50 protein-coding genes (1 of these 50 only partly in view) are annotated in these 56,483 nt (G+C 63.4%); 13 read left to right on the top strand and 37 right to left on the bottom strand.

The window, feature by feature from the left end:
* The first annotated feature begins 100 nt into the window (after window positions 1-100).
* Window positions 101-688, top strand: coding sequence for an FMN-dependent NADH-azoreductase (locus tag ACB030_RS03875; protein WP_371158158.1), 588 nt, complete (start codon window positions 101-103; stop codon window positions 686-688).
* A gap of 90 nt (window positions 689-778) precedes the next feature.
* Here ACB030_RS03875 and ACB030_RS03870 read toward each other — a convergent pair whose 3' ends face one another.
* The 4 genes from ACB030_RS03870 to ACB030_RS03855 form a co-directional block, all read right to left on the bottom strand.
* Window positions 779-955 (bottom strand): hypothetical protein, encoded by a 177-nt coding sequence (locus ACB030_RS03870; protein WP_371158156.1) that lies wholly within the window; start codon window positions 953-955, stop codon window positions 779-781.
* Between the two features lie 160 nt (window positions 956-1,115).
* Window positions 1,116-1,304, bottom strand: a complete 189-nt coding sequence (locus ACB030_RS03865; protein ID WP_371158154.1) for a DUF4250 domain-containing protein — start codon at window positions 1,302-1,304, stop codon at window positions 1,116-1,118.
* The gene (locus ACB030_RS03860) at window positions 1,301-1,771 is read right to left on the bottom strand and encodes a MarR family winged helix-turn-helix transcriptional regulator (RefSeq protein ID WP_005331665.1); all 471 of its coding nucleotides are present in this window, start codon (window positions 1,769-1,771) and stop codon (window positions 1,301-1,303) included. Before ACB030_RS03860 ends, ACB030_RS03865 begins: the two co-directional genes overlap by 4 nt.
* Window positions 1,772-1,921: 150 nt before the next feature.
* Window positions 1,922-3,154, bottom strand: coding sequence for a UPF0149 family protein (locus ACB030_RS03855; RefSeq protein WP_371158152.1), 1,233 nt, complete (start codon window positions 3,152-3,154; stop codon window positions 1,922-1,924).
* A 271-nt stretch (window positions 3,155-3,425) separates the two neighbouring features.
* On the opposite strand from ACB030_RS03855, the gene ACB030_RS03850 reads away from it, so the two are divergent.
* Together ACB030_RS03850 and ACB030_RS03845 are read left to right on the top strand one after the other, a co-directional pair.
* Window positions 3,426-4,301 carry a S1 RNA-binding domain-containing protein gene (locus tag ACB030_RS03850; RefSeq protein ID WP_005331682.1) on the top strand — a complete coding sequence of 292 codons (876 nt, stop codon included), beginning with the start codon at window positions 3,426-3,428 and terminating at the stop codon, window positions 4,299-4,301.
* A 1-nt stretch (window position 4,302) separates the two neighbouring features.
* Complete coding sequence (locus ACB030_RS03845) at window positions 4,303-4,614, top strand: DUF1289 domain-containing protein (protein ID WP_371158150.1); 312 nt, start codon at window positions 4,303-4,305, stop codon at window positions 4,612-4,614.
* 46 nt (window positions 4,615-4,660) lie between these two features.
* Here ACB030_RS03845 and ACB030_RS03840 read toward each other — a convergent pair whose 3' ends face one another.
* The 6 genes from ACB030_RS03840 to minC all read right to left on the bottom strand — a co-directional run bounded on the left by ACB030_RS03840 (window position 4,661) and on the right by minC (window position 8,360).
* Window positions 4,661-4,984: an HI1450 family dsDNA-mimic protein gene (locus ACB030_RS03840; protein ID WP_005331685.1), complete on the bottom strand. Its 324-nt coding sequence runs from the start codon at window positions 4,982-4,984 to the stop codon at window positions 4,661-4,663.
* Between the two features lie 287 nt (window positions 4,985-5,271).
* Window positions 5,272-6,048 (bottom strand): monofunctional biosynthetic peptidoglycan transglycosylase, encoded by a 777-nt coding sequence (mtgA, locus tag ACB030_RS03835; protein WP_205641822.1) that lies wholly within the window; start codon window positions 6,046-6,048, stop codon window positions 5,272-5,274.
* The gene (locus ACB030_RS03830; RefSeq protein ID WP_371158147.1) at window positions 6,033-6,359 is read right to left on the bottom strand and encodes an HI1450 family dsDNA-mimic protein; all 327 of its coding nucleotides are present in this window, start codon (window positions 6,357-6,359) and stop codon (window positions 6,033-6,035) included. The genes mtgA and ACB030_RS03830 overlap by 16 nt, the downstream gene beginning before the upstream one ends.
* 178 nt (window positions 6,360-6,537) lie before the next feature.
* On the bottom strand, window positions 6,538-6,807 hold the full coding sequence (minE, locus tag ACB030_RS03825) for a cell division topological specificity factor MinE (protein WP_010674646.1): 270 nt from the start codon (window positions 6,805-6,807) through the stop codon (window positions 6,538-6,540).
* A gap of 2 nt (window positions 6,808-6,809) precedes the next feature.
* Complete coding sequence (minD, locus tag ACB030_RS03820; protein ID WP_005331693.1) at window positions 6,810-7,622, bottom strand: septum site-determining protein MinD; 813 nt, start codon at window positions 7,620-7,622, stop codon at window positions 6,810-6,812.
* A gap of 18 nt (window positions 7,623-7,640) precedes the next feature.
* Complete coding sequence (gene minC / locus ACB030_RS03815; RefSeq protein WP_371158144.1) at window positions 7,641-8,360, bottom strand: septum site-determining protein MinC; 720 nt, start codon at window positions 8,358-8,360, stop codon at window positions 7,641-7,643.
* A gap of 106 nt (window positions 8,361-8,466) precedes the next feature.
* Here minC and ACB030_RS03810 point away from each other — a divergent pair, with 106 nt between their 5' ends.
* Both ACB030_RS03810 and ACB030_RS03805 read left to right on the top strand, forming a co-directional pair.
* Window positions 8,467-8,745: a YcgL domain-containing protein gene (locus ACB030_RS03810; protein ID WP_025326888.1), complete on the top strand. Its 279-nt coding sequence runs from the start codon at window positions 8,467-8,469 to the stop codon at window positions 8,743-8,745.
* Window positions 8,745-9,704, top strand: a complete 960-nt coding sequence (locus ACB030_RS03805; RefSeq protein ID WP_371158141.1) for a lytic transglycosylase domain-containing protein — start codon at window positions 8,745-8,747, stop codon at window positions 9,702-9,704. The genes ACB030_RS03810 and ACB030_RS03805 overlap by 1 nt, the downstream gene beginning before the upstream one ends.
* Window positions 9,705-9,934: 230 nt before the next feature.
* On the opposite strand, the gene ACB030_RS03800 is transcribed toward ACB030_RS03805, so the two are convergent.
* The 3 genes from ACB030_RS03800 to ACB030_RS03790 form a co-directional block, all read right to left on the bottom strand.
* Entirely contained in the window at window positions 9,935-11,305 is a 1,371-nt protein-coding gene (locus ACB030_RS03800; protein ID WP_205641818.1) for an L-serine ammonia-lyase, read from the bottom strand.
* Between the two features lie 286 nt (window positions 11,306-11,591).
* Entirely contained in the window at window positions 11,592-12,974 is a 1,383-nt protein-coding gene (locus ACB030_RS03795) for an L-serine ammonia-lyase (protein WP_371158139.1), read from the bottom strand.
* A gap of 166 nt (window positions 12,975-13,140) precedes the next feature.
* Window positions 13,141-13,425 (bottom strand): pyrimidine/purine nucleoside phosphorylase, encoded by a 285-nt coding sequence (locus ACB030_RS03790; RefSeq protein WP_205641816.1) that lies wholly within the window; start codon window positions 13,423-13,425, stop codon window positions 13,141-13,143.
* Between the two features lie 268 nt (window positions 13,426-13,693).
* Here ACB030_RS03790 and ACB030_RS03785 point away from each other — a divergent pair, with 268 nt between their 5' ends.
* Complete coding sequence (locus ACB030_RS03785; protein WP_371158136.1) at window positions 13,694-14,938, top strand: dicarboxylate/amino acid:cation symporter; 1,245 nt, start codon at window positions 13,694-13,696, stop codon at window positions 14,936-14,938.
* A 79-nt stretch (window positions 14,939-15,017) separates the two neighbouring features.
* On the opposite strand, the gene ACB030_RS03780 is transcribed toward ACB030_RS03785, so the two are convergent.
* A complete protein-coding gene (locus tag ACB030_RS03780) occupies window positions 15,018-15,416 on the bottom strand; it encodes a MerR family DNA-binding transcriptional regulator (protein WP_005325128.1) in 399 nt (132 codons plus the stop codon).
* A 131-nt stretch (window positions 15,417-15,547) separates the two neighbouring features.
* On the opposite strand from ACB030_RS03780, the gene ACB030_RS03775 reads away from it, so the two are divergent.
* The gene (locus ACB030_RS03775) at window positions 15,548-16,711 is read left to right on the top strand and encodes an acetyl-CoA C-acyltransferase (protein WP_371158134.1); all 1,164 of its coding nucleotides are present in this window, start codon (window positions 15,548-15,550) and stop codon (window positions 16,709-16,711) included.
* Between the two features lie 103 nt (window positions 16,712-16,814).
* On the opposite strand, the gene ACB030_RS03770 is transcribed toward ACB030_RS03775, so the two are convergent.
* From ACB030_RS03770 to ACB030_RS03720, 11 genes are all read right to left on the bottom strand, one after another.
* A complete protein-coding gene (locus ACB030_RS03770) occupies window positions 16,815-18,038 on the bottom strand; it encodes an EAL and HDOD domain-containing protein (protein WP_371158132.1) in 1,224 nt (407 codons plus the stop codon).
* Between the two features lie 114 nt (window positions 18,039-18,152).
* A complete protein-coding gene (locus ACB030_RS03765) occupies window positions 18,153-19,409 on the bottom strand; it encodes an OmpP1/FadL family transporter (RefSeq protein ID WP_371158130.1) in 1,257 nt (418 codons plus the stop codon).
* A 251-nt stretch (window positions 19,410-19,660) separates the two neighbouring features.
* Complete coding sequence (locus ACB030_RS03760) at window positions 19,661-20,947, bottom strand: outer membrane protein transport protein (protein ID WP_371158128.1); 1,287 nt, start codon at window positions 20,945-20,947, stop codon at window positions 19,661-19,663.
* A 408-nt stretch (window positions 20,948-21,355) separates the two neighbouring features.
* On the bottom strand, window positions 21,356-22,096 hold the full coding sequence (locus tag ACB030_RS03755; RefSeq protein WP_371158126.1) for a DUF3379 domain-containing protein: 741 nt from the start codon (window positions 22,094-22,096) through the stop codon (window positions 21,356-21,358).
* On the bottom strand, window positions 22,089-22,679 hold the full coding sequence (locus ACB030_RS03750; RefSeq protein ID WP_139438325.1) for a sigma-70 family RNA polymerase sigma factor: 591 nt from the start codon (window positions 22,677-22,679) through the stop codon (window positions 22,089-22,091). Before ACB030_RS03750 ends, ACB030_RS03755 begins: the two co-directional genes overlap by 8 nt.
* Before the next feature lie 39 nt (window positions 22,680-22,718).
* The gene (locus ACB030_RS03745; RefSeq protein ID WP_371158271.1) at window positions 22,719-24,254 is read right to left on the bottom strand and encodes a hypothetical protein; all 1,536 of its coding nucleotides are present in this window, start codon (window positions 24,252-24,254) and stop codon (window positions 22,719-22,721) included.
* A gap of 29 nt (window positions 24,255-24,283) precedes the next feature.
* On the bottom strand, window positions 24,284-25,759 hold the full coding sequence (locus ACB030_RS03740; protein WP_371158124.1) for a VWA domain-containing protein: 1,476 nt from the start codon (window positions 25,757-25,759) through the stop codon (window positions 24,284-24,286).
* Between the two features lie 21 nt (window positions 25,760-25,780).
* Complete coding sequence (locus ACB030_RS03735) at window positions 25,781-26,758, bottom strand: VWA domain-containing protein (protein WP_371158122.1); 978 nt, start codon at window positions 26,756-26,758, stop codon at window positions 25,781-25,783.
* Window positions 26,755-27,318 (bottom strand): DUF4381 family protein, encoded by a 564-nt coding sequence (locus ACB030_RS03730; RefSeq protein ID WP_371158120.1) that lies wholly within the window; start codon window positions 27,316-27,318, stop codon window positions 26,755-26,757. The genes ACB030_RS03735 and ACB030_RS03730 overlap by 4 nt, the downstream gene beginning before the upstream one ends.
* Window positions 27,303-28,193, bottom strand: a complete 891-nt coding sequence (locus ACB030_RS03725) for a DUF58 domain-containing protein (RefSeq protein WP_371158119.1) — start codon at window positions 28,191-28,193, stop codon at window positions 27,303-27,305. The genes ACB030_RS03730 and ACB030_RS03725 overlap by 16 nt, the downstream gene beginning before the upstream one ends.
* A gap of 153 nt (window positions 28,194-28,346) precedes the next feature.
* Window positions 28,347-29,297 (bottom strand): AAA family ATPase, encoded by a 951-nt coding sequence (locus ACB030_RS03720; RefSeq protein ID WP_371158117.1) that lies wholly within the window; start codon window positions 29,295-29,297, stop codon window positions 28,347-28,349.
* 194 nt (window positions 29,298-29,491) lie between these two features.
* Between ACB030_RS03720 and fadI the strand changes: the two genes are divergently transcribed.
* The 5 genes from fadI to ACB030_RS03695 all read left to right on the top strand — a co-directional run bounded on the left by fadI (window position 29,492) and on the right by ACB030_RS03695 (window position 35,024).
* Window positions 29,492-30,802, top strand: a complete 1,311-nt coding sequence (gene fadI, locus ACB030_RS03715; RefSeq protein WP_005325159.1) for an acetyl-CoA C-acyltransferase FadI — start codon at window positions 29,492-29,494, stop codon at window positions 30,800-30,802.
* Complete coding sequence (gene fadJ, locus ACB030_RS03710; RefSeq protein WP_371158114.1) at window positions 30,802-32,949, top strand: fatty acid oxidation complex subunit alpha FadJ; 2,148 nt, start codon at window positions 30,802-30,804, stop codon at window positions 32,947-32,949. The genes fadI and fadJ overlap by 1 nt, the downstream gene beginning before the upstream one ends.
* Before the next feature lie 291 nt (window positions 32,950-33,240).
* Window positions 33,241-33,381, top strand: a complete 141-nt coding sequence (locus tag ACB030_RS03705) for a TIGR02808 family protein (RefSeq protein WP_005325161.1) — start codon at window positions 33,241-33,243, stop codon at window positions 33,379-33,381.
* A gap of 188 nt (window positions 33,382-33,569) precedes the next feature.
* Entirely contained in the window at window positions 33,570-34,127 is a 558-nt protein-coding gene (locus ACB030_RS03700; RefSeq protein ID WP_043129908.1) for a YaeQ family protein, read from the top strand.
* A 12-nt stretch (window positions 34,128-34,139) separates the two neighbouring features.
* Complete coding sequence (locus ACB030_RS03695) at window positions 34,140-35,024, top strand: AEC family transporter (protein WP_139434631.1); 885 nt, start codon at window positions 34,140-34,142, stop codon at window positions 35,022-35,024.
* A 250-nt stretch (window positions 35,025-35,274) separates the two neighbouring features.
* Here ACB030_RS03695 and ACB030_RS03690 read toward each other — a convergent pair whose 3' ends face one another.
* The 5 genes from ACB030_RS03690 to ACB030_RS03670 form a co-directional block, all read right to left on the bottom strand.
* Window positions 35,275-36,600 (bottom strand): hypothetical protein, encoded by a 1,326-nt coding sequence (locus ACB030_RS03690; protein WP_371158111.1) that lies wholly within the window; start codon window positions 36,598-36,600, stop codon window positions 35,275-35,277.
* A 348-nt stretch (window positions 36,601-36,948) separates the two neighbouring features.
* A complete protein-coding gene (locus ACB030_RS03685) occupies window positions 36,949-38,178 on the bottom strand; it encodes an MFS transporter (RefSeq protein WP_371158109.1) in 1,230 nt (409 codons plus the stop codon).
* Window positions 38,179-38,242: 64 nt separating this feature from the next.
* Window positions 38,243-39,010: an ABC transporter ATP-binding protein gene (locus ACB030_RS03680; protein ID WP_371158107.1), complete on the bottom strand. Its 768-nt coding sequence runs from the start codon at window positions 39,008-39,010 to the stop codon at window positions 38,243-38,245.
* Window positions 39,003-40,055 carry a FecCD family ABC transporter permease gene (locus tag ACB030_RS03675; RefSeq protein WP_371158105.1) on the bottom strand — a complete coding sequence of 351 codons (1,053 nt, stop codon included), beginning with the start codon at window positions 40,053-40,055 and terminating at the stop codon, window positions 39,003-39,005. The genes ACB030_RS03680 and ACB030_RS03675 overlap by 8 nt, the downstream gene beginning before the upstream one ends.
* 102 nt (window positions 40,056-40,157) lie before the next feature.
* Window positions 40,158-41,279 (bottom strand): ABC transporter substrate-binding protein, encoded by a 1,122-nt coding sequence (locus ACB030_RS03670; RefSeq protein WP_371158103.1) that lies wholly within the window; start codon window positions 41,277-41,279, stop codon window positions 40,158-40,160.
* A 546-nt stretch (window positions 41,280-41,825) separates the two neighbouring features.
* On the opposite strand from ACB030_RS03670, the gene ACB030_RS03665 reads away from it, so the two are divergent.
* The gene (locus tag ACB030_RS03665) at window positions 41,826-45,044 is read left to right on the top strand and encodes an ExeM/NucH family extracellular endonuclease (protein ID WP_371158101.1); all 3,219 of its coding nucleotides are present in this window, start codon (window positions 41,826-41,828) and stop codon (window positions 45,042-45,044) included.
* Window positions 45,045-45,140: 96 nt separating this feature from the next.
* Here the strand turns inward: ACB030_RS03665 and ACB030_RS03660 are convergent, their stop codons facing one another.
* The 7 genes from ACB030_RS03660 to ACB030_RS03630 form a co-directional block, all read right to left on the bottom strand.
* Window positions 45,141-46,721, bottom strand: a complete 1,581-nt coding sequence (locus tag ACB030_RS03660) for a methyl-accepting chemotaxis protein (protein ID WP_371158099.1) — start codon at window positions 46,719-46,721, stop codon at window positions 45,141-45,143.
* A gap of 206 nt (window positions 46,722-46,927) precedes the next feature.
* Window positions 46,928-47,926 carry a lipid A deacylase LpxR family protein gene (locus ACB030_RS03655; RefSeq protein WP_371158097.1) on the bottom strand — a complete coding sequence of 333 codons (999 nt, stop codon included), beginning with the start codon at window positions 47,924-47,926 and terminating at the stop codon, window positions 46,928-46,930.
* Complete coding sequence (locus ACB030_RS03650; protein ID WP_371158095.1) at window positions 47,926-51,018, bottom strand: efflux RND transporter permease subunit; 3,093 nt, start codon at window positions 51,016-51,018, stop codon at window positions 47,926-47,928. The genes ACB030_RS03655 and ACB030_RS03650 overlap by 1 nt, the downstream gene beginning before the upstream one ends.
* The gene (locus ACB030_RS03645; protein ID WP_371158093.1) at window positions 51,015-52,124 is read right to left on the bottom strand and encodes an efflux RND transporter periplasmic adaptor subunit; all 1,110 of its coding nucleotides are present in this window, start codon (window positions 52,122-52,124) and stop codon (window positions 51,015-51,017) included. The genes ACB030_RS03650 and ACB030_RS03645 overlap by 4 nt, the downstream gene beginning before the upstream one ends.
* Window positions 52,125-52,446: 322 nt before the next feature.
* A complete protein-coding gene (locus tag ACB030_RS03640) occupies window positions 52,447-53,019 on the bottom strand; it encodes a nitroreductase family protein (RefSeq protein ID WP_371158091.1) in 573 nt (190 codons plus the stop codon).
* 117 nt (window positions 53,020-53,136) lie between these two features.
* Window positions 53,137-56,007 (bottom strand): AAA family ATPase, encoded by a 2,871-nt coding sequence (locus ACB030_RS03635; protein WP_371158089.1) that lies wholly within the window; start codon window positions 56,005-56,007, stop codon window positions 53,137-53,139.
* A 268-nt stretch (window positions 56,008-56,275) separates the two neighbouring features.
* On the bottom strand, window positions 56,276-56,483 hold the 3' portion of the coding sequence (locus tag ACB030_RS03630; RefSeq protein ID WP_371158269.1) for a glycine zipper 2TM domain-containing protein. It continues 320 nt past the right edge of the window; the window shows 208 of its 528 coding nt (coding positions 321-528); its start codon lies beyond the right edge, outside the window; the stop codon is at window positions 56,276-56,278.

The following is a 56,483-nucleotide window of genomic DNA, read 5'->3' as shown; positions in this document are numbered from 1 at the left end:
CTTGAGCATCTATTTTCGCTATCCGCCTTGAACCTCAGTCTTTATAGTGACCTCCATCGACAGCACAGCTGTTCAACCGACAACCAAATGGAGTTTCACCATGGCCAATATCCTCGTTCTCAAGTCCAGCATCCTGGGCCAGTATTCCCAATCCAACGCCCTGATTGACGGTTACCTGGCAGAGCGCCAGGGTGACAGCGTCACCGTGCGCGACCTGGCGACCCTGAACCTGCCGGTGCTCGACGGCGAGCTGGCCATGGGCCTGCGCGGCGGTGAAAACCTCAACGAGCGTCAGCTGGCTGTGCTGGCCCAGTCCGACGAGCTGGTGGCCGAGCTCAAGGCGAGCGATCTGGTGATCATCGCGGCCCCCATGTACAACTTCAACATCCCGACCCAGCTGAAGAACTGGATCGATCTGGTGGCCCGTGCCGGCGTCACCTTCCGCTACACCGAGACCGGCCCGGTCGGTCTGGTGGACAGCACCCGCGCCCTGGTGGTCAGCCCCCGCGGCGGTCTGCACCTGGGTAACCCCACCGATCTGGTGACCCCCTACATGCGCACCGTGCTGGGCTTCATCGGCATCAAGGAAGTGGACTTCATCTATGCCGAGGGCATGGGCATGGGTCCCGAGGCGCAGGCCAAGGGCATAGAGCAGGCCAAGGAGCAGCTGGAAACCCTGGCATACTGATGCCGTGACACCTGCCTGCTCAGGCAGCGCCAGAAACAACAACGCAGCCATCAGGCTGCGTTGTTGTTTTCAGATGGCGGACGCCACTGTTCAATCCCAGATGAAGCGACGGCAGCCGCTGCCCACCAGCAGACAGACCACCACCAGGGATCCCAGCAGCAGGCTGCTGAGCCACTGCTCCGTGCTCTGGGGCAGATGGGGGGAGAAGAGGCCGATCGTGAAGAGGGCGCTGATGATGATCAGGCTGGTCTGTCGGGTCAGGATCATGGTGTCGTCCTTGGCTGATGGTGAGCGAATTAAGGCTAACCGCCGTCTGTGACAGCCTGATGTATCCATACCTCAGGCCCGGGTCCAGCGGGGTTGCCTCTCACCTTAGCAGTTTTTGCCGCCACGGCCAGCGCCACGAGACAGCTTGTGATCCGGATCCCTATCTGAACTGCTTTTGATCAGGCTGGTAGTGGAAATCGCCGCCGGCCAGCCGCGCGATCAGGGCCTCTTTGTCGAGATCCTGCGCCCGGCAGAGATCGTCCAGATCGGCGTAGTGATCACGCAGCTGCATGTTGACCAGGCTCAGCAGCATGTTGACGTCCATGGTGGCAAAACGGGTCAGGTTCATGATTGTTGCTCGCTGTCCAGCAGGTGGAGTTGTTCGATGGCGTCGCTCACGCTTTGCAGGTGCAGCCGTATGCTCTGGCGCGCCTCGGCGGGCAGATAGTCGGTGAGGGTGTGCTGCCAGCTGCCCGCTTCGGTCTTGAGCTGCTGGAACAGGGTGAGCCCCGCCGGGGTGAAGGAGACCAGACTGATGCGTTTGTCCTGGGCGCTGCTCTCGGTGAACAGAATGCCCTTCTCCACCAGACGGTGGATCTCGCGGGAGATCCGCACCTTGTCCATCCCGCTCGCCTCCACCAGCTCTTTCTGGCTGATGGGGTAGTGGGGGCCAAGCACCATCATCAGGCGCCATTGGGGCACCGTGAGCTGGTACCGCTGCTGGTAAAACTGTTCAAAGGTATCGCGCACCATTTCAGCGGCATGGACCAGCTGATAGGGGGGATAGTGCGCGAGCAGCTCTATGATCTTCGACATATGACATCCTGCTGTGGCGGCTGCATCGGGTGCAGTTTCTCTTGATACTTTGACCTTGATGATACGTAACACAAGGGCATTTGTCTGAACGGGCACCAGAAAAATGTGCGTTTGCGCACGTGTTGCGTCATGGATCCGGCAGCCAGGGTCTCAACTGGCCTTGCTGTTTACACTTTTACGTAGCCAGATCAACGCATTATGAGCAAGCCAGGCCTCGCGGCTCTGGAGTGCATAGAGCGCGGCCTCGTCGCGACTTCCCCCCTGCCAGTGACGGGGCTCCTGCTTGGGCAGCCTGCGCTGGCCCAGCAGGGTGGCGGGCACATGGGGGTTGGCGTCAAGGGCGGCGGCCAGATGAGGCAGCGCCGCCTGCTCGCCTTGGGTGGCAAACACCATCAGCGCCTTGTTGTAGCGCAGCCAGCAGGAGGCTTCATTGAAGCGCACCAGCAGCCCCTGCAGGGCGGCCCAATCCCCTTGCCAGGCATAGAGGCTGGAGAGGGGATGGCGACAGCCGGGCTCGTCGGCCTGACAGAGGTCGAGCAGGGCCAGGTATGCGTGGCGCGCCTGCTCCTGCTGCCCCAGTCGTAGCAGGCAATCGGCCCGGCCCGCCTGGGCCGCGATCAGCGGGCGGGCCTCAGGGGCGCTCCAGCCGCGGCCTGCGTGTTGTTGCCAGAAGGCCTCGTCGAACAGGGGGCTGGCATCGGCAATGATGCGCTCAAACCAGGGAAGGCGGGCGAGGGGATCGCGGCACTGCGCCGCCTGCTCGAACCACTGCTGCCACTGGCGGGTCTGCTCGTTGTCGAGCAGCGGTTCTTCTTCATGCTGTGCCTCATCCTGATCCAGGGTCAGCAGGAGGTTGAGGGCCGTCTTCATCTGCTGGCGCTGCCGCTTGCAAAAATCGAGGAAGGGCAGCTCGCTGGCCGCGGCCTGGTGCAGCATCCGGGCCATGGGTCTGTCACGGAACAGGCAGAGCTCGGCCACCAGGCTGAAGCGGTGGCGGGTGGCGGGATCGTTCAGATCCGTCGGCGTGGGCCAGCGGGCTACCCCTTGACTGAAGCCGTAGCTCCACTGGCCGAGGGGGTGGCTCTGCTCGAAGACCTGCTCCGGGGTCTCGCTAGAGAGGCGGCACTGGCTTGGCAGGGCCAACTGGGCGTCGTCGGCCTGGGCCTCCAGCTCGGCGATCAGATGGTGCAGCGCCTCGGCACTCTTCTCGTCCAGCGCTGCGTCATGGGGCAGCAGGCCGGCCAGCGGATCTTGCCAGTCAGGGGCGATCGGCCCCGTCAGACGGGCGCAGAGAAAGCCGTGCAGGGCCGGGTAACTCATGTCCTGCTGGCTGTGGCTCTGGATCCATTGATTGAGATGACGGGTACGAGTGGCTGGGTTCATCGACGCTTCCTCTGGATTTGACGGCCGCGAAGTCTACCTAAAAGTGGGGTTATTTGCAGCCAAGGGGCGATCGAGTGCTGCTAATATCGCCAGGCCAGGGTCCCACCGAGGTGAAAATCCTGCGCGAGGGCGGGCAAGGGACTAGGTCCTGCCACGGCTCTGAGGTAACATGCGGGCCTGCATGAAAAACGCTAGCCCTTCTCCTCCCTGCGCCGACGACAGGGGCGATGCGCATCTATTACGGGCCATGAACTGCAGGCCCATCCGGCTATTGAAAGAAGAGATCACCATGTTACAGATTGGCAAGATGAACACCCTCACCGTCGTTGAGCTCGAAGACAGAGGCGCCTGGCTGGCCGCGGGGGAATATGGCGAGCTGCTGTTGCCCAAGCGTCAACTGCCGGAAGGCGTCGCCGAAGATGGCGAGGTGTCCGTCTTTCTCTATCTGGACGCAGATTGCGAGCCGGTGATCACCACCGACAAGCCCTTTGCCATGGTGGGTGACATTGTCGGCCTCAAGGTGGTCAACGCCAACAAGATCGGCGCCTTCCTCGACTGGGGCATGAAAAAGGATCTGTTCGTGCCAAGCCGCGAGCAGAACAAGCCGATGCAGGTGGGCCATGTCTACCTGGTGCACCTGATGCTGGACAACGAGGGGCGCATGGTGGGCACCAGCCGCCTGGAGCGCTTCCTGCGCGTCGATCCCCCCTTCAAGGCCGGTGACGAGGTGACGGCGCTGCCGGGGGAACATACCCCCCTCGGCATCAAGGCCGTGGTCAATGGCCAGTACTCCGGCATGCTGTTCAAGAACGAGGTGTTCGGCCGCCTGATGACGGGCCGACCGCTGACCGCCTGGGTCAAGCAGGTCCGTGAGGATGGCAAGCTGGATCTGACATTGCAAAAACCGGGTCAGGATCGGATGGATGATGCCGGCGGTCGTATTCTCACCCGATTGCAGAAGCAGGGTGGCAGCCTGGCGGTGGGGGACAAGAGTGAACCCGAGCTCATCTACAAGATGTTCAACATGAGCAAGGGCACCTTCAAGAAGGCCATCGGCGGGCTCTACAAGCAGGGCAAGATCGTCATCGAAGACAACTGCATCACGCTGGTCGCCGCAGAGACCAGCCCGGCCCAGGACGGCGAATAAGGTGCCGAGTCCCTGCATCGGTGACTGCCGGGCCAAGGACGGGCTCTGTCTCGGTTGCGGCCGCACCCTGACCGAGATAGGCCAGTGGTCCGCCATGGACAGCGAGGCCCAGCTGGCGCGCATGGCCGAGCTGGATGGCACGCGCCGCACCCACCTGTGCCCGGGATGCGGCGAGCCGGCGTTTTGCGCCGTCTCCGCCGGTGAACCCATAGAGCGCTGCTGGTGCAGCCAGCTGCCCGCCTTGCCCATGAGCGAGGGGAGCGCCTGCTGGTGCCGCCGCTGTCTGGCCAAGGCCATCGCGGCTCGCCCCTGAAGAGGTGAACCGCAAAAAACGAAAAAGGCGCCAGGTGCGCCTTTTCTTATGCCTGTTGCTGGCGGTGCCAGCGAACATGGACCTCGTGTTCGCTCTGATCCCGAGGCAGCAGGAAGGTGGCGTAGATCACCTCGAACTCCTCCTGATGATCCAGCAAGCCGACCCACACCTCGGCCCAACGCTCCATGTCGACCGGCACACCGAGCTCGGTCGACCAGTCGGCGTTGGGCAGGGTCGCCTCGACGGCGCCACGCTGCTCGAATTCGAGGGTGATGTCGACGATTTGTTCGGGGGCCAGCATGTCGGCGGCCTGCTCCAGAAACTGATCATAGGCCCACTCGACCAGCTGATCCGGGCTACGTTGTTCCATGAAATCACTCCAGATACGTCCAGGTTCGCCACTTTAACAATTATTGGGGATGGCGGCCAGCGCGTGAGGCCGGCAATCCCGTGCTGTCAAATGGCCGAAACAGGGGATAAGGTTAACAGAGCCGCCGCCATCGGGCGGCATGATGAGGCATGTGGGCAGCATGAAGCGACGACAGTACAGGCGGCAGATCAAGCGGCGACGGGAGACCTGGTGGTGGCACTATTTGCCGTTGCACCGGGAGGTCATCGGTGGCCATCTGGGGCCGGCCTCCGATCCCGTCGACGAACCTAGCCGGCCTCGTGTACCCGGTTCAGGGTGACCTGACCGAGCTGACTCATCTGGCGGCGGATCCAGGCCGAGCGCTGCTGCACATAGGGCGAGGGGGGCTTGACCCGGTAGCGCCAGGGATTGGGCAGGGCTGCGGCCAGCAAGGAGGCCTCGTAGCGTGTCAGGCGCGCCGCCGGTTTGCCGAAGTAGTGCCTGGCGGCGGCCTCGGCGCCATAGATGCCGGGCCCGAACTCCACTATGTTCAGGTACACCTCGAGGATGCGGGACTTGTCCCAGCCCAGCTCCATCAGCAGGGTGAACCAGGCCTCTATCCCCTTGCGCAGGAAGCTGCGATCGCTCCACATGAAGAGGTTCTTCGCCGTCTGCTGGCTCAGGGTGCTGGCGCCGCGCACCCGCCGGCTTTGCTGGTTGTGCTTGAGGGCCGAGCTGATGGCGTCCATGTCGAAGCCGTTGTGATCGGCGAAGCGCTGATCCTCGGCGGCGATCACCGCCAGTTGCAACTCCCGCGAAATGCGCTCGAGCGGCACCCAGTCGTGCTTGACCTCGGCCACCTTGGCGGGCGGAAACAGCGCCCGCTCGAGACGCCAGGTCCACATGGGGGGATCGATGAAGCGCAGCAGCGCCACCGAGACGATGGTGCTGGCCAGCGCCGCCAGCAGCAGCTTGCCGAGCCAGCCCAGCAGGCGGCGCCAGCGCGTCGCTCTCACGGGCTCGGGCTCTGAGTCCCACTCATAGTGAGCGGGATCATCGGGATCCGGAATTATTGGGGCAGCCATTCGATGTGGCAGAACTTCTCGTCGACACGGTGGGAGAGCAGCATGCGGGCGAACAGGTGCTCATACTCTTGCTCGGCATTACCAAGGCCAACCCAGATCTCGGCGTACTCGGCATCGCTCACGGCAAACCCCACGTCCGCTTCCCAGTCATCGGCGGGGTCGGTCTCCGCCAGCAGGCCGCGGTCGTTGAACGCCTGGTTGAACAGGGCTATCTCCTGCTCGGGCAGGTTGTCCGAGGCCAGCTCCATGAAGAGTTCGAGGGCGGTATCGAGCAGTTCCTCGACGCTGTGCATTTCGTCATTCAAAGGCATAAGAGCTGTGTTCCAGATGAAGGGGAGAGGTCCCGTCGGCAGGGCCGAGGGGGCGGGCGGTATTCTAGCTGGCCCCGCACGCCTTGGCGAGATGCCTCTGCGCCAGCCAATAAAAAACCGGATCCTGACAAAGGATCCGGTCTTCACTGGGGAAAAGGGTCACGCATGGGGCGTCAGCTCATCCCTTCTTCTGGTCGTCGGCGAAGGTGATGTTGAGCTCCAGCACCGACAGCTCGTCACTCTTCTGATCGAGCTGGACGGTGATCTTGTCCGGATCGATCTGCACATATTTACGGATCACGTCGAGGATATCCTGCTTGAGCTGGGGCAGGTAATCCGGCCCCCCTCTGGATGAACGCTCGTGGGCAACGATGATCTGCAACCGCTCTTTGGCCAGTTGTGCGGTGTTCTGTTTCTTGTTGGAACGAAAATAATCCAATAATGACATGTTTAACTCCCGAACAGTCGGCTAAAGAAGCCCTTCTTCTCTTCTTCCAGAAAACGAAAATCCTTGGTATCGCCCAGCAGGCGCGCGACGGCGTCCTCATAGGCCTGACCGGCATCGGACTCCTTGTCCAGAATGACCGGCTCCCCCGAGTTGGAGGCGCGCAGCACCGCCTGGGACTCCGGGATCACCCCGAGCAGTTTGATGGCCAGGATCTCCTGCACATCCTGCACGCTCAGCATGTCGCCACGGCTGACGCGGGTCGGGCAGTAGCGGGTCAGCAGCAGGTGCTCCTTGATGGGGTCTTCCCCGCGCTCGGCGCGACGGGACTTGGAGGCCAGGATGCCGAGGATGCGATCCGAGTCGCGCACGGAAGAGACTTCCGGGTTGGTGGTGACGATGGCCTCGTCGGCGAAGTAGAGCGCCATCAGGGCGCCAGACTCGATGCCGGCGGGGGAGTCGCAGACGATGTAGTCAAACTTCATCTCCGCCAGCTGATCCAGGATCTTCTCGACCCCTTCACGGGTCAGGGCGTCCTTGTCCCGGGTCTGGGAGGCGGGCAGGATGAAGAGGTTTTCCGAGCGCTTGTCCTTGATGAGGGCCTGGTTGAGGTTGGCCTCACCGTTGATCACGTTGACGAAGTCATACACCACGCGCCGCTCGCAGCCCATGATGAGATCCAGGTTTCGCAGGCCAATGTCAAAATCGATGACCACTGTCTTGTGGCCACGCTGGGCCAAGCCGGTGCTCAGGGCCGCGCTGGTTGTGGTCTTGCCAACGCCACCTTTGCCCGATGTAACGACTATGATTCGCGCCATTCTCGCTTCCTTGTAACTCTATTTGATGCGGTCTATTCGGAGTTGTTCGTTGTCCAGCCGGATATGGACTGGCTCTTGTATCAGGCCTGCCGGCAGTGCGTCGCTGAGCTGGAAGGTGCCCGCGATGGAGAGCAGCTCGGCCTGCAATTGCTGGCAGTAAATGCGGGCAAGGGGATTGCCCTTGGCCCCCGCGATGGCACGGCCACGCAGGGCGCCATAAATATGGATGCTGTCATCGGCGATGACTTCGGCGCCAGGACTCACCGAGCCCAGCACCACTAGCGAGGTGCCGGCAGCATAGATCTGCTGGCCGGAGCGCACCGGCCCGACGTGGACCTTGCTCGGCTCCAGGGGGGCCTGAACTGGGGCGACCGGGGCCACCTCCACGGGGTCAGGCGCTGGCGCCACAGGCTCGGGGTCAGCCTTGCGGCTCTTGCCCGACACCATGACCGCCAGCCCGGCCGCCTTGGCCGCCGTCTTCATCGCCTCATCCCGCGCCCCCGTGATGCCGACCAGCACGAAATCTTCCGACTCGACCAGCTCCCTGAGCTGCTCGAAATCCGGGATCTCGCTGAGGCGTTCCACATTGAGGACGAGGGGGGCACAATTAAAAAACTGGGGCGCCTGCGCGACCTTGGCCTCCAGCAGTTGTCGGATCCGGTCCGGATTGCCATCGCTGAGATGCAACACAGAAATAGTGAAGGTGGTCCCTTTCAATTCGTTATCGCGTTCAACCATGAATCTTCCCCGAACCGAGACGGTAATACGTTATTGTTATTCAATTCCTGATGTTATAGTTTGCCACCACCAGAGGCAATGAACCCGTCGGATTATATCAATTTCCATGTTGTGTGCAGTCTATAAAAGTCGCAAAAAAGCCGAGACCTATCTCTTTATTGAAAGAAGAGAGGACTTTTCCCGCGTGCCAGAGGCACTGATGAGTACCTTCGGGCGCCCCGAGCTGGTCTTGATGACCAAGCTGGACCCGGCCAAGCCCCTGGGGATTGCTTCCACCGAGCGGGTGATGGCGGCCTTGCAGAGCCAGGGCTTCTACCTGCAGGTGCCCCCTCCGCCAGAAAATTTGCTGGAGCAGCACAAGGCACAATTAAAGGGCGCCCGCTGATGCAGGGTCGGCTGGCACTGTTATTGTTGAGCGCACTATTAAGTGCGCCCCTGCAGGCTGGCGTCGATTTTGACCATTATGTGACGAGTCTCAAACAGCAGGCTTTGGCGGCCGGCATCCAGCCTGCGACGGTAACGGCCGCCTTTGCAGATATTCGCCTCATAGAGGCGGCCATCAAGCACGACAAAAATCAGCCGGAATTCAAACTGACTCTGGATTCCTATATTCCCCGCGCCGTGCCCCAATGGAAAGTCAAGCAAGCCCGGGCCTTATATCGCCAGCATCTGCCGCTGCTCACGAAAATAGGTGATGAATATGGGGTGCAGCCCCGTTTTATTGTCGCCTTGTGGGGCATAGAAACCAATTTCGGCAAACTCACCGGTAATTTCCCGCTGATCTCCTCCCTGGCGACCCTGGCCTGGGAAGGGCGCCGAGAGGCCTTCTTCAAGGAGCAGCTGTTCGATGCCCTGCGCATCATAGAGCAGGGGCACGTGAGCCCCGCCGCCTTCAAGGGCTCCTGGGCGGGGGCCATGGGGCAGGTGCAGTTCATGCCCTCGTCCTTCCTTAAATACGCGGTCGATCAGGACGGGGACGGCAGGAAGGATCTGTGGGGGAATTTGGCGGATGTGTTTGGTTCGGCAGCCAATTATCTGCACCAGAACGGCTGGCGCGAGGATCAGACCTGGGGCCGGCGGGTGAGGGTGCCTGACTCCCTCAATCCCACCCTGTTCGGGCTGGAGCAGCGCAAGCCGCTGTCGGCCTGGCAAGCCCTCGGGGTGCGGCAACTGGACGGCTCGCCGCTGCCCAGCGCCGACATGCAGGCCTCCCTCATTCGGCCCGATGACGTCCATGGCCGCAGTTATCTTGCCTATGACAATTATCGGGTGCTGCGCCACTGGAACCGCTCCCCCTATTTCGTGGTGGCGGTCGGCACCCTGGCGGATCGGATAGTGGATTAAAAGCGGAGTAAGTGCGGGATAAGAGTGGAATAAGATGGTGGGGGAGATCGCCTAACAAGATAGCAAAATTATCCCTCCCCACTTTGACCACGACGAATGAGCTGAGCCCATCCGAGTGAATTGCCCGCTTCCTCTTTATTCTTCATGTCAGTGCGTCTGCCCTTGATAAAATTCACAGACAAAAAAAGGCGGGAATTTCTCCCGCCTTGTTTGCATCTGCTGTTTGCCGCTTATTCGCAGGCAACCTGCATCACCTTGATGGCCAGGCCACCGCGGGAGGTCTCACGGTACTTGGAGTCCATGTCCTTGCCGGTGATGTACATGGTCTCGATCACCTTGTCCAGGGAGACACGGGGCTTGGAGGTGCGACGCAGTGCCATGCGCGAGGAGTTGACCGCCTTCATGGCGGCGATGGCGTTGCGCTCGATGCAGGGCACCTGTACCTGGCCGGCGACCGGATCGCAGGTCAGACCCAGGTTGTGCTCCATGCCGATCTCGGCCGCTTCACACACCTGCTCCGGGCTGCCACCCATGAGTTCAGTCAGGCCGGCGGCGGCCATGGAGCAGGAGACACCTACCTCACCCTGGCAACCCACTTCGGCACCTGAGATGGAGGCGTTCATCTTGTAGAGCATGCCGACGGCGGCGGCGGCCAGGTAGAAGCGGGTGTATTCGTCGCGGCCGACCGGCTGGATGAACTTGTCGTAGTAGGCCAGCACGGCCGGGATGATGCCCGCGGCGCCGTTGGTCGGGGCGGTGACGACGCGGCCACCGGCGGCGTTCTCTTCACTCACCGCGAGAGCGAACATGTTGACCCAGTCGACGATGCTCATGGGGTCGTTGGAGAGATGCTCGTTGGTGGTCAGCTGACGGTAGAGGGGCGCGGCACGGCGCGGCACCCGCAGCGGACCGGCCAGCACACCCTCGGTGCGGCAGCCGCGCTCTATCCCTTCACGCATGGTGGTCCAGATCTTGCCGAGCTTCTTGTAGATCTCTTCCGGGGTGTTGAAGCACTTCTCGTTCTCCAGCATCAGGGCGGAGATGGAGAGACCGGTCTGGCCGCAGTGGGCGAGCAGCTCGGCGGCGCTCTTGAAGGGGTAGTTGACGGTCATGTCGCCGCTGTCGGCCTTGCCGAAGTTCTCTTCGTCGACGATGAAGCCGCCGCCGATGGAGTAATAGGTCTTGCTGTAGATGGCCTCGTCTTCGATGAAGGCGGTCAGCTTCATGCCGTTCTCGTGCAGGGGCAGGGCCTCGTCATGGAACACCATGGCGCCTTTCGGGAAGCTGACGGTGTGGCAGTGCAGGCCGATGGGCAGGCGACCGGTCTGCTCGACCCGGGAGATGAATTCAGGAATACCGTCGATGTCGACATTTTCCGGCAGGTTGCCGGCCAGCCCCATGATGATGGCGGTGTCGGTGTGGTGGCCTTTGCCGGTCCAGGAGAGGGAGCCATAGACGTCAACCTGGATCCGGGTGATGTCACGGATCTTACCGCTAGCACGCAGATCATCCACGAACTGTTTGGCAGCTTTCATCGGGCCGACAGTGTGGGAAGAGGAGGGGCCAACACCGATTTTGAAGATATCAAAAACGCTGATCATGTAACAATTACCTCAGGGTAGAAGGGGGCGCCATGCCCGCTCGCAGAAAGGGTGATCCATGGGACGGGTCTGTCGTCACAAAGGCCAGGGAACCAGATAACCGCAGTGTAACGGCTTCCTGCCTAAAAAAAGTTGAAATAGATCTATTTTTGTTGAATTCACGGCGCGAGTATAAAATTTATTTTGATGGTTATCCATTTTGTTAAGCCTCAGGCAAACGTTTTGCGAAAAAATACCCGGCCAGGCCGGGTATCTGAGGGTCATCTGAGAGCGCTTTTACCCAGGCTTAACATTCGGTGATGTTGACGGCGAGGCCGCCGCGGGCGGTCTCCTTGTACTTGGTCTTCATGTCGTTGCCGGTTTCCCACATGGTCTTGATCACCTTGTCCAGCGACACCTTGTGCTCGCCGGTGCCACGCAGGGCGAGGCGGGCGGCGTTGATCGCCTTGACCGCCCCCATGGCGTTGCGCTCGATGCAGGGCACCTGCACCAGGCCGCCGATGGGATCGCAGGTCAGCCCTAAGTTGTGCTCCATGCCGATCTCGGCGGCGTTCTCGACCACCGCCGGGCTGCCGCCTTGCAGCTCGGCCAGGGCGCCGGCGGCCATGGAGCAGGCGACCCCCACTTCTCCCTGGCAACCCACCTCGGCCCCCGACAGGGAGGCGTTCTTCTTATATAAGATGCCGATGGCGGCGGCGGTGAGGAAGTATTGCATCAGCAACTCGTCATCCACCTTGCGCACGAAGCGATCGTAATAGTGCAGCACCGCGGGGATGATGCCGGCGGCGCCGTTGGTGGGGGCCGTCACCACCCGGCCACCGGCGGCATTCTCCTCGTTGACGGCTAGGGCAAACAGGTCCACCCACTCCATCACCATCAGGGGATCCTTGTTGAAGTTGGTCTCGCCACAGAGCTGGCGATAGAGGGCCGGGGCGCGGCGCTTCACCTTGAGCCCCCCCGGCAACACCCCCTCGCTCCTGCAGCCGCGCTCGACGCAGCCCTGCATCGCCTGCCAGATCTTGCGCAGGCCCGCCTTTATCTCGGCCTCGCTGCGAAACACCTTCTCATTGGCCAGCATCAATCCCGAGATGGAGAGGCCGCTCTCCTTGCAGTGGGCCAGCAGCTGGGCACCGCTCTCGAACGGGTAGGGGACGGGGTGGGCGGCATCGAAGCGGGCGGCCTCTTCCCTGGCATTGGCGAAGTGGCTCTCCTCTATGATGAAGCCGCCGCCGATGGAGTAGTAGGTCTGCTCGAACAGCAGGCTGTCACCCTCATAGGCACGCAACGTCATGCCGTTGGAGTGGGCGGGCAGGGTCTTGCGCCGATTGAAGAGGATGGCGCCGACGCGGGGGAATTGGCTCGGTTGTTCCCCTCCCAGCCGCAGGGTCTGGCTGTGCTCCACCTCGCTGAGGAAGGCGGGGATGGCCTCGATGTCCACGGATTCGGGTTCAAAGCCGGCCAGCCCCAGGATGATGGCCTTGCCGGTGCCATGCCCCTTGCCGGTCTGACCGAGAGAGCCGTAGCACTCGACCACGACGCGCTCGGTGCGGGAGAGGAGTGCACCCTGCTTGAGGGTGTGCACGAAGGCGCAGGCTGCCCGCATCGGCCCCACAGTGTGGGAGGAGGAGGGACCAATCCCGATGGAAAACAGGTCGAAGACACTGATCATGACGTACTCCGATTATGGATTTCGTCTAAACATTGTAAATTTTTTGTAGTCGATGAAAAGGGGGGAAGCGACAGCCTGTGATGGCGGTGTGGAAATGGAGCAAGACAGGGGGTTCAGGGGCGCCAGGAGGACAGGTTCAGCCTCTCATGGCGCCCCTGCGGCGCTATCAGTCGAGGAACTCGCACAGGTAGGCGGTGGCTGTCTTCACTTCCAGCTTGAAGGAGGAGTGACCGGCCACGTCAAAGGACTCGCCCTGATGGTAGCTGTGCCACTCGTCTTCATCGGCCAGCTGGATGCGAAGGACACCCTTGATCACCGTCATCCGCTCCGGGGCTGCGGTGTTGAACTGGTAATCACCCGCTTCCATCACACCGACCGTGGCTTTCTCGCCTTTTTGCTCGAAACCGATGGATTTAACATTTCCGTCAAAATATTCGTTAACTTTCAGCATCTTTTCTTCCCTGTATGCACGTTTGCAGAGTCAACGTAGCACACTGTTTTGGATGTTGTCATGGTAAAAGGAGCAAAAATAGGCGTGTCTCTTTTGAGACTTCACTTTCTCATAAAGTTATCAATGCATTTCGTTAACGGATTCTGATGTAAAACGGGGCGCAAATATGAGATAAAGCGCGCCGCCAGAGCAATGGAGAGGATTTGACGCTCTGGGTGGTCATTTACACTGTAAAAGTGTGAGTCATTGCTAAATAAAGGAACATTCTGTGTTGACAAAAGGATTAATTAAAAATATCGGCTTCCAGGTTGTGGTTGCCATGATCCTGGGGGCGCTGGTGGGTGCCCTCATGGGTGAGCAGGCGACCGTCTTCGCGCCGCTCGGTACGCTGTTCATCCAGCTGATCAAGATGCTGGTGATCCCGCTGGTGGCGGTCGCCATCCTGTCCGGTGCCGCCAACCTGGGCGCCAGCCCGGCCGCAGGCAAGATAGGGGTGACCACGCTCGCCTTCTTCCTCGGTACCTCCGCCCTGGCGGTGCTGCTGGCGCTGGTGATGGGTCAAGTCTTCAAGCCCGGTGTCGGGGTCGATTTTGGCTCCACGGCCGCCATGTTCTCCGGTGATTACGCCGACAAGGGCGCCCTGCCGGATGCCGTGGCCACCCTGCTTGGGATGATCCCGACCAATGTGTTCAGCGCCCTGAACGAGGCGAACATACTGCAGATCCTGGTGTTCTGCATGTTCCTCGGCATCGCGCTGGCCAAGCAGCCCCGCGAGCGTGCCAAGCCGCTGGTGGACGGGCTCAACACCCTGGTGGACGCCTTCGTCTGGATGATCAACAAGGTGATGCTGATTGCTCCCATCGGGGTATTTGGCCTGATGGCCGACGCCATCGGCACCTATGGCTTCGACGTGCTGACCCTGGTGCTCAAGCTGTTCGTGGTCTATGTCGCCGCCATCCTCATCTTCGGCTTCGTGGTCTACCCGCTGCTGGTCGCCTTCTTCTCCAACACGCCGGTACGCAAGTACTTCTCGGCGATGAAGAAGCCGCAGATCGTGGCCTTCTCCACCGCCTCCTCCATGGCGACCCTGCCGGTCAACATGGAGACCTGCGAGCGCGATCTGAAGGTGACCAACGCCACCGCTTCCTTCGTGCTGCCGCTGGGCGCCACCATCAACATGAGCGGCAACGCCATCTATTACGGTCTGGTGGCCATCTTCTTCGCCCAGGTCTACAACATCGACCTCAGCATGGGCGCCTGGGCGGCCATCATTGTCACCTCTACTCTGGGTGCCATCGGCCAGGCCGGCGTGCCGGGCCCGAGCTTCCTGGTGGTGGCCGTGCTGCTGGCGGCCGGCATTCCCATCGAGGGCTTGCCGCTCTTGTTCGCGCTGGATCGTTTGTTCGACATGATCCGTACCGCCCTCAACATCACCGGCGATGCGGCTTGCGCCATCATAGTCGACCGCTACAGCCCGGATTACGATCCGAACCGCTGGAGCAAGGAAGCCTGAGACCAGGCTCACTGCCATGAATGACAAGAGGGAGGCGCAAGCCTCCCTCTTTTTATTTTCCTCGGACCGGAATGCCGACTCAGGGAGTCAGCTGACCCAGCGCCTGCCGGCAGCGCTGCTCGGCGGCCTCCAGCTCCAGCAAGACCATCTGGATGTCTTCCAGCTGCTGCTGCAGCGTCTCCCGCTTGTCGGCCACCAGCCCCAGCATGGTCTGCAGCTGGGAGCGGCTGCTCTTGTCCGCGTCATAGAGATCGAACAGCTCACGGATGTCCGCGAGGCTGAAGCCCAGCCGTTTGCCACGCAGGGTCAGCTTGAGGCGCACCCTGTCCTGGCGGCTGTAGATCCGGGTCTGTCCCTGGCGCGTCGGATTCAGCAGGCCCTGATCCTCGTAGAAGCGGATACTGCGGGTGGTCACATCGAATTCACGGGCCAGCTCGCTGATGCTGAAGGTCCGGGCGTCATCCTTGGATTTGGTCATAGGGCTGTCTGGCTGTCATCTGGTTGTCAATGCAGGCTGGCACCTTACCCAAACGTCAACTTGCCCGCAAGTCTTGTTCTGGTGGCGGTGGCGGCATATGTTATCTCAATGTAACAAGGAGAGTGCAATTGATGGATATAGTGATTGTGGCGGCCAAACGTACCCCCATGGGGGCCTTTCAGGGGGCCTTGAGCGCACTGAGTGCACCCGAACTCGGCGCCTGCGCCATCCGCGCCGCCCTGGCGGCGGCCGGAATAGACCCAGCTCGGGTCGATGAGGTCTATCTGGGCAATGTGCTGAGCGCCGGGGTAGGGCAGGCACCGGCGCGCCAGGCGGCGCGGAGGGCCGGGCTGCCTGACAGCGTGCCCTGCACCACCCTCAACAAGGTGTGTGGCTCCGGCATGAAGGCGGTAATGCTGGCGGCAGACGGGTTGCGGCTGGGGGAGGTGGATGTGGTGGTAGCCGGCGGCATGGAGAGCATGAGCCGGGCCCCCTATCTGCTGGACAAGGCGCGCAGTGGTTTTCGCATGGGCCACCAAAGCGTGCTGGATCACATGTTCCTCGACGGTTTGCAGGATGCCTACGAGGGGCAGCTGATGGGCCACTATGCCCAGCTGAGCGCGGACAGAGCCGGGCTGACCCGGGCCGACATGGATGCCTTCGCCATCGCCTCTCTCGAGCGAGCCCTGGCGGCCCAGCGAAGCGGCGCCTTCGGGGCAGAGCTTGCGCCCGTGATGGCCGGGGACACCCTGCTGCTGGCCGACGACGAGCAACCGGAGAAGGCCAGGCCAGACAAGATACCGACCCTGAAACCGGCCTTCAGCAAGACGGGCACCATCACGGCGGCCAATGCCAGCTCCATCTCGGACGGGGCGGCGGCACTGGTGCTGATGCGGGCCGAGACGGCTCATCAACTGGGCTTGCCGGTGCTGGCCAGGGTGGTGGGATACCAGAGCCATGCCGCCCTGCCGGCGGAGTTTACCAGCGCCCCCGTGGGCGCCATCGACAAGCTGCTGGCCCGGGTGGGCTGGTCGGTGGAGGAGGTGGACCTGTTCGAGGTGAACGAGGCCTTCGCCATGGTGAGCATGCTGGCCATGGCGGGGTGCCAGATCCCCCATCACAAGCTGAACGTGAACGGGGGCGCCTGCGCCTTGGGTCATCCTCTGGGAGCCAGCGGTGCCCGCATCCTGGTCACCCTGATCCATGCCCTGCACGCGCGCGGGCTCAAGCGAGGGGTGGCGAGCCTGTGCATCGGCGGCGGGGAGGCGACCGCCATGGCCATCGAACTGGGCTGAGGCCTGGCACCCGACGGTGCTTGCCGATAAATGCACAACGTCCCTCTTGCAGGGACGTTGTCATATCTGGGTATTGATCGGTGAAAGCGGGGAGGATCTGGCTTCAGTCCGTCCCTTCCATCGCCTGGAGCTGCTGATTGACCCAGGTGGTGGCGGCCAGATAGAGGTGGCTGACCTTCTCTTCATTGAGCCCCAGGCGGGCTGTGCTGGCGGCGATCCGCTGCCAGTTGGCCTTCTCGTACTCTTCACAGAACGCCAGATAGAACCCCAGGTTGCCCTTGCGCTCCAGCAGGGCGGCGCGGATCTCGGCGGTCAGGGGTATGGTGCCGAGCAGCCGATCCAGCGGTTGCCCCATCAGCACGTCCAGCAGGGAGAAGAGCCCGGTGATGAAGGCTTGCTGTGCCTGCTGGGTGGGGGCATGGGTCTGTGCCAGCAGCTCGCAGAAGCGGGCCCGGATGAGGGACATCTGGTAGAGCTCGGCACTCTTGTCGTGACCGGCGCTGGTGGCGGCGATCAGGGCCACGAAGCGTTTGAGCTGGGCGTGCCCCAGGGAGCTGGCGGCCTGGCGAAACGAGGCGATGGGCTGGGGAAAACGCTTGAGGTGGTTGACGTAGCGCAGCAGCTTGAGGGAGAGGGAGAGATCCTGGTTGAGCAGCTGCTCTATCTTGTCCAGATCCGGCTCGGCTTGATTGACCACCTTCAGCAACTGCATCACCACCAGCTGGGTCGGGGGCATGGTGGTCTGCTGCACCATCTGGGGCCGGCTGAAGAAGAAACCCTGGAACAATTCGACTCCGAGCGCTTTCATCTGTTCAAACTCGTCCTTGTCCTCCACCTTTTCGGCGAGGTAGGTGAGCGGCAGGTGGTTATGGGTCAGCATGAACTGCTCTATGCTGGCGAGCGGCGTGGCCCGCAGATCGAACTTGATGATGTGGATATAGGGCAGGAACCTGTCCCAGGCCGGGACCAGGGTGAAATCATCCAGCGCCAGCCGATAGCCCAGCCCGTGCAGCTGGATCACCTTGTCCAGCAGCGCATCGTCGGGCTCGGCATCTTCCAGTATCTCGATCACCACCTTGTCCTGGGGCAGGCACTCGGCCAGGCCGTCCAGCAGCAGGGAGTGAGGAAAGTTGATGAAGCAGGGGTGGCCGCCAAGCAGCTGATCGATGTTCTGTTGCAGAAATTGCTCTGTCACCAGTCGGGAGGTGGCCAGTTGGGCGGAGATGGGGGGAAACACATTATCCAGGCTGTCGCGAAACAGCAGCTCATAGGCGTGGGTCTTCAATTCCCGATCCAGGATGGGCTGCCTTGCTACATAGGAATACATGCATTTCTCCAGCATGGGTGAAGGCTTGATTCTATGGTGAAGCGGATCACTATGCCAGTGCCGACCGGGTCGAAAGGGTCAGCAACTGGCATAGTGTTGCCAGGGGTGGCGGGATCAGAAGAGGTAGTTGAGCTGCAGACCGGCCAGCCAGGCATCTCCTTCCGAGGTGCCCTGGAAGGTGGAGGTGGTTTGCGCCATCCCGGGTTTGAGCTGCATGGTTTCGCTCACCTCGACCTTCTTGCCATCGATCAGGGTCAGCCCCAGATCCAGCGACAGGTTGCTGTCTATCTGGTAACCCACCCCGGCGCTGTACCAGACCCGATCCGAGTCCGGGATGGAGATGGTACGGCGATCGGCGGGGACAGGGCTGCGATCATAGGCCAGACCGGAGCGAAGCTGCCACTTCGGATCCAGGCGATAGGTCAGGCCGAGGGCGTAGCGCCAGCTGTCTTCCCAGTGCTCGTCCTTGATGTGCATGGTGCCATGGTGATCGAGCTCGGACTCGAGCTGGACGAACTTGCTCCAGTTGGTCCAGTTGATGCTGGAATGGATCGCCAGGGCCGGGGTCAGCTGATGGAACAGGGCCAGCTCCGCGGTGGCGGGCAGGGGCAGATCCAGGGTGCCGGTGTCGGTGAAGGTGCGGCCCAGCAGATCGGTGCCGACGGCATCCCCGGAGAGGGTCAGGTTGACGTCATGGCGATAGGAGAGGCCGAGGCGGGTGGCTGGCGACAGCTCCAGCAGGGTGCCGAGATGCCAGCCAAGGGCCCAGCCATCCCCCTTGAGGTGCTTGGCAATCTTGTTGTTGGAGGGGAAGGTGCCGCCCACTTCCCCTTCGCCCTGAATGGCGGAGAGCCCAGCGCCGACCGACCAGTGCTGGTTGATGCGATAAGCCAGGGAGGCGCCGAGATCCACCGTCTTGATGTCCGAGACATTGCCGAAGTGGCCGGCGTTGTAGTCGTTCGGCATCTGGACGCCGAGGCCATAGTAGGAGGTCGCCGCCAGCCCCAGCCACCATTGATCATTCAGGGGCAGGATGAGATAGGCGTTGGGCACCCAGGCACCGTCCGCGATGTCGTTGGCGCTCGCATCCAGGGTCACCGGGCCCTGGGTGGTGGGGACCCGGGTCACCCCCTCGATGTTGACGTCAGGCTGGATATGGATGACGCCGCCGGAGAAGGCGGTGCGCTCGAAACGGGTCATGGCGGCCGCATTGCGGGCGAGCACGCTGGCGTTGTCGGCGATGGCTGCCTCCCCGGCGAAGGCGCGGCCCATGCCGGTGGCCGATTGTTCCGCCAGCTGGAAACCGGCCGCCAGGAGCTGACCCGGCAGCAAGATCAGGGCGATAAGGGAGGGTTTGATGGTCGACTGCATTGCTTTTCCTCGGGATGAACTGAGGGTTCATTCTGTGATTCGGTTGGGGGCGGGATTTTATATGGTATGACCAGCAAGGCAACGGGGGTGGGGGCAGAGCGGGCAAAACGGGATTAAATGCTGGAGGAATCGACTCTAACAGCTTGATAAAAAACAAAAAGAGTACAGGTGTTTGCTACAGCTGTGCGCCGAGATGGGGATGTCGCATAAAAAAAGAGCGCCCGAAGGCGCTCTGCTTGATAACGGTGAAATCAGAATTTCATGTTGAACTGGGCGGAGGCCAGCAAAGCAGTACCGCTAGAGGTACCCTTCCAGCGTACCGGATCGGTATGGCTGGTCAGACCTTCGTTCACGTCCACTTTCTTGCCATCCAGGTAGGCCATACCGAAGTCGACGCTCATGTCCTGATCGATGTGGTAGGTGGCGCCGGCGCTGTACCAGACACGGTCGGAGTCAGGAATGCTCAGGCTGCGGTATTCCGGCTCGATCGCGGTCTTGTCGTAGGCGAAGCCGATGCGGGCTTCCCAGGACGGGTTGACGTACCAGGTACCACCGATGGCGTAGCGGGTGGAGTCCTTGAACTTCTCGTCTTTTTGCAGACAGATGCCACCGGCACAGGAGTTGCTGGTGGCCTTGAGCTCCTGGAAGGCGCTCCAGTCGGTCCAGTTGACGGAGTAGTGCATCGCGAACTGCTGGTTCAGACGGTGGTAACCGGCGAACTCGGCCTGGGCAGGTAGATCCAGCTTCAGGTTGCCATCGACGGTCTGGTAACCGGAGGTCAGCCCCTTGAAGTCGCCGTCAAAGCTCAGATCTACCTGGGAGCGGTAGGTCAGGGCCAGGCGGTTGTTCTCGTTGATCTCGTACAGGGTTCCGACGTTCCAGCCAAAGCCCCAGGTGTCACCCTTGAGGTGGGCGATGGCGGTGTCGCTGTTGTGAACGATACCGGTTCTGGCAGTCAGGCCCGGTGCCAGGGCTCCGGCATAGCGGTTCAGCTCGGCCTGGGCATAGACGGCATTGATGCCCGCACCCACGCTGAAGTTGGAGTTGATGCGATAGGCGATGTTGGGGTTGATGTTTAAGGTCAACAGCTCGGTATCACCGGCACCGGCACCGGCCGGGAAGGTTTTGGAGTACTCGGTGGCGAGGCCGTAGTTGGAGAAGAGGCCAATCCCCCATGCCCACTGATCGTTCAGGGGCTGGATGAAGTAGGTGGCCGGCACGAAGGCATCGGGGGCGATGTCGCTCTCGCTGGCCGATGCCAGCTTGGCCGGACCGGCATAGATGTCACCCGCGACATCCACATCGGGCTTGATATAGGTACCGGAAACAGACAGTGCCATCTTGTCGAAGGTGGTCATGGCGGCCGGGTTGCGGGACAGCACGGCCGCGTTGTCGGCAATGGCTGCTTCACCGGCATAGGCGCGGCCCAGACCAGAGGCCGAGTGTTCGTTCAGCTGGAACGCGGCGGCGAAGGTCTGAGTACTGGCCAGGGTAACGGCCGCGGCGATCAGGCTTTTCTTGAAAAAGGCAGTTGTCATAGTGTTCTCTCTTTGTAAGCAGATTTTCTGTCGAGATCAGGGCTCTTTGGCCGCTATAGACGACAAGATCTGTTGTTATGTCAGCTTCTTCCCATTCACTTCTGGCGTGATTCTATGGATCTGGTAGGAGGTAAGAAATCAGACCAGTGACAGCAGAATACATAAAAGTTTCCATTGTGTTAATCATTTGTTTTAACTTGCCGTTTAAATAGTCTGTTTTATCCATTATTGGATAAATAACACACAATAAGTTCCTTTTGAATCTTTCAAAAAAAAGTGTAAAAATGTGACTTCAGGTGGGTATCAAGCAGGAAGTTGTCGGGATTCTGAGATGAACAGGCAGACAACGACGGTGTCTGCCTGTGGTATGGAGGGGACGGGTGCCCGGTCAGCCCCAGTCAAGATCTGTTAAATGGACCAGTGCAGGCGTGACTCAAGCTGCTTCGCAACCGGGGCCAGTGACTCCTGCATGTCTCCAATCAACACCATGTTTGCCCCCTTGAGCGGGAGTATCTCCCCCTTGAGGGTACCGTCTGCAAAATCGGGCTGGATCCTGAGTGGCACATGCTTGGGCACCAGGAACAGGGTGACCGGGCCCATCTTGCCCTCAAGCACCATGTGCAGGGCCGGCCCCTGATAAAAGGCACAGTGATTGACATAGGTGACCTTCATGCCCGGCATGCCCATCAGGGTGGCGCCATATTTCTCCATCTTGGCGTTGATGGTCTGCAGGCTCACCTTCTCATCCACCCCCTGGATGAAGGGCTCCTCCCCATAGACGTGGGCCATGGCCACCTGGGCCAGCGACAGCGGCTCCGATGCCGGTGGCCAGCTTAACCAGCGGGTACTCATGCCGAGCAGGAAGGCGACCGAGGCCGCCATGGCGAGGGGGCGCCAGCCTCTGCCTTTGGCCGCAGAGGGCAGTGGCACCACCTCGTCGTCCGCTTCCATCGCCTGGCGGAGCAGGATCCGCCCGGCGAGACCGGCGGGCACCTCGACCTCCATCGCCCGTTGCAGGCTGCGATCGAGCTGCTTCATCTCGTCCAGGTGCTTGCGATTGGCGGCAGACGCCTCTGCTGCGGCGAGGAAGGCAGGATCCCTGTCCGTGGGATGGGTGATGGCCCGGCGGCGAAATTCAAGCTCATCCATTGGTGTGACCTCTCTGTTGCTGCGCAGCCTCCATGGCCTCTTTGATCTGGTTGCGAGCCCGGAACAGCCGCGTCATGACGGTGTTCTTGTTCAGGCCTAGCTGGGCGGCGATCTCCTCGCCGCTGAATCCCCCCAGCACCTGCAGCAGCAGGGGCTCCTGATACTCGTCGGGCAGGCGGGCGATGTGGCGCCTGAGCCACTCGTGCTCCATCTCCTGCTCGCTGTGCAGCGCATCCTGATCGCTTTGGGGATGCTCGTCGAGATCGACGAGATCGAACTGCTTGCGCTCGAAGCGCCGGGCATTTTCCCGCCGCAATATGGTGATGAGCCAGGCCTTGGCTGCCTTGTCATCGACCAGGGAGTCGAGCGCCTTCCAGGCTCGCAGGAAGGTCTCCTGCACCAGATCCTCGGCGACTTGGGGATCCCGGCACAGCCAGTAGGCGTAGCGGTAGATGTCCCCGTGCAGGGCGTGCACCAGGGCCTCGTATTTCGTTTGTTTGTCTGCCATATCCCCATAGACCGGGGTGGCCGAGGGATCCTTTCCCGTTCCTGCCTTTTTTTTTCTAAAAAAACCTAACGTCATGAATGCGATTCCTTTTTCATGAGTGGTTTGCCGCAGGCGTCAGGGACGTGCCCACGCCAGTTTTCTGAGGACATAGGCTATCGCAAAAGTCTCCCTGGCGCACAGCGCCCGGGCCAGCCCCTGCCAGTCTACCCCCTGGCTTGCGGCGCCAGGGGCGGCGAAACAGGCCCTGTCCAGATCATCGAGTCGCGCGCCCATGGCGGGATCGCCATGCCAAGGCAGGCTGGCCAGGTGCTGGCAAGGCTGCCCCCGGCGCAGCGCTGCCCAGGCCAGCAAGGCCCATCTGACCAAGTCAGGCTCCCGCGCCGCCAGGGCCCGTTGCAGCCGATAGAAGGCGAGCCAGCGCGGCCCGCCTTGGCACAGGGCGCGCAGCAGCAGCGCCCACAGCACCCAGAGGAGGCTCTCTGTGCCGGGCGCCCTGGCGGGATCTGAAGGGGCGGCGTCGCCCTCGATGTGCAGTGTCTGCGCCGGCAGGCGGGCCTGCTCGATGCGCCCGGTACTGGTGTTGAACCAGGCGAGGGTCACGGCGGGCAGGGTATAGCTGCCTGGGGCTTGTGCGGTCAGGGCCTGGCGCCACTGGCGTTCGAAGCGCAGCGCCCCCTTGGCCACGAAACGCTCCTGCTGCTGCTCGCCGTCCGGTTTCATCGAAAGACCCTGTGGCAATGCCGGGGCCGGGATCTGTGGCAGGCGGTTGCCATCTCCTCCCTCCATCACCAGGGTGAGGGTGCGGATCACCGGCTCCCCGACGCTGGCTCCCCTGGACGGACTGAACTGCTGGCGCAGGACCAGGCTGCTCGCCACCGGCTCCACCGGTGCCTTGTCCACCTTGACGAAGAGGGTGGCCGCCCTGGCGGAGAGCAGATCCCCTGCGTCGTTTTGCGCGGCGGTGTCCGGGTCCTGGGGCAATCGCCCCTGGAAGCGGGGGGACTCCAGGGGATGCAGCCCGGGCTCCCTGGCCTGGAGCAGCCACTTGCGGATCAGGCGCCCTGGCATGCCGGGGCTGGCGGGGGACTCCCAACGATCGTCGCCGAGGCGGCGTATGGTGAAGCCTTGACCGAGGGGCTCGCTGAGGTTGGGGGCCTCCATGTTGGCGGGCAGCCAGAGGCTCAGCTCATAGATGAAGGGTTGCCCCGGGTAGAGGGGGCCCTGATGCAGCACCCTGGCCTGCAGCTCAATGGGGGAGACACGCGTCTCGGGTTGCGGCGTCAGGGTGCCCGTCCGGGGGGGCGTCGGAATGGGCAGCGCGGGCGTCTGTTCGGCGCCGAGGGTCAAGGGAGGCACCTGGCGGGGACTGGTCTCCAGCAGGTGAAGCGGGATCTGCCAGCGGATCAGGCTGCTCACCTCGGTATTGACGCGGCTGATGCTGACCCGGCCCACCGCAAACTGGCGCAGCAGGGGGAGCAGGCTGAGCTCGTCACCCTTGAGCTGCCCGTCGGCTTCGATGACGAGCAGCCAGTCGCGATCGCTCTCCCCCGCCAGCAGCTCGGCGCGAGGGGGGGCGGCCTGCACTGGAGCGATCTGTACCTGGGCGGCCAGCAGCATGGCGAGCAACCAGCAGCCGCTAGGCACCTTCATCAACCGGATGAGTGAACGCAGCCAGGGGATCACCAGGGCTCCTCCACCTTGAGAAGGGGGCGGCGCTCGGCCTCCTTGCGCAGCCGCTGCTCCAGCAAGAGCACGGGGGGCGCCGGGGGGCGGGGGTTGTCCGGGGCGGCAGAGGGCTCGGGGGGCTCGCCGCTCTCGGGGGCCTGGGCAGAAGGGGTCGCCTGTGGGGAGTTGGCCCGCAGCAACGCCAGGTTATGGAGGGCATCCTGGTGCCCGGGCTCCCGCTTGAGGGCGGCCAGGTAGGCCAGCTCGGCCCCCTTGAGATCCCCGAGCCAGACCAGCGCATTGCCCCTGTTGTAGTGGGCGGTGGCCGTGTCGGCGCGGCCATAGGCGGCGACGGCCCTGGCATAGTCAGCGGCCCTGTACCAGGCATTGCCCTGCCAGACGGGGTCCTGGAAGGCGCGGGCCGCCTCCTGATAGCGCCCCTGGGAGAAGGCGTGCCAGCCCGGCGCCTCCTGGGCGGGCCACCAGGGGGCGGACGCCGCCTGCAGGGGGGCCGGGGGGAAGATCACCACCATGAGCAGCAGCAACCACTGGGCCCCTATGCGGGCCAGCAGCGCCAGGGGCAGCAGAGGAAGCAGCAACCAGGGGCCGAGATCGAGGGACTGGGTCCCGGTCTGGGTCTGGCTCATGGGCAGGGGGGCAAAGGAGGGGAGCCCGGCCTGCAGCCATTGCAGCCTTCCCCCTGTGCTGGCCGCGAGATCCCCCATGGCGGCGCCGTCCGGTGCCGGCAGAGTCTGCCCCAGGGCGCTGCCGAGTCGCCATCCCTCGGCGGGGGGCGGGGGCAGCGCAGCGCTCTCGCCGGCATTGGCCAGCAGGATGTCGAGTCGGGGGGGCGGTGACTGCGGGCAGAAGAGGGTATCCAGACAGGGCCAGAGATCGGCGATGCGCGCCATCTGGCTCTCCGATAAGCCGTCGGTGATGAGCAGCAGGCGCGCCTGCTGGCCCGGGGGGATCTGCGCCAGGGCAAGTGCCACGGCCCGCTCCGGTGCGCTGCCCTGAAGCGGCATGATGGCCGGGCGCAAGTCCGGCAGCAGCAGCGAGATGGCCTGATGATCCCGGGTAGGGGGCATGGCGAGGTAGGCATCCCCGGCAAACAGGATGAGTCCGAGGGGATGGGGCGCCTGCCGGGCCGCCGCCTCGGCCAGCATGTCCTGAAGCAGCAGGCGCACCCGGGTCGCCCGATCCGGGGGTAGATCCTTGGCCTGCATGGAGCTTGAGAGATCCAGCAACCAGAGATCCAGAGCCGGGCTGCTGACGGTCTGGCTCTGCTGGCGCAGGGCTGGACCCGCGAGTGCCAGGATCACCGGCAGGGTGGCCAGCCAGAGCCAGGGGATGGCCCGGCCCCGGGTCGGCAACAGATAGGCCTGCATGGCGGGGGCCAGCAAGGGGCGCTGCCGACGACGGCGCCACCCCTGCCACAGCCAGGGCAGCAGGGCCAGCAGCCAGAGCGGGCGCAGCAGCATCAGCTCCATGATGACGCCCCTTCAAGCCACTTATTCATGGGGCGGCTCCGGCGGTTCTCTGTCCGTTCGCCGCCCCGGCCAGCGCAGTCGGGCCGGCCACACCAGCAGCAGCCAGGCCAGCGCCAGGGGCCAGGGGTAGAGCTCATGGTGAGGACGATAGAGGGTCTGCGGGCGGGCGGCCGGCTCCAAAGTGTCTATGGCCTGATTGATGGCCGAGAGATCGGCCTGGCTGCGGGCGCGAAAATAGCGGCCATGGCCCAGCTCGGCCAGTTGCTGCAACAAGGGTTCATCCAGCTCGGCGCTGGGATCTGCCCCTCCCAGGGGGGAGGCAAAGGTGTCGGGATCGGCCCCCACCCCCAGGGTATAGAGGCGGATGCCTGCGGCGGCGGCCCGCCTGGCTTCGGTCAGGGGCTCTGCGTTGCCCGCGGTGTTGCGTCCGTCCGTCACCAGCAGCAGGGCGGTGGGACGGGCGGGGTCGGCGTGCTGGCGGGCCAGCAGTATGGCCTCGCCGAGCGCCGTGGTGCGCCCCACCAGATCGAAATCGAGCTCGCGGGTCAGTGCCAGCAGGGCCCGGGTCTCCTGGGTCAGGGGGGAGAGCAGGTAGGCGTGATCCGCAAAGACGATGAGGGCGATGCGATCGCCGGGTCGCTCTCCGATGAGCTGCGTTATCTGCTGGCGCACCGCAGAGAGGCGATCGCGCTGCTCCCCCTCATCCAGCATGTCCTGGGTGTGCATGCTGTCGGAGAGATCCACCGCCAGGATGAGATCCCGGCTGGCCTGGTAGTGGATGAGGGGGGGCTCCTGCCACTGGGGGCGGCACAGGGCCAGCACCAGGGCACACCAGCACAGGGCCATGCGCCACAGGGGTTGCCCGGCCTGGGGCAGCAGCAGGGGGAAGCCGGCATGGATCAGCCTGGCGCGGCCGGTGCGAGAGAGCGGGGGCAGGCCGAAGCGCACCAGCAGCGGCAATGCCAGGGCGAGGGCAAACCAGGGCCAGGCGAGGATCATCTGGCCCCTCCTCTGCGGGGGCGGCGCCACAACACAGGGCGCGCCATCCAGCGTGGTGCACTGACGCAGCGGCGCCCCCAGTTGAGGTAGGCAAGGCGCAGCCGTGCCCGCTGCGCTGTGTCCGGCGTGGCTGAGCCATAGAGCCAGCCCGGCCACTGGCGGGCGAACTCGCCAAAATGGCAGCCTCCCTGGCGGTCGAGCCAGGCGAGCCACTCCTCCCCTTGCAGGGAACGCGCCTCTGGCCAGCGGGCGATGGCCGCCTCTCTCAGGGCGGCGTGCAGGCCAGGCACCAGATCGGCGGCCTGCCAGTCTATCTGGCGTGCCCAGCGGCGCTGACGCCACAGGGTGTTTATGGTGGCCCCGATCAGCAAGGCGGCGAGCACGGCGATCAGCAGCCAGCCCCAGGCCAGCAGACGGGGATCGCTAGCGCTCTCCAGAGGAGGACCCGGATGGATGTCGCGAAGCTGCCCCTGGATCTCCTGAAGCCGCGTCAGCGAGGAGATCTCCCCAGGCGGGTGCTGGAGGGGGGCGCTTTGGGCTGCGCTCAGAACAGACGGCATCCAGCCTCCTGCCACTGGCGTTGCAGGGGCAAACCGTTGTCGAGGCGGTAGAGGCGCTGTACCAGGGGCAACAGCTGCTGCTGGCAGGCATCGGCCTGCTGCCTTGCCGCTTCCTGGTAGCGCCAGCGAAAGAGGGTCTGACCGGCATCGAGCCAGCCGCTGCGCTTGCCCGATTGCACCGCCAGTTGCCCCTGCTCGGGCAGGGCCGCCTCCAGGGGATCCCGGATCTGCCAATAGTGGATGTCGTGGCGCTGGCCGAGGCGTTGCAACTGCTGGCTGAGCCCCTGATCAAGGGGCTGATGGTGGCTGATCACTGTCAGTCTGGCGCCATGGGGCAGGCTGAGGCGCGCCAGGGTCTGGGCCAGGGAGTGAGGCAGGGGAGCGCGATCCAGCCCCGCCTCATAGTGGTGACAGAGTGCCTCCAGCAGGGGGATCAGGGAGTCACGCTGAGACTCGCTGCGGGTCTCCACCCCGTGGCAGACCAGGGTGTTTGCCTGCTTCTCCCCCTGCCACAGCAAGGCGGCGGCAAGCTCGCAGCCGAGGCGGGCCTTGAGCTGGGAGCCAGAGCCGAAATACATGGCGGGGGAGAGGTCCAGCAGCAGCCAGTGAGCCTGCTCCTGCTCCTCGGCATACAGCCGGGTGTGAGGGCGGCCGAGGCGGGCGGTGACCCGCCAGTCGATGTGGCGCACCTCGTCCCCGGCCTGATAGAGGCGCAGCTCACGAAAATTCAGGCCCGGCTGTCGCCCGAGCCGCCCTTGACGGGCCAGGTGAATGCGCGCCCGCTGACCCTGCCTCGCCCAGAGCCGGATGGCCAGCAACTGGGCCAGGGACAGGGCGATGTCGGGATGGGCGCGGGGATCAGCGGATCTGGTCATGGGGGCCGATCATCAGGGGCATGGCACAGGGCTGGCGCGCAGTCAGGGACATGGAATGAGATCCAGCAAGCGGGCGATCAGGGTGTCGTTGTCGAGGTTGTCCGCCAGGGCCTGATAGCTGGGGATTAAGCGGTGGCGATGAACGGCGCGCTGTCAGGGGCATGGGATAAGATCCAGCAAGCGGGCGATCAGGGTATCGTTGTCGAGATTGTCCGCCAGGGCCTGATAGCTGGGGATGAGGCGGTGGCGCAAGATGGCCGGGGCCAGCTGCTGGATGTCTTCCGGCAGCACGAAGTCGCGCCCTGCAAGCCAAGCCCGGGCGCGGGCGGCGCGGGCCAGGCCTATGCTGGCCCTTGGGCTGGCGCCTACCGCAATGAGGGGTTCGAGCTCGGGGCAGAGGCCGCTGCCGGGGCGGGTGGCACAGATCAGCTGCACCAGATAGTGCTCGAGCCGGCTCTGCATCTGCACGGCCTGCACCGCGCTGCGGGCCGAGAGCAAGGCGGCCTGGCTCAGGGTCACGGGGGGCGGCGGCAGCGCCTCGCCCCCGGCGTTGAGCTGCAAGATGGCGAGCTCCATGGCGGGGCTGGGGTAATCCACCATGAGTTTGAGCAGGAAGCGATCGAGCTGGGCCTCCGGCAGGGGATAGGTGCCCTCCTGCTCTATGGGGTTCTGGGTCGCCGCCACCATAAAGAGCGGCGGCAGGCGCCAGCTCTTCTTGCCCACGGTGATCTGGTGCTCGGCCATGGCCTCCAGCAGGGCGGACTGCACCTTGGCCGGGGCCCGGTTGATCTCGTCCGCCAGCACCAGGTGGTTGAACAGGGGGCCGGGCTGGAACACGAAGCTGGCATCTTGCGGGTGAAACACCTCGCTGCCGGTGAGATCGGCGGGAAGCAGGTCGGGGGTGAACTGGATGCGGGCGAAGCGCCCCTCGACGGCGCCGGCCAGCGCCTTGACTGCCCGGGTCTTGGCAAGGCCGGGGGCGCCCTCGATCAACACATGTCCTTCACATAGCAAGGCGATCAGCAGCCCCTCGATGAGGGAGCCCTGTCCCAGAATTTGACTGCCAAGATAGTCCCCAAGCGCTCTGAATTCGGCCGCTGCCATGTAATGAACCCGTTGTTTTCATAGAAGTTGATCTTTTTATACTCCAGTTGGCCCCCAAGGGCGAGGGAGGGTGGCAAGATGGCGGCAATTTAGTTTCAATCAGCTGTATGAAAGTTGTGAGTGGATTGTTAAGATGTGGCGCAATGAGGTCAGACCTCTTCCTTTTAATCTTCTCGTTTAACCAAGGAGCCAGGATGAAACAGCCATTGAAACTGACGACTCGCCAGGGCGAACGGATTGCCGTCGTGGCGGGTCTGCGAACCCCCTTTGCCAAGCAGGCCACCGCCTTCCACGGCGTGCCTGCGGTGGATCTCGGCAAACTGGTGGTGAGCGAGATGCTCGCCCGCACCGATCTCGATCCCAAGCTTATCGACCAGCTGGTGTTCGGCCAGGTGGTCCAGATGCCGGAAGCGCCCAACATCGCCCGGGAGATAGTGCTCGGCACCGGCATGAGCGTCAGCACAGATGCCTATAGCGTGTCGCGCGCCTGCGCCACCAGTTTCCAGGCGGTGGCCAACGTCACCGAATCCATCATGGCCGGCACGGTCGACATCGCCATCGCCGGCGGCGCCGACTCCTCCTCCGTGCTCCCCATCGGGGTGAGCAAGACCCTGGCCCGCGCCCTGGTGGATCTCAACAAGGCGCGTAATCTGCAGCAGCGTTTCAATATTCTGCGTCGTCTGCGCTTGAAAGACTTGATGCCGGTGCCGCCCGCGGTGGCCGAGTACTCCACCGGTCTCTCCATGGGGCAGACCGCCGAGCAGATGGCCAAGAGCCACCAGATCAGCCGCGAGGCGCAAGATGCCCTGGCCCACCGCTCCCATACGCTGGCGGCGCAAGCCTGGGCCGAGGGCAAGCTCAGTGGTGAGGTGTTCACCGCCCACGTGCCCCCCTACAAGTCGCCGCTGGAGCGGGACAACAATATCCGCGAAAGCTCGGATCTGGCGAGCTACGCCAAGCTCAAGCCGGTGTTTGACCGGCTGCATGGTTCGGTCACCGCTGCCAACGCCACCCCGCTCACCGACGGCGCCGCCGCCGTGCTGCTGATGCGCGAAGGGCGGGCGAAGGAGTTGGGGTTGGAGCCGCTGGGTTACATCCGCAGCTTCGCGTTTTCCGCCATCGACGTCTGGCAGGACATGCTGATGGGTCCCTCCTATGCCACGCCGCTGGCGCTGGACCGCGCCGGCATCACGCTGGCCGATCTGACCCTCATCGACATGCACGAAGCCTTTGCCGCCCAGACCCTGGCCAACCTCAAGATGTTTGCAAGTGCCGAATTTGCCCGCGACAAATTGGGCCGGGATCAGGCCATCGGCGAGGTGGACATGGACAAGTTCAACGTCCTCGGCGGCTCTTTGGCCTATGGCCACCCCTTTGCCGCAACCGGTGCGCGCATGATCACCCAGACCCTGCACGAGCTGCGGCGTCGGGGTGGGGGACTGGGGCTCAACACCGCCTGTGCGGCGGGTGGGCTGGGTGTGGCCATGGTGCTGGAGGTTGAATGATGAGCGCTAAGACTTTTTCACTGGATATTCGCAAAGACGGCATCGGCATCCTGTGCATGGATGTGCCCGGTGAGAGCATGAACACCCTGAAGGCCGCCTTCGCAGACGAGATCCGCGCCGTGCTGGCCGAGGTAAAGGCGAACCGCGATCTGATCGGCCTGGTGATCGTCTCCGGCAAGAAGGACTCCTTCATCGCCGGGGCCGACATCAGCATGCTGGCGGCCTGCACCAGCGCCCAGGATGCCGAAGCGCTGTCGCGGGCCGGGCAGGTGGTCTTCGCCGAGATCGAGGCGCTGACCATCCCGGTGATCGCCGCCATTCACGGCCCCTGCCTGGGTGGCGGGCTGGAGCTGGCGCTCGCCTGCCATGGCCGGGTGGTGACCGAACACGGCAAAACGGTGCTGGGCCTGCCGGAAGTACAGCTCGGCCTGCTGCCGGGCTCCGGCGGTACCCAGCGGCTGCCGCGCCTCATCGGGGTGGCCAAGGCGCTGGATCTGATGCTGACCGGCAAGCAGGTGCGGGCCAAGCAGGCCAAAAAATTGGGGCTGGTGGACGATGTGGTGCCGCCTTCCATCCTGCTGGAGGCCGCCATCAAGCTTGCCAAGAAGGGCAAGCCCCGCCATCAGCTGAAGCGGGATCTGCAGGGCAAGGTGCTGGAGACCAATGCCCTGGGTCGCAAGGTGCTGTTCGATCAGGCCCGCAAGGGGGTCAAGGCCAAGACCCGCGGCAACTACCCTGCCCCTGAGCGGATCCTCGAGGTGGTGCGCATCGGCGTGGAGGAGGGGATGCAGGCCGGCCTTGCCGCCGAGTCCCGCCACTTCGGCGAGCTGGTGATGACGGCGGAATCCGCCGCCCTGCGCTCTATCTTCTTCGCCACCACAGAGATGAAAAAAGAGGTCACCTATCAGGGGGCCGAGCCACGCAAGGTGGCCCATGCCGCCGTGCTGGGCGGGGGCCTGATGGGGGGCGGCATCGCCTTCGTCACCGCCACCAAGGCCGGAGTGCCGGTGCGGATCAAGGATGTGGCGAGCGCCGGCATCGGCAACGCCATGCGTTACAGCTATGACCTGCTGGCCAGGAAGCTCAAGCGCCGCCAACTGCTGCGCAGCGAGCTGGAGAAGCAGATGAGCCTGCTCACCGGCACCCTGGATTACGCCGGTTTCCATCGGGTGGACATGGTGGTGGAGGCGGTATTTGAAGATCTCGCCCTCAAGCACCAGATGGTGGCGGACGTGGAGCGCGAGTGCGGTGAACACACCGTCTTTGCCTCCAACACCTCCTCCCTGCCCATTCACCAGATAGCGGCCAATGCCGCCCATCCGGAGCGGGTGGTGGGGCTGCACTACTTCAGCCCGGTGGACAAGATGCCGCTGGCCGAGATCATCCCCCACGCGGGCACCAGCCCCGAGACGGTGGCCACCACCCTGGCCTTCGCCCGTGCCCAGGGCAAGACGCCTATCGTGGTGAAAGACGAGGCGGGCTTCTACGTCAATCGCATCCTGGCCCCCTACATGAACGAGGCGGCGCGCCTGGTGCTGGAAGGGGAGCCGGTGGAGGTGCTGGACGGCGCCCTGCTGGACTTCGGCTTCCCGGTCGGTCCCATCACCTTGCTCGATGAGGTCGGTATCGACGTGGGGGCCAAGATCTCCCCCATCCTCGAGAAAGAGCTCGGCGGCGAGCAGTTCCAGGCCCCCAAGGCCTTTGACAAGCTGCTGCAAGACGATCGCAAGGGGCGCAAGAATGGCAAGGGCTTCTACCTCTACGGCAAGGCGGCGCCGCGCAACCGCCTCACCGGCAAGGAGGGCAAGAAGACGGTGGACGAGAGCGTCTACGCCGTGCTCGGGGTCAAGCCGTCCCCCAAGCTGGCTCGCCAGGAGATCGCCGAGCGCTGCGTGTTGCTGATGCTCAACGAAGCGGCCATGGCACTCGACAGCGGCGTGGTGGCCTCGCCCCGTGACGGCGACATCGGCGCCATCTTCGGCATCGGCTTCCCGCCTTTCCTGGGCGGTCCCTTCCGCTACATGGACAGCCTCGGTATCGATCACCTGGTGGGGCGCCTCGAGTTCTACCAGAAGCGTCACGGCGATAGGTTCGCCCCCTGCGCACGCCTCAAGGCGATGGCGGCGGAGCAGCAGCGCTTCTACTGAGCCGCGCTTCTACTGATCAGCGGCGAGCAGCCTAGAAAGCACGCGAGGCGACCCCGGGGTCGCCTCGCTTTTTATTGCCTGATCGGGGGCTGGGAAGGGGAGAACGCTCGCCCCATGGGTAAAAAAGCGACACATCAGGGGCCAAATCATTGATCTGGCGCAAACTGGTGCCCCATTTATTACTTTGGTGGCATAGGACTCAGGCGCCGGTTGAGGTCAAATAGCCTTATCAGGAACGGGGACTACTCCGTCACGAAAGGGACACCCATTTCACTGGATGAAGGACACACTATGAGTCTGCTTGAACAAACCATCTGGAACATATTGGGATACGGGGCCATGCCCTTTATCTTCCTGAGCGGCTTCGTGGCCGTGGCAGTGACCTGCTGCCTGCTGCTCAATGCCTTCGGGGTCAAGTCCGCCGAGAAGTGAGTCACTCTCGTTGATGCTGCCAAATGCCAGTCCTCGGACTGGCATTTGTTTTATGTGTCTTTTAAAGCACTTATCCAGGCCCAAGTGGGGAAACTGTGGTCAATATGGTCGAACCCGGCGGCCATTTTGATTACACTGGCGCCCGGCATGTCCGCCCTTTTCTCTTTTATCAGGTGTTCACGATTTCTATGGCGCTCAAGGCAACCATCTTCAAGGCCCAGATCAGCTTGTCTGACATGGACCGCAATCTCTATCAGGACTTCTCCCTCACCCTGGCCCGTCACCCCTCCGAGACCGACGAGCGGATGATGATCCGGCTGGCGGCCTTTGCCTGGCATGCCGCCGAGCGGCTGGAGTTCACCAAGGGACTCTCGGCGGACGACGAGCCCGAGCTCTGGCGCAAGAACTACTCCGACGAGATCGAGCTCTGGATTGAACTCGGCCAGCCCGACGAGAAGCGCCTCAAGAAGGCGTGCAACCGCTCCCGTCAGGTGGTGCTCTATCTCTACGGTGGCCGCGGCACCAGCGTCTGGTGGAAGCAGAACCAGGGCAAGCTCGGCCTGCACGACAACCTCACCGTGATCGAGCTATCCGACAGCCAGACCCTGCCCCTGACCGCCATGGTGGAGCGCACCATGCAGCTCACCTGCACCATCTCGGACGGCCAGCTCTGGGTCAGCAACGGCACCCTGGAGGTCACCCTGGATCCCGTGGTGCTGATGGGACGCCCCGCCCGCGAACTCTAAGACGGACTCCCCATGCTCAGTGCCCTGCTCGATATCGTCATCCCGGTGTTTGCGGTGGCGGGCCTTGGCGCCCTCTACGGGCGGCTGCGCGGGGGAGCCGAACTCGGTTATATCAACCGGGCCAACATAGAGCTCTTCTCCCCGGCGCTGGTCTTCTCGGCGCTGGTGAAGTACCCCCTGGATCTGGCGGCCCATCTGCCGCTGATCGCGGCCGGGGCCCTGGTGATCCTGCTGCCGGGCTTGCTGCTCTCACTGCTCAAACTCAAGGGGATAGAGAGAGCGGCGCTGATCTTGCCCGCCATGTTTCGCAACACCGGCAACCTCGGCATCCCGCTGATGGTGCTGGCCTTTGGCGAGCAGCAGCTCGGCGCCATCGTCATCCTCTTCGTGCTCTCCAACCTGCTCCACTTCTCGGTGGGCATGTTTATCCTCTCCGCGAGCAGCTCCCGCTGGGGCTGGCTGAAAAGCCCCGTGCTCTGGGCCGCCTTCGCCGGGCTGCTGGTGGCCAACCTGCAGATCCCGCTGCCGGACTACCTGGTGACCAGCGCCTCCCTGCTCGGCCAGATAGCGGTGCCCCTGATGCTGTTTGCCTTGGGGGTTAGGCTGATGGAGGGGGAGCTGGGCCACCTGGGGCTGGCGCTCAAATGCAACCTGCTCTATCTGCTGGCGGGGGGGATCTCCCTTGGCATCGCCGTCTGGTTGCTGCCCCTGGAGCCTGCCTGGATACCGCTGCTGATGCTCTCGGTGGCGCTGCCCCCGGCGGTGCTCAATTACATGCTTTGTGAGCAGTACCAGTGCCAGCCCGACAAGGTGGCCAGCATAGTGCTCGGCGGCAATGCGCTCTCCGTGGTGGTGATCCCCCTGGCGGTCTGGCTGGCCTTGCATCTGGGGAGTTGACGATTGAAAAAGAAGGTGGGGAAATTCTATTGGTCTATTGGTCTATTGGTCTATTGGTCTATTGGTCTATTGGTCTATTGGTCTATTGGTCTATTGGTCTATTGGTCTATTGGTCTATTGGATTGCTGGCCCTATATGGCGGGATGGTATTCTTCTATTCTATGTAAAATTGACCAGAGATAGTGAAAGGGGTTGATAGAAGAACGGCGGGGTAGCCCGCCGATTCTAATGAACAAGATACTTAGTATCTTTATCGTAAAAATCTGTCGTAATCAGTTCGGACACCATTTGGCACACTGGCAGGATCAATAAGAGTCAAGTTTTGTTTAAATCTTTGTCTGCAGGATGGTATATGTGCGATCCTACGGCCCAGTGTAGATTCTGGTGTCGCTGCCAACCTTATCATTGTGGCAATTTCACGGGGCGAAAATGACTTGATTATTTGTTCATAGCTAACTACAGCTGCCCATGATACTCCATAACCATTTCCTATATTGCAGCAAACAACAGTTTGCACAAATTGCTCTTGTACTGTTTCAGGTACTGCCCCTTGCTGGGATAGCTCAAGTAATCGCTCCGCAAATGGAGGTTCGTTGTAGAAATTGTTCATCCCATTATGAACATTCCAAAGACGCTCAGTTGCACGAGAAAAAATGACATGTTGTTCAGATTCGTTAAGCAGAATTAGTGAGCCAATTTTTTCAAAAAACTGTAGAGACGCTGTATGCCTAGGCTCATCTCCTTTTGCTGCATATTCACTGTGTTTATTGACTAAATCCGAACGTAGAGATGCAGTAAACCCTGCTTTGAGTGCGTTGCAGACATCTAGTGAATTAAGGCGAGCAGGTTCAGATGTATTGGGATCGCAATAGATACCATGAACCATCCCAACGAGCATTTGGCGTTGTGCATCGTGTGTTTCATTGAGCCTCTGAACCCATACACCGCATTGATTGGCATTAAAACGAGGCCCTTTTACTGCAGTTATGAATGCCCCAATATCAACTCCTCTAGGAGATGAAGCATCCGCGAGAGCATATCTTACACATCGGTTTAGAAATGTTGTGAACTCTCTATCATTAACTTTCCCAATTGTTGGATGTGCAGCAGAAAAATTATTCCTTACATCCCTGCATTGATCTAAGAAAAAATATCCGTCTTCATCTACAAGATTTAGCTTTAAACATAATTCAAGAAGACGACTGTCTTGTAGTTCAAGGAGATGCTTATCCTCAAAGTCTACTTGAAGAATTTGAGCAACAATAGGAAGGCCAAAATTACGTATTTTTGTACGCAACTGAATAATTGCTGCATTCCAAATATAGTTCATTGCGCCATCGAATAGACCGGTACTCACTGCTACACACATTCTTGCAACTAGTTCCCCCCTTAATGGTACTGGAATTTCCCTGAGTTCTCTTGGTAAATCGCGCCATGCGTACTCAATTTCCTCATCGCTAGCAAGAACGGTCCGAGGTATACCAAGGGAATTAGTTAATGCTGTTATTGCTGGTAATACTGTTTCAGGGAGGGCTGGTAGCGTAGGAGCAGGAGGTTTTGGTATCAGAGCTGACATACTTTTCTCCAAATAATTCTAGCAACAGGCCGAGGGGTAGAGACGCAAAGCATAATTGACAAAAGGCTACTTTTCTGTGGTGTCTGTCAATAATCCATCATAAATTTATCCCTTCGTCTATTTCTTTATGATTGGTCGTATTCTAATCGCATAGGAAACGTCCATTTTTACCTCAATCCCTCTAAAACTGGTCCCAGGGCAGGAGGCTCAGGTACAGGAGTTAGACACATGCCTAGATAGATAGCTATCAATAACAGCGCATAGCTCTATTCATTAGTGGGTAATTAGTTTGAAGTAATGCCGGAGTGGAAATATGGGATAAAAACAGGGCGGCCTTGGCCGCCCTGTTTATTTATTGATGGCTGCCTGCTTGTGGCCGCTTCTGCGCTGCTGGGTATAGAGGCCTATCCCGGCCAGCAGGCCGACGAGGGCCAGCAGCAGCCAGATGGCGGTGGCGGGGCGGCTGCCTGCATCCCCCAGCATGACACCTATCAGCAGGTTGCCAAAGAGCGCCATGCAGCCCCCGGCGCTGGCATAGAAGCCGTAGTAGCTGGCGAGTTGCTCAGGGGGGGCGTAGCGGGGCAGCAGGGCGGCAAAGAGCGGGAAGCAGAGGATGGAGCCGAGCGAGAGCAAGGCCACCTGCGCCAGGACCCCCGCCGTCGGCCAGGGGGAGAGCAGCGGCAGGGCCAGGTAGCTCATCCCCATCACCCCGATCCCCAGCCCCATGGCGAGCGGCACCCCCAGGCGCTGCTCCACCAGACGGGACGCCGGCAGCTGGAGCAGGACGCCGATCACCGCCGAGAGGGTGAAGACGCCGCCGAGCAGCTGGGTGGCGTCCGGCAGGCTCTGGATATGGGCGGGCAGGGCGAGATAGAGCTGGTGGAACAGGATCTGGTAGCTGCCCGCGAGCAGGGTGAACAGCATAAAGGGGCGCTGGCGCAGGATCTCACGCCATTGGCGCAAGATGGCGCCGCGCGGGCTCTGGTTGACCGCCGGGCGCTTGGGCAGCACCCGATACTGCAGCACCCCGAGCAGGGCGAACAGGCTAGCCGCCAACAAGCCCGTCAGGGCATAGCTCTGCTGGGTCAGGGCCAGGCCGACCAAGGGGCCGAGCAGCATGCCCGCCTGGCTGGCGAGATTGTGCAGGGCGAAGGCGCGCTGACGCTGATCGGGCGCGCTGCATTCGCTGGCGAGATAGGCCTGGGCGCAGGGAGTGAAGAGGGCCCCGGCAAAACCGGTCAGGATCGCCGCCAGCAGCAGTATGGGCAGGGACTCGGCCCAGCCCAGCAGCAGGAAACCGACCGAGCGCACCAGGCAACCCCAGACGATGGCGGGGTGATAGCCGATGCGATCCCCAAGGGTCCCCCCCAAGAGGAAAAGCCCCTGCTGGCTGAAGACCCGCATCCCCATGACCAGGCCGCAGGCCCAGCCGGCGAGGCCAAGTCCGCTACCCATGTGCTGGGCGAGGAAGGGCAGCATCATGTAGAAGCCGAGATTGAACGCCAGGCCATTGATGATGAGCAGGCGGGCGGCCGGGCTCATGCCCTGCCAGTCCCGCCAGTAGGAGGCGCCGTTCATCTTGCGCGCACCCGGGGGCCGGTTGCGGGCCATACCGCAGGCGCTGTCATGGGAAGTTTCGTCATCATTGTCTTCGCAGGGTACGAAGGAAGGGGATGCCGCTCTGATCGTGGCTTATCTGCACCGGCACCTGATAGAGGCGCTCGATGAGATCGGCGTCGAGCACCCGGGCGGGGGGGCCGAAGGCTTGCAGATCGCCCCCCGCCAGCACGATCAGCTGATCGGCAAACTGGGCCGCCAGGTTGAGATCGTGCAGCACCACCAGGGTGATCCACTGCTGCTCCCGGGTCTGCTCACAGAGGTGCTCCATCAGTTGCATCTGGTGATGCAGGTCCAGGGCGCTGACCGGCTCGTCCAGCATCATGATGCGGGGATCGCGCAGCAGCACCTGGGCAAAGAGCACCATCTGCCGCTGGCCGCCGCTCAAGGAGTAGAGGGGGCGATCCGCCAGATGGGCGATGCCAAGGGCCTGCAGGGCGCGACCGGCCGCCAGTATGTCCTCGTCCGCCAGGCGCATGGAGAGGCTGTCGAGGCGCCCCAGCACCACCACTTCGATGACGCTGAGATCCAGTTCCAGCTGGATGTTCTGGGGCATGTAGCCAAACTGCTGGCGCCATTTGGCCTGTGTCATCTGGCGGGCACTCTGACCCCCCAGGCGGATGTCGCCAGCGGCCGGGGTCAGCTCACCGAACAGGGTGCGCAGCAGTGAGGTCTTGCCGGTCCCGTTCGGGCCGATGATCACATGGACCTGACCCGGGTGCAGGGTGAGGTCGAGCTCCCGCAGCAGGGTCTGCTGGCCGAGGGAGAGGGAGAGTCGGGATATCTCAAGCACGTTTACGCCCCCTGCCGAGGATCAGCCAGATGAAGAAGGGCACGCCAATGAGCGCAGTGACGATGCCGATGGGAAAGAGGGCCCCCGGAATGATGGACTTGGAGAGCACCGAGGCCGCCGACAGCATGCAGGCGCCGCACAGGGCCGAGAGCGGGATCAGGAAGCGCTGATCTTCCCCCACCAGCATGCGGGCTATGTGGGGGGCCACCAGGCCGACGAAGCCGATGATGCCGACGAAGCTGGTGGCGGTGGCGGTGAGCAGGGCGACCAGGATCAGGGTCTTCATGCGCAGCCTGTCCACGTTGACCCCCAGGCTCCGGGCGCGGGCTTCCCCCAGACGCAGGCTGGTGAGGGCCCAGGCGTCACGGTAGATGAGCAGGGTGCAGATCAGGGTGACGGCGGCCGTGATGATCAGGGAGTCCCAGGTGGTACGCATCAGGCTGCCAAACAGCCAGAACATGATCTGCTGGTTGAGCTCGGGGGAGGAGAGGAACTGCAGCAGGGAGAGCAGGGACTGGAACAGGAACAGCAGGGCTATGCCCGCCAGGATCAGGGTCTGGCTACTGATGTTGCGCATCATGGCCAGACCAAACAAGAGGCTGGCGGCAAACATGCACAGGATGAAGGCACCGGCCGGAATGGCGATCAGGGGAGGCAGCCCGAGACCGCCGGTATAGAGCGCCAGTGCGGCGCCAAGCCCGGCCGCGGCCGCGAGCCCCAGGGTGAAGGGGCTGGCGAGAGGGTTGTCCAGCAGGGTCTGCATCTGGACGCCGCCAAGGCCCAGCGACGCGCCGACCACCAGGGCCATCAGGGCGATGGGCAGGCGCATGTCATGGACTATGGTGCGGGTCATGGAGTCCGCTTGGGCGGGGGAGAGCAGGGCATCGACCACTTCGCCAAGGGGTAGCAGGGAGGGGCCGGTGGCGATGTCGAGCACCAGGGTAATGCACAGCACCAGGCTGAGCAGCGCCAGCCAGTGCCAGCGACGGCGCTCCCGTTGTCGCTGGCGGGTGAGGGTCTGCTGGAGGGCAGCCAAATCATTCATGATAACCATCCTGAAACGGGCATTTTCAAGGAGCGCCCGCAAGGGTTGAAGAGGGATGACGAAGAGGGCTCAGCCGAGGTGGCAGAGCCCGAACGACCGGATTTAGTTGGCTTCACCCGACTTGATACCCAGCATAAAGGTGCCCTGGGGACGAATGGGCAGATAGCTGTGGTAGAAGCCCTGATAGGTGGCCAGGGGATCGAGATCCTGGAACAGATCCGGGTAGAGGGCCTTGGCCATGAACTCGATGAGGGCGGCATCCATGATGCTGCGGGTGGCGCCGTGATAGACCGCATAGAGGCGACCCTGCTGCACCGCGGGCAACTCGCTCCAGCCCGGACGGGCGGCAAAGCCCTGCAGACGCTGGCGCACCGTCTCGGCCGAGACGTCCTGACCGACCTGCATCGCTTCTGCGCTGCTCACGCTCTCGTAGCCCGCCATCAGGATGACCTCGGGTTTGCTCGCCAGCAGTTGCTCAGGGTGTATGGGGCCCCAGCGCTCGACGAAGGGGGCCGCGACGTTGTCACCGCCCGCCAGCAGGGCCATGGCGCCCCACATGTCCTTGCCATAGGTGTAGCTGTACTCGGCCGGGCCCTTGTCACCCAGTTCGATATAGACCCGGGGCGCTTGGCGCTTCGCCTGGGCAACCCGGGAGGTGATGGTCTCAATCTTGGCCTTGTATTCGTCGGCCATCTTCTGGGCACGGGCCTCCTGACCGGTCACCTTGCCAAGCAGCAGGGTGCTCGCCATGTGGCGGGCCAGGGTCTGGGCGTTGTAGTCCACCACCACCACAGGGATGCCCGCCTGCTCGAGGCGCGGCAGATCCGGGGCCAGGGCCTCGTATTGCCACTGGGCCAGGATCACCAGATCGGGTTTGACCGCCAGGGTCTTCTCGATGGAGAAGCTCTGATCCTGCACATTGCCAAGGTCAGGCACCCTGGCCAGTTGCGGCAGGCTGGCCACATAGAGGGACCAGATGGCGGGGCGGGACTTGACGAACCAGCCACGGGACATGCCCACCAGGCGATCGGCGCCGCCTTCACCGGCCACGGCCAGATAATCCTCGGGATAGAAACCGAGCACGATGCGGCTCGCGGGCAGACTCAGGGAGACCTTGCGGCCCATTACATCTTCCACTTCAACGGGGGCGGTGGCCTGCGCCATCCAGCTCATCAGGGCAAGCTGACCAAGCAGCAGCAACTTTGCCAGGGGGTGACGAAACATCTTGTGAAACCTCGGGGGATAAGGCCTAAAAAAAGAAGTGAGAACTATTGCCATTCGTGAACCGAAAAGCAATAAACGTTTGTCCTGTCTCCTCTCTTTTTAATTCTGTCATTGCCGGAATCGGCTTCACACGAGCACAGAGTGCCGTTCCAATGGAGCCCATTTCACTGTTTTCACGGGTCATGGGGCCTGTGGCGCCTATCTGGCTGCACTTGGAACCACACTCTGGCCACCTCGCTCGCACCTCTGAAACGGGGGCTCAGCCCCGGACTCTGCTCGATGTCGAGCCCCTTGGTATGGTCCCCCCAGAGGTGGCGACGATTTCCTGCGCACCGATGACAGGCACTGCCCATTCGGGTATTGATCGTCACCTGCGCGCAACAATTTGCGGTCATTGTTAGCCAGCTCCCAGCGGCTCCGCCTTTAAGGGGGCAGAGTAGGCGCGATCTTGGCCGCTGGCCGAGTTCGACAGGTAACAAGGTGCTGCGGCCCGCCTTGCGCGGGGCGCCAATAACATAATCTGCAAATAAAAAAAGGAAACTGACCATGTCAGGAAGACACTCTCTGGTAGCGCTGGCCGTCGGGCTGGCGCTCTCTGGACAGGCACAGGCGCAACTGCTGATCAGCGAATACCTGGAAGGATCCAGCAACAACAAGGCGGTGGAGCTGAGCAACCTCGGTTCGGACCCCGTCGATCTCTCCCAATACCGGCTGGCGCTCTATGCCAACGGCAAACTCCTCACCGATGCTCCCACCAACAGCCTGGCGCTGCAAGGCACGCTGGCCCCGGGGGCCAGTCTGGTGCTGGCCAACCCCTCTGCCAACGGCGAGATCCTGGCCAAGGCCAATCAGACCAGCGGCAACCTGGTGTTCAACGGTGACGACGCCCTGGTGCTCTATCGCGGCGGCGAGATAGTCGACAGCTTCGGCCAGGTGGGGGTGGATCCGGGCACGGCCTGGGTCTCCGGCAGCGTCTCGACCCTGGACATGACCCTGCGCCGCAAGGCCACCGTCACCACGGGCCGGGTCGATGCGACTTCGCCCTTCGATCCGGCGCTCGAATACCTGGCCGCCCCCAAGGATGACGCCAGCGGTCTGGGTTGCAGCGGGGATGCTCCCTGCGATGGCACCCAGCCTCCTGTCTTCGTCTGCCCGGTCGACAGCCTGGTGCCGGTGCCCGCCATCCAGGGCGCCGGCAGCAGCAGCCCCCTGGTGCCGGCCGGCAAGTTTGAATCCGAGCAGGCCCATGCCACCCGCGGCGTGGTGACCCAGGTGGTGAGCGGTCTCTACAAGGGCTTCTTCATTCAGGATGCGCAGGGAGACGGGGATCCGGCCACCTCAGACGGCCTCTTCATCCACAGCACCCAGGCCAACGGCGCCATAGTGCCGGGGGCCGAGGTGTGCGTCTCGGGCAAGGTCAAAGAGTATTTCAACCAGACCCAGCTCAGCGCCGATCAGCTGGTGGTGACCCAGCCGGCAGGGGCCTTGCTGCCAGCGGTGGATCTGGTGCCGGTGGGTGGCGAGAGCCTGAGCCAGCTGCTGGAGCGCCACGAGGGGATGCAGGTGCGACTGGTACCGGAGTCCAGCCTGGTGGTGACCCGCAACTTCAGCTTCGATTATGACGGCAAGCGCAACAACCTGGTGCTGGCCTATGGCGCGCCGCTTATCAAGTCGACCCAGAAGTTTGCCGCCATGAGCCAGGAGGCGAGCGACTGGGCTCTTCGCAACCAGCAGAACCAGCTGGTGCTGGAGACCGACGCCAAGGCGCCGGACGGCGTGCTGCCCTGGTTCCCCGGCTTCAACGCCGAGGACGGTTACCTGCGCATCGGTGACAGGCTCAACGGGCTGGAGGGGGCACTCGGCTACTCCTACAACCTGTTCCGGCTGGTGGCGAACAATCGCATCGACGTGAGCAACATCGATCACAGCGGTTGGGACAGGGTGGAAACGCCGGAACTTGCCGAGGCGGGGGATCTGCGGGTCGCCAGCTTCAACGTGCTCAACTTCTTCACCACAGTGGTGGGCGGGGATGTCAACCCCACCGGCAGCAACAGAGGCGCCCTGACGGTGGCGGAGTTCGAGCTGCAGCGCACCAAGATCGTCAGCGCCATCACCCGCCTCAATGCGGACGTGGTGGGGCTGATGGAGATAGAGAACAACGGCTATGGCGACAACTCTGCCATCGCCAACCTGGTGGCGGCCCTCAACGCCGCCCTGCCGGACGAGGCGGATCACTACGCCTGGGTGGCGTCCCCCGATGGCCAGCCCATCGGCACCGACGCCATCACGGTGGGGCTCATCTACCGGCCCGCCAGCGTGACGCCAGAAGGGGCTGCCAGCCTCATAGTGCTGCCGGTGCAGCAGGCCGAGGCCCTGGACGCCAGCGGCAAACCGGTGGCCATCAACCAGGGCATGCGCGAGTCGCTGCTGCAGCGCTTCAGCTCCCCCAAGGGGGATGCGCCCCTGACCCTGGTGGTCAACCACCTCAAGTCCAAGGGCTCTGCCTGCTTCGAGGATTACCCCGACTACGTGACCGCCGACCCGCTGGACGGTCAGGGCCACTGCAACGCCCTGCGGGTCTCCGCCGTCAGGGTGCTGGGGGAGCGTCTCAAGGGGCTGAGCGGGGATCTGCTGCTCATCGGGGATCTGAACGCCTATGGCATGGAGGATCCCATCCGGGTGCTGACCGACTATGATCCGGCCGCCCAGGCGCGCCAGATCCTGAGCGCCTCCTTCACCACGTTGGCGGGCCAGCCTTATGAGGAGAGCGGCAGCGCCCTTGGCAAGGGCTATGGTCTGGTGAACCTCAACACCCGCTTCCACGGCACCGACACCTACTCCTACAGCTACGAAGGGGAGCTCGGCAACCTGGATCACGCCCTGGCAAACCCGAGCCTCGCGGCCAAGGTGATCGGTATCGAGGATTGGCACATCAACTCCGCCGAGAGCAACTTCTTCGAGTACGGCAACAAGTACAGCGGCCAGCTGGCGAAATCCGAGGAGCCCTTCAGCGCCTCGGATCACGATCCCGTGCTGGTGGCCATTCAGTACCCGCTGCCCCCCGCCGGAGTCTTGAGCCTGGAGAGCGCCGCCGCCAGCGTGGAGGAGGGCAGCACTCTCACACTGTCCGTGGCGCGCCGGGACGGCACTTATGGGGAGGCCAGCGTCAGTTACCGCGTCGCCTACGGCAGCGCCGATGCCAAGGACGTGGCGCCATTGACCGGTACCCTGAACTGGGCGGCAGGCCAGAGCGACAGCCAGACCATCAGCATTCCGGTGAAGAGCGACACCCTGCACGAGGGGGATGAGACCTTCACCCTGGAGCTGTTTGATGCAAGCGGCGCGGCCCTGGGTGAGCAACACCAGACCCTGGTGACCATCAAGGACAAGCTGGCGCCCTCCACCATCTCGTTGGCGCGCGCCAGCCTGACGGTGAACGAGGGGCAGTGGTTTGCCGAGATCCCCCTGGTGCGCAGCGGCGATCTCAGCAAGCCCGCCCGTGCTACTTTGGGCCTTGAGGGGATCACGGCGCGTTGGGGGCTGGATTTCCTGCCTTGGTTCGGCCAGTCGGTGAGCTGGGCCGCGGGCGAGGGGGGCAGCAAGTCGGTCAAGGTGCTGATCCTGGATGACTGGTTCGTGGAGTCCACCGAGCAGTTCAAGGTGGGTCTTGTGAAGGTGCAGGGTGCCCAGCCGGGGACTGTGCAGCAGACCCGGGTCGACATAGAGGACAACGACAAACCCTGGTGGCCCTTCGGCCGCAAGTAACGGGGGATGCAATGACAACGGGAGCCATAGTGGCTCCCGTTTTTATGAGGGATCGCTGCCCGCCCGCGCCCTGCTTCTGGCGCAAGGGCCCTTGTCTTAGCCCAGACGATAGCTGCCGACGAGCTCGCTCATCTGCTCGGCGCTGCCCCGCATCTGCTGGCTGGTGTCGCCCAGCGCCCTGGCTACCTGCTCGGTCTCCTGCACCAGGTTGCGGATCACTTGCAGGGAGTGAAGGGTGTCACCGGTCACCGCCGTCTGCTCTTCGGTGGCGGCGGCAATCATCTGGCAATGGGTCGACAGTTGCCCTGTGTTGCCGACGATGGCGTCGAAGCATTCGGTGGCCCCCGTCGCATCCTCTCTGGCCTGGGACGCGGCCTGAATGCTCTCTTGCATCAGCCCGACGCTCTGGTGCGTGCTCCCCTGCAAGGCGACTATCATCCCGGAGATCTCGTAGGTTGCCTCCTTGGTGCGCTTGGCAAGGGTGCGGACCTCGTCGGCCACCACGGAGAAACCGCGGCCCTGCTCGCCGGCCCGTGCGGCTTCGATGGCGGCGTTCAGGGCGAGCAGGTTGGTCTGCTCCGAGATGCCGTTGATGGTGTCTATGATGGTGCCGATGAGACTGACCTTGCCCGCCACTTCCCCGACGGCGCGGGCGCTCTGGTGCAAGTTGTCGAACAGGTGGTTGATGGCGGTGATGGCATCCTGGATCTTGCCGGCGCCACCGCTGGCCCATTGATCCATCTGATGGGCGCTGTCGGCGGATGCCTGGGCACTCTGGGTCACCTCGCGAATGCTGGCGATCATCTGCTCCATGGCCGATGCCAGGTTGTCCAGGCGCAGTCGCTGCTCGCAGATGGCGTCGTTGACCTCGCCCATGCCACGGTTTATCTGGCCGGACGCCAGGGTGACCTCACCCGCCTGCTCCCGCTGGTGGCAGAGCAGATCGGACAGCTGCTGGCGGGTGTTGTCCATGGCGTTGATGATGAAGGCAATCTCATCGTTTCCTTTCGACTGGAGCCGGTTGGTCAGGATCTTGCCAGCCATGTCCTGCAACCCCTTGAGCACCAGGGCCACGTGGGATGAGAACGAACGGGAGAAGAAGGTGACCAGGCCTAGCAGGAGTGCCAGGGTCGCCAGCAGGATGATGCTGCTGTGGCGCAGGTAGTTGTAAAACACCGCATCGGCGCTGTCCAGGTAGACACCGGAGACCAGCAGATACTCCCCGACAGGATAGGCATACGCCGTTTTGAGGATGGGGGTCTGGCTCGATGGCTTGATGTAGGGGTAGGTGATGAGGCTGGCCTTGCCCGAGCCGGCAATGCGGATCAGGGCCTGGTTGATGCTCTCCTGACTCTCCTCAAGGGGCACATCATCGAGCCGCTTGCCGATGCGCGCGGGATCCGGTGGATAGACCAGCAGATTCGCGTCTCTGTCAGTGATGAAGAAGTAGCCGGCGTCATGCTCCCCCCAGCGCAGCGTTGCAAGAGAGAGGGCCGCCTGTGCAATGAAGGTCTTGGGATCTTGTTGATAGAGGGCTTCAAGCCTGCGGGCCTCCCCTTGTACCTGATTGATCAAGCCCCCTTCGATGGCGGTGCAAATCTCGTCATAGACCAGCCTGGCGGTCAGCATGTTGCCAACCAGGGTCAGCAGGGTGATGCAGAGCAGCAAGATGCGCATTTTCCCATTGAAACTGAGCCGGCCCGTCCAGACACAGAGGGGGCTGCCTGGTGTTGTCCTCTCTTCGTCAACTGCCGTCAGCGCGCTGGCACTGACCTCTATCCTGTCGTCTGTTCTCATGAAGGTGATCCCTTAGTGCCAATGGCCTGCCATGGCTGGCAGGCTGCGGCGCGATGATGGGCCAGGCTGGCCCAGGGTAATGGCGATTACAGCACCCATGACAGGCTCAGGGTGCCAAAGTTGGTCTGCTCTCGCTGGGTGTCGAAGGTCTCGCTGAAAAAGGTCCGGGCGAACCCCAGGGTCAGCTTGCCCCGTCGCAGGCAGAAGCCGAAGGAGCCCATGCCGATGACGGGCTCGGAATCGACGGAGTAACTGGTGCGAAACAGGGTGCCGTCGAGGGGCAGGTAGTGGACGACCCCGTAGGCGCCGCCCCCGCCAAAGATCGACAGCGACCAGCGATCGCGCTGTGCTATCCCGACCGTGGAGGCGGCATTGAGGCCGGAGCGCAGGGCGGTGACCCCCAGGGCATCCACCAGCTCCCAGCCTATTTCGCCATAGAGACCGACCCCGACCCCGGTGAAGTAGTTGCCGACTCCGGCGGTGGCCAGGGGCACCAGGCGCCACTCCAGCTCGGCGGCTGTGTGCCCGGCGGCGGCGAGGTGGGCCACCGTGTAGTTGAGGTTGATGACAGGCTCGTTCGGCAGCTGGGTATCCCAGCCTTGCGGCTTGTCGGCCCCGATCAGGCGATGGAACTCCCGCTGGGTGTCGTCGGCCTGGGAGGCGGGCCCCACCACCCCCAGCCTGAGCTGCCAGGCGTGGCTCCAGTCCCACCTGCGGGCATAGAGGGTGCTGTCGACCACCAGCACCCCTGAGTAGGGCTGATCATCTGTGTCGGGATAAGGCTCCCCTATGTCGTCCGGGGTGTTGATCTCCTGGGCCAGGGCCCAGGAGGCATAAGTGGTGTAGCCCTCATCGGCCACGAACGGCAGAAATGACCAGAGCCGGGTCCACTGGCCGAGTGCGCCAGGGTCTGTCTGGTCTATGTCCCCCGATACCCAGGCGATCCCCACGCCATTGGTGTAGTTGTTGTCAGAGCCAGTGAAGACGTCGTTCTCCACCGTGAGGGTGAGGGTGCCCTCCGTGGCCTGGCTGGCGCCGCTCAGCAGCAGCCCTGTCAACATCAGCGCAGTGCGTCCCTTGTTCACTATGCTCGCTCCTCTGCGCCAGCGGTCTGCGTGTGCCCTGTGTCCTTGACCGGGGCGATCCTGAACCAGGCCGCATAGAGGGAGGGCACGAAGAAGATGGTCAGCAGGGTGGCGATGGTCAGCCCCCCCATGATGGCGATGGCCATGGGGCCCCAGAAGACGCTGCGGGTCAGGGGGATCATGGCCAGCACAGTGGCCGCCGCCGTCAGCATCACCGGGCGGGCCCGCATCACGGCCGCCTCGACCACGGCGCTCCAGGGATCCCGGCCACTGGCGGTCTCTATCTGGATCTGGTCGATCAGGATCACCGCATTGCGCATGTTCATGCCGCACAGGGCGATGATGCCGAGGATGGCGACAAAACCCAGGGGGGCCTGGAACAGCAGCAGGGCGGCCACCACCCCTATCATCCCAAGGGGCGCGGTCAGCAGCACCATGGCCATCAGGGAGAAGCTCTGCAGTTGCAGCATCAGGATCAGCAAGATGGTGATCAGCATTACCGGGGCCACGGCGATCAGCGCCTCGTTGGCCTTGTTGCTCTCCTCGACCGCGCCGCCCACGTCAATCCGATAGCCGGAGGGCAGGGTCGCCTCTATCTCCTTGAACAGAGGGGTGATGGCCTGGGTCACGGAGACCGCCTGGGCGCCGTCCACCACGTCGGCCCGCACCGTGATCGCCATGTCGCGGTTGCGCCGCCACAGCACCGGCTCTTCCAGCTCATGGCGCACGGTCGCAATCTGGGACAGGGGCACCACAGTGCCCTGGCTCGTGTAGAGGTTGATGTCCTTCAGGGTCTCGACGTCGAGTCGCTCCGAGGGAATGGCGCGGGCGACCACGTCGATCAGCTCCTCGCCGTCGCGCAACTGGGTCAGGGTCGTCCCCTGCATCAGGGACTGGGTCGCCATCGCCACCTCGGCGGGGGAGAGCCCCAGAGCGCGCACCTTCTCCTGATCGAGCTCGACTCCGAGGGCGCGCACCGGATCGTTCCAGTCGAGCTGGACGTCGCGCACCTGGGGATGGCTGGCCACTACCTGTTCTACCTGGCGGGCGATGGCGCGCACCACCTGGGTGTCGGCGCCGACGATGCGAAACTGTATCGGGAAGCCCACCGGCGGGCCAAGCTCCAGGCGGGTGACGCGTACCCAGGCCTGGGGGAACTGCTCGCTGGCCATGGCCATCAGGCGCGAACGCACGCGCTCGCGGGCCTCCAGATCCCGGGTCATCACCACGAACTGGGCATAGCCCGGATTGGGCATCTCGGGATCCAGGGAGAGGTAGAAGCGCGGTGCGCCCGCACCTGTATAGGCGGTGTAGAAGCGCACGTCCTCGTCCTTGGCCAGCACCTGTTCCATGCGCTTGACCTGCGCTGTGGTCGCGGCGAACGAGGCCCCCTCCTTGACGCGCAGCTCGACGATGAGTTCGGGCCGCGTGCTGTTGGGGAAGAACTGCTGCGGCACCAGCTTGACCGCCGACACGGCCAGCACCAAGGCCCCGAAGGTGACGCCGATGACCAGCCAGCGGCGCGCGATGGCCTGCTGGATCCAGCCACGCAGTCGGCGATAGCCCTTGGTGTCATAGGGGTTCCCCTCGCCATGATGATGGCCGAGCTGAGCGGGCAGCATCTTGACGGCGAGGTAGGGGGTGAAGAGGCCCGAGCAGAGCCAGGAGAAGACCACCGCCACGCCGACGATCCAGAAGATGCCGCCGGCGTATTCGCCCGTGGTGGACTGGGAGAAGCCCACCGGCATGAAGGCGGCGGCGGTGATCAGGGCGCCGGACAGGCGGGGCATGGCGGTCGCCTGATAGGAGTAGGAAGCAGCCTTGACCTTGTCCCAGCCCGCCTCCATCTTCACCACCATCATCTCGAGGGCGATGATGGCATCGTCCACCAGCAGACCCAGGGCGATGATGAGGGACCCCAGGGAGATCCGCTCCAGATTCCAGCCGGTGCCCAGCATGAAGATGGCGACCATGCACAGCACCAGGGGCACCGACAGGGCGACCACGATGCCGGTGCGCCAGCCCAGGCTCAGCAGGCTGACGATGACGACGATCACCAGGGCCTCCGCCAGGGAGCGTTCGAAGTCCCAGACCGCCTCCTTGACCGTGGTGGGCTGATCGGCGACCTGCTCGAGTTCGACACCGTAGGGCAGCTCGTGCTGGATCTGGGCGATGACGGTCTCAAGCGCCTCACCCAGCTGGACTATGTTGCCGTCATTGGTCATGGAGAGACCCAGCATCAGCACTTGCTGGCCGTTGTGGCGGATGCTGTAGGTCTGGGGATCCTCATAACCGCGGCGCACCGTGGTGAAGTCACCGAGTTTGATCAGGCGTCCACCCGCGGCAATGGGCAGGTTGCGAATATCCTCCAGATCACGGAACTGACCGCTGACCCGCACATAGATCCGGTCGGAGGCGGTATCGAGGGAGCCTGCCGGCAAGATGGCGTTCTGACTCTTCAGGGCCGCCATGATCTGCACGGGCTGGATACCCAGCGCCGCCAGGCGTTCGTGGGAGAACTCGATATGGACCTTTTCCGCCTGCTTGCCGAGCAGATCCACCTTCTTGACCATGGGGACTTTCAACAGGCGGCGCTTGATGATCTCCCCCTGATCGGCGAGATCGGCGAGGCTGACCCCGTCCCCCTTGATGGCGTACATCAGGCCGTAGACGTCGCCAAACTCGTCGTTGAAGATGGGGCCCACGACCCCCTCTGGCAGCTCGAGTTCGAGATCGCTGAACTTCTTGCGCGCCTGGTACCAGGCCTCCTGCTGATCCGCCTTGGAGGTACCCCCCTTGACGGTGATCAGCATGCCGCCGAACCCCTGGCGGGCGAAGGTCTTGACCTTCTCGAAGTGATCGAGCTGCTCGAACTTCTTCTCCATGCGGTTGAGCACTTCGTCCTGGATCTGCTGCGCCGTGGCGCCGGGCCAGACCACCATGGCGGTCATGGAGGGCACCGAGAAGTTGGGATCCTCCAGCTGGCCCAGCTTGCCAAAGCCGAGGGTGCCCGCCACCGTGATGAGCAGGATAAGGAACAGCACCACGGCACGATGGCTCAGTGCCCATTCGGTGAGATTGAACGATTTCATGGGGTCACTTCCTCACTGGCAGAGGGGGAAGCGGCGGGCAGGGCGACCTTCAGCCCCGGCGCCATCTTCTGCACCCCGGCGGTGACGACGAGGACGCCCTCGGCGGGACCGGAGACGAGCACCTGGTCGCTGCGATAACTCTGGATGGCCACCTTGACCAGCTTGACGGTGCCTGTATTTCCCTTGCCGTCCTGTTGCACTGTCCACACCGCTGGCGCGCCCTGCTCCTGGGTGAGGGCAGTGGCGGGGAGGGTCGCGACCCGGGTGCCCCCATCGGTGTGCTCGGCGATCAGGGTGGCGGTCGCCCCCAGGGGCAGCGCTCTGGGTTCGACCGGCTTGAGGCGGGCACGGTAGGTGCGGGTCTGCGCCGAGGCCTGGGCCGACAGCTCGCGCAGCTCGACCTCAAAATAGTCATCCGGCGCTGTGGCCAGCGACGCCTTGTAGCGCGCCGCCTTGAACTCGGCCAACCGGTTCTCGGGAATGTCGGCCACGACCTCAGGCTTGCCCTCGTTGGCGAGGGTGATCACGGGCTGACCCGCTGCCACCACCTGGCCCGTCTCCATGCGCAGCGCCGTTACCACGCCGCTGATGGGGGCCCGCAACAGGGTGTAGTTGACCTGGTTGCGGGCCAGCTCGAACTGGCGAGCCTCGGCCCGTGCCGCCGCCCTGGCGGTGCGCAGGGTGCTGTGAGCCTGCTCCTCGTGGGAGGCGCTGACGGAGCCGTTCTTCTTGAGCGCCTTGAGGCGCAGCCAGTCGGCTTCGGCCTGCCAGGCGGCGGCATTGGCCGCATCCAGGCGCTGACGGGCGGCCTCCTCGGCGAGCAGGTAATCCGCATCATCGAGTACGGCGAGCACATCGCCCTCGTTCACCACCTGACCGATATCGACCTTGCGCTCCAGCACCTTGCCGCCAATGCGAAAGGCTTGCTCGACCTCATAGCGGGAGGCGACCGAGGCGAAATAGCGGTGGCTGTTGCGCAGGCTGTCGTAGTGCAGTGCCAGGGTGTTCACCGGCCTCAAGGCACTGGTGGAGGGGGGCGGCTCTGAGCAGGCGCAGAGCAGGGTGATGAGCGTGGCGGTGCTGGCCGCGGTGACGAAGCGTTTCACGACAATTCCTCGTTGGTTGGCAGAGATGGGGTCATTTCGCCGGGAGGCGGGTGGACGCTGGTTCGCACGCCGCCAGGCCGGAGCAAGGATGCGGCGCACCGCCGTCCTCGTCGGGCACTCTGCCGGGAGAGGAGGAGGCTGGAGACAGGGTCACACTCGCGTCGTCCATGGTGCGAAACAGGATGGTCAGCGTAGCAAGGCGTGCCTCGCCAGGGGTCAGGATGGGGTCAGACTTTGGTCGGAAATGGGTCTTGAGCGGCCCTTGGGGGAGGCGCGAGAGAAGAAGAGGCAGGCAAAGGATCCCTCCTGGAATCGGTGCGGGTCAGCGCCGACTCATGACGAGGTGCTGGGGCAGCCGGGTGTAGGCGAACGGATCAGGGTCGCCCCCCTGGGGTGGATAGCCGAGGGCCAGGACCACCCGGCTGGTCAATCCCTGCTCCCCCAGGCCGAGCCACTCATCGAGCAAGTCACCATCAAAGGCCTCCACCGTATGGGTCTTCAGCTCGAACACGGCCGCGCCGAGCAAGAGGGAGCCCAGGGCGATGTAGACATGCTGCGACCCAGCGCCGTCATGGGCCGCTGCGCCCTGGCAAGGCATGATCAGCCCTGGCGACCCTGTCTCGTTTGCCTGCTCCCGAGTACAGAGCACCATGAGGTGGGAAGCCTGCTGCAGCAGGGGGAGGCTGGCGGGGAGGTGGGGGGCGATGGCCTGCCAGATCCCGGTCCGAGTCTGGCGGGACGCGGCCACGACCAGATGCCAGGGGAGCTGGCGCTGGGCCGAGAGGCAACGGCAGGGCAGGGCGCAGAGATCCTCTATGACGGATTCGGGGATCCGCCGTTTGGGGTCGAAGAGGAGATGTTCGGATCCTCCCTGAAGGTGGTGATGGTGATGCATCGTGGCGTCGCTTGTCCCATGCCGGTCGGTGAAAGGCGGATCCTGATACCCGAAAGGGGATGATGGTGTCATCTGACCCGGATTTCCCCATCATAGGGGGCTTGCAGGGGACTCGGGTCAGGGAGAGGTCGCGATTTGGTCGAGACCGGCAAGGTTCAGGGGGCTGACAGCCCGCTGGCGAGAAGGCGGCTTGCCTGGGCGAGGAGGGGGGTATCCCCCGCCTCGGCGAGCTGGGCCGTCAGGGCGGTGAGGGCGTCCCACTCGGCCTGGGTCGGGGTCTGGTATGCGCACACTGTGGTCAGCGCCTGCAAGGCCAGCCAGGGGGCACCCTGGGCCTGGGCCTCCTCGAACGCCATGGCGCCGCACCAGGGCGAGCGCCTGATCCAGTTGTTCCTGCGCCTGGTGCCACTCATGTTGCAGCAGCAGGGCTTCGGCGAGGTAGCCCAGGGTCTCGCTGCCCCCCGATATCATCCCCAGCGCCCTGTTGTCCAGGTAGGCCTGCCGGATCTGGTGCGCCCCTTCATGGGGCCTGCCCCACTGAGTGTCAGCCCACCCCTGGAACCAGCGGCAGGGGGCCTGGCCCTGGGCGAGGGCAAACTCATCGACCAGGGCGCGCATCTCGCCGGCCAGGGCAGCTACCCGTGCCACCTCGCCGCGCCGGATCCCGCACAGGGCATCGCACCAGAGGATGATCAGCAGTGCCATCGGCTGGGCCAGCGAATGGGCGCGGGCATAGGCCTGTTGCAGACGCGCCCGGGCCTGGGTAAACAGGCCGAGCTGGGCGAGGGAGAGGCTCAGCAGGGCCAGAACCGTCGTCTGCGGATCGGCGATAAAGCCGATGAGACTGTGCTCGGCCCCGGCCTGTGCCTGCTCGAGCAGCGGCAGGGCCTGCTCCAGGGTCTCTCTGGCCGCGTCATGGTGACCCTGCATCATGAGCGCCTGGCCTTGCACGGTACAGGCGGCCAGGATCAGCAGGGGATCCGCCTGGGCGGCGGCGAGGCCCCGTGCTCGGGCGGCGACGGCCAGCGCCTCTGGGTATTCGGCGCGCAGCGCATGGAGAAACCCCAGACCATGGAGCGCCAGGCCGGCCATGGGGTGCGCTGGCACCTCGGCCAGCCGGTCGGCGGCCCGCTGGTAGGCACGGCGGGCCTCTTCCCCGGCCCCCAGGGTGTGGAAGGCGGCCGCGCCGCGCAGGGTGGCCAGGGTGATCTCCAGGGCGTGGCGCGATGCGCTTTCGGGGAGCGGCTCGATGAGGGCCAGTGCCCGGGCGGTCAGGCTCATGCACTCGGCGGGGCAAAGATGAAGCAGGGCGGCCCGGGCGGCCTCGGCATAATAGCCAAGGGCTTTGATGGGGGCGTGGCCGCGGTCGAAATGCATGGCCAGCTCGGCGGCGGTCACCTCCTGGCCCTCGGCGCGCAGCGCCTCCAGGGTGCTCCCTATCTTGCCGTGCAGTGCCCCGCGCAGGGGGGCCGAGAGGCCATCATAGAGGCGCTGGCGAAACAGCTGATGGCGAAACTGGACGCAGCGGCTGGGATCCTCGGCCGATGCCTCCGGGGTGGGTGCCATCAACCAGAGTCGCTCCCGGATCAGCGCCTCGCATTGCTGTGCCATCTCCATCAGGCTGCACGCCAGCACCCGGGCCAGGGTGTCGACATGAACCCTCATGCCCAGCACGGCGGCGGCGGCGAGCAACTGGCGCTGCGGCTCGAGGAGTCTGGCCACATGGTGATCGATCAGGGCGCCCAGGCTCTCGGGCAGCACCCGGCGAACCAGGCGGGCGGGCTCGGTGTCATCGTCATGGTCCGTGCGGCTCATCACCTCGGTGGCGAGGGCGGCGACGAACAGCGGGACGCCGCCGGTTCGCTCATGGAGGGCGAGGGCAAGCCCGGGGGGAACGTTCATGGCCGGCATCCGCTCGCTCACATAGGTCACCACCTCCTGCTCGCTGAAGGGCGCCAACCCTATCTCCTCACCCAGGCCCTGCCCGCGCAGGGCCTGCCTGAGCCCATGGAGTGGATGTTCGGTGACGAGGGGCTCGTCCGGCCTGACACTGCCCAGCCACATCAGACGGCTGGGGCTGCGCCGGCGGGCGAGGTAGTCGATGAGCTGGAGGGTCGAGGGATCGCCCCAGTGCAGATCTTCGGTGATCAGCAGCAGCGGTCGCTGCTCTGTGTAGCGATCCAGGAACTCGCTCATCTCCCGCAACATGCGCTGGGGATGGGCGCCGACCAGCTCATGCAGCAAGGTCTCGCGCTGCGCCGGGGAGCAGAGCCAGGGCAGTTGCAGCAGCCAGGTCGGGGCCACGCTGCGCAGCAGCGAGACCGCCTCTTCATCGCGACGGCACAGCTCGGCGATGGCCTCCAGCACCGGCAGATAGGGCTCACCCGCCCCATGCAACTGCACGCATTGCCCCCGAACCCAGAGCGCCTCAGGGATCCCGGCGCAAAAGTGCGCTATCAGGGTCGACTTGCCGATCCCGGGTTCACCCGCGATCCAGACGATGGCACGCAGGCCTTGGGCCGCCCGTTGCCAGGCGTCTTGCAAGCGCGCCAGCGCCTCCCCCCGCCCGACAAACAGCCCCAAAGAGGGTCTTTGTCGCGAGATCGGCAGCGGTGTGGTGGCAGGTGCTGCCAAGGGGTAACCGGTCTCCTGGGGGAGCAGCGGGCAGATGAAGCGATAGCCGCGGCGGGAGACTGTCTCTATGAAGCGGGGAGCTCGGGGGTCGTCCGCCAGCAGGGTGCGGATATCGCTGATGGCTCCCTTGAGGACGGAGGCGCTCACGAAACGATGGCCCCACACCCGATCGAGCAGCTCATCCTTGGTCAGCAGCAGGCTATGCTCGCGGATCAGGGTACATAACAGGTTGAACGGTATGGGGGAGAGGGGAACGGCGTGGCCATGGTGCAGCAGCCGCGCATTGCGTTCATCCAGTTCGAAATCGCCAAAGCGGACATGCAATTGAGGCGATGTACTTGATATCGTTGACATATTCAAACCGTTATACCGCAGGCTGGCAATCGGAAACATCTTAGCCAGCCCACTGCCGTGGTCAAGAGAAAACACATGCAGGCTGAGTATAGGGGGAAAAAGGCGGCTCAACCGCGAGAAAGGGGACCTTATGAGGCCTATTTGCTTGAATTGTTGAGGGTTTTCCACATGGCTCTTCCCATGGCCGGCAGCCCGGATCCCGGTGCCATGAAAAAGGCCCACCGCGTCGGGTGGGCCTTCTCCATGGCTGGGCGCTCCTAACGGAGTATCAACCCTGCACGTTGCTCAGTACCAGCTTGCCATCCTTGACCGGTATGGTGGGGCCGGGTTGTTTCTCCATGCGGATCACCCCCTCCTGACCGGCGAGGCGGTAGGTGACGTCATAACCCAGGGTGCGGGTGCTGCTATCCTGCACCGTCTTGCAGCGCTGCTCGGTGGTGGTGTAGGTGTCCCCCGCCTGCATGTTGCCCTGCACC

The sequence above is a fragment of the Aeromonas sp. S16(2024) genome (genome assembly GCF_041403065.1).
Lineage (GTDB): Bacteria > Pseudomonadota > Gammaproteobacteria > Enterobacterales > Aeromonadaceae > Aeromonas.
This window is presented reverse-complemented; position numbering and strand designations above follow the sequence as displayed.

What these genes read in the sequence shown, in the direction of transcription:
- ACB030_RS03860 (WP_005331665.1), bottom strand. Translation starts at nt 1,771, where the DNA reads ATGTCGAAGATCATAGAGCTGCTCGCGCACTATCCCCCCTATCAGCTG.
- ACB030_RS03755 (WP_371158126.1), bottom strand. Translation starts at nt 22,096, where the DNA reads ATGGATGAGCTTGAATTTCGCCGCCGGGCCATCACCCATCCCACGGAC.
- ACB030_RS03830 (WP_371158147.1), bottom strand. Translation starts at nt 6,359, where the DNA reads ATGCCTTTGAATGACGAAATGCACAGCGTCGAGGAACTGCTCGATACC.
- ACB030_RS03635 (WP_371158089.1), bottom strand. Translation starts at nt 56,007, where the DNA reads ATGTCAACGATATCAAGTACATCGCCTCAATTGCATGTCCGCTTTGGC.
- ACB030_RS03810 (WP_025326888.1), top strand. Translation starts at nt 8,467, where the DNA reads ATGTTGTGTGCAGTCTATAAAAGTCGCAAAAAAGCCGAGACCTATCTC.
- ACB030_RS03640 (WP_371158091.1), bottom strand. Translation starts at nt 53,019, where the DNA reads ATGCATCACCATCACCACCTTCAGGGAGGATCCGAACATCTCCTCTTC.
- ACB030_RS03865 (WP_371158154.1), bottom strand. Translation starts at nt 1,304, where the DNA reads ATGAACCTGACCCGTTTTGCCACCATGGACGTCAACATGCTGCTGAGC.
- minC (WP_371158144.1), bottom strand. Translation starts at nt 8,360, where the DNA reads ATGGTTGAACGCGATAACGAATTGAAAGGGACCACCTTCACTATTTCT.
- ACB030_RS03790 (WP_205641816.1), bottom strand. Translation starts at nt 13,425, where the DNA reads ATGCTGAAAGTTAACGAATATTTTGACGGAAATGTTAAATCCATCGGT.
- fadI (WP_005325159.1), top strand. Translation starts at nt 29,492, where the DNA reads ATGAAACAGCCATTGAAACTGACGACTCGCCAGGGCGAACGGATTGCC.
- ACB030_RS03730 (WP_371158120.1), bottom strand. Translation starts at nt 27,318, where the DNA reads ATGCCGTCTGTTCTGAGCGCAGCCCAAAGCGCCCCCCTCCAGCACCCG.
- ACB030_RS03670 (WP_371158103.1), bottom strand. Translation starts at nt 41,279, where the DNA reads ATGTTTCGTCACCCCCTGGCAAAGTTGCTGCTGCTTGGTCAGCTTGCC.
- ACB030_RS03800 (WP_205641818.1), bottom strand. Translation starts at nt 11,305, where the DNA reads ATGATCAGCGTTTTTGATATCTTCAAAATCGGTGTTGGCCCCTCCTCT.
- ACB030_RS03740 (WP_371158124.1), bottom strand. Translation starts at nt 25,759, where the DNA reads ATGGAGCTGATGCTGCTGCGCCCGCTCTGGCTGCTGGCCCTGCTGCCC.
- ACB030_RS03780 (WP_005325128.1), bottom strand. Translation starts at nt 15,416, where the DNA reads ATGACCAAATCCAAGGATGACGCCCGGACCTTCAGCATCAGCGAGCTG.
- ACB030_RS03870 (WP_371158156.1), bottom strand. Translation starts at nt 955, where the DNA reads ATGATCCTGACCCGACAGACCAGCCTGATCATCATCAGCGCCCTCTTC.
- ACB030_RS03770 (WP_371158132.1), bottom strand. Translation starts at nt 18,038, where the DNA reads ATGTATTCCTATGTAGCAAGGCAGCCCATCCTGGATCGGGAATTGAAG.
- ACB030_RS03685 (WP_371158109.1), bottom strand. Translation starts at nt 38,178, where the DNA reads ATGAACGGCGCCTCCTACTGGCGGGACTGGCAGGGCATGAGCCCGGCC.
- minD (WP_005331693.1), bottom strand. Translation starts at nt 7,622, where the DNA reads ATGGCGCGAATCATAGTCGTTACATCGGGCAAAGGTGGCGTTGGCAAG.
- ACB030_RS03760 (WP_371158128.1), bottom strand. Translation starts at nt 20,947, where the DNA reads ATGACAACTGCCTTTTTCAAGAAAAGCCTGATCGCCGCGGCCGTTACC.
- ACB030_RS03660 (WP_371158099.1), bottom strand. Translation starts at nt 46,721, where the DNA reads ATGCGCATCTTGCTGCTCTGCATCACCCTGCTGACCCTGGTTGGCAAC.
- ACB030_RS03650 (WP_371158095.1), bottom strand. Translation starts at nt 51,018, where the DNA reads ATGAAATCGTTCAATCTCACCGAATGGGCACTGAGCCATCGTGCCGTG.
- ACB030_RS03805 (WP_371158141.1), top strand. Translation starts at nt 8,745, where the DNA reads ATGCAGGGTCGGCTGGCACTGTTATTGTTGAGCGCACTATTAAGTGCG.
- ACB030_RS03705 (WP_005325161.1), top strand. Translation starts at nt 33,241, where the DNA reads ATGAGTCTGCTTGAACAAACCATCTGGAACATATTGGGATACGGGGCC.
- ACB030_RS03855 (WP_371158152.1), bottom strand. Translation starts at nt 3,154, where the DNA reads ATGAACCCAGCCACTCGTACCCGTCATCTCAATCAATGGATCCAGAGC.
- ACB030_RS03725 (WP_371158119.1), bottom strand. Translation starts at nt 28,193, where the DNA reads ATGACCAGATCCGCTGATCCCCGCGCCCATCCCGACATCGCCCTGTCC.
- ACB030_RS03840 (WP_005331685.1), bottom strand. Translation starts at nt 4,984, where the DNA reads ATGGAACAACGTAGCCCGGATCAGCTGGTCGAGTGGGCCTATGATCAG.
- ACB030_RS03750 (WP_139438325.1), bottom strand. Translation starts at nt 22,679, where the DNA reads ATGACGTTAGGTTTTTTTAGAAAAAAAAAGGCAGGAACGGGAAAGGAT.
- ACB030_RS03700 (WP_043129908.1), top strand. Translation starts at nt 33,570, where the DNA reads ATGGCGCTCAAGGCAACCATCTTCAAGGCCCAGATCAGCTTGTCTGAC.
- ACB030_RS03765 (WP_371158130.1), bottom strand. Translation starts at nt 19,409, where the DNA reads ATGCAGTCGACCATCAAACCCTCCCTTATCGCCCTGATCTTGCTGCCG.
- minE (WP_010674646.1), bottom strand. Translation starts at nt 6,807, where the DNA reads ATGTCATTATTGGATTATTTTCGTTCCAACAAGAAACAGAACACCGCA.
- ACB030_RS03745 (WP_371158271.1), bottom strand. Translation starts at nt 24,254, where the DNA reads ATGAAGGTGCCTAGCGGCTGCTGGTTGCTCGCCATGCTGCTGGCCGCC.
- ACB030_RS03775 (WP_371158134.1), top strand. Translation starts at nt 15,548, where the DNA reads ATGGATATAGTGATTGTGGCGGCCAAACGTACCCCCATGGGGGCCTTT.
- ACB030_RS03875 (WP_371158158.1), top strand. Translation starts at nt 101, where the DNA reads ATGGCCAATATCCTCGTTCTCAAGTCCAGCATCCTGGGCCAGTATTCC.
- ACB030_RS03690 (WP_371158111.1), bottom strand. Translation starts at nt 36,600, where the DNA reads ATGTCAGCTCTGATACCAAAACCTCCTGCTCCTACGCTACCAGCCCTC.
- fadJ (WP_371158114.1), top strand. Translation starts at nt 30,802, where the DNA reads ATGAGCGCTAAGACTTTTTCACTGGATATTCGCAAAGACGGCATCGGC.
- ACB030_RS03665 (WP_371158101.1), top strand. Translation starts at nt 41,826, where the DNA reads ATGTCAGGAAGACACTCTCTGGTAGCGCTGGCCGTCGGGCTGGCGCTC.
- ACB030_RS03675 (WP_371158105.1), bottom strand. Translation starts at nt 40,055, where the DNA reads ATGAATGATTTGGCTGCCCTCCAGCAGACCCTCACCCGCCAGCGACAA.
- ACB030_RS03795 (WP_371158139.1), bottom strand. Translation starts at nt 12,974, where the DNA reads ATGATCAGTGTCTTCGACCTGTTTTCCATCGGGATTGGTCCCTCCTCC.
- ACB030_RS03720 (WP_371158117.1), bottom strand. Translation starts at nt 29,297, where the DNA reads ATGGCAGCGGCCGAATTCAGAGCGCTTGGGGACTATCTTGGCAGTCAA.
- ACB030_RS03695 (WP_139434631.1), top strand. Translation starts at nt 34,140, where the DNA reads ATGCTCAGTGCCCTGCTCGATATCGTCATCCCGGTGTTTGCGGTGGCG.
- mtgA (WP_205641822.1), bottom strand. Translation starts at nt 6,048, where the DNA reads ATGGCTGCCCCAATAATTCCGGATCCCGATGATCCCGCTCACTATGAG.
- ACB030_RS03735 (WP_371158122.1), bottom strand. Translation starts at nt 26,758, where the DNA reads ATGATCCTCGCCTGGCCCTGGTTTGCCCTCGCCCTGGCATTGCCGCTG.